At 36.8% G+C, this 55696-nt stretch carries 79 protein-coding genes and 1 pseudogene (2 of these 80 running past the window's edge); 66 read left to right on the top strand and 14 right to left on the bottom strand.

The genetic code is table 11. The features are described 5' to 3' along the window. The 6 genes from AN957_RS19390 to phoU form a co-directional block, all read left to right on the top strand. On the top strand, positions 1–876 hold the 3' end of the coding sequence (locus AN957_RS19390; RefSeq protein ID WP_056685718.1) for a peptidoglycan D,D-transpeptidase FtsI family protein. The gene continues 1278 nt to the left of window position 1, outside the view; 876 of the gene's 2154 nt are visible here — the last part of the coding sequence; its start codon lies beyond the left edge, outside the window; the stop codon is at positions 874–876. A gap of 207 nt (positions 877–1083) precedes the next feature. Further along, positions 1084–2076, top strand: a complete 993-nt coding sequence (locus AN957_RS19385; protein ID WP_056685715.1) for a PstS family phosphate ABC transporter substrate-binding protein — start codon at positions 1084–1086, stop codon at positions 2074–2076. A gap of 94 nt (positions 2077–2170) precedes the next feature. Continuing rightward, on the top strand, positions 2171–3121 hold the full coding sequence (pstC, locus tag AN957_RS19380; RefSeq protein ID WP_053477021.1) for a phosphate ABC transporter permease subunit PstC: 951 nt from the start codon (positions 2171–2173) through the stop codon (positions 3119–3121). Then, the gene (gene pstA, locus AN957_RS19375; protein WP_056685712.1) at positions 3122–4000 is read left to right on the top strand and encodes a phosphate ABC transporter permease PstA; all 879 of its coding nucleotides are present in this window, start codon (positions 3122–3124) and stop codon (positions 3998–4000) included. A gap of 73 nt (positions 4001–4073) precedes the next feature. Next, positions 4074–4862, top strand: a complete 789-nt coding sequence (pstB, locus tag AN957_RS19370) for a phosphate ABC transporter ATP-binding protein PstB (RefSeq protein WP_053477588.1) — start codon at positions 4074–4076, stop codon at positions 4860–4862. Positions 4863–4919: 57 nt separating this feature from the next. Continuing rightward, complete coding sequence (phoU, locus tag AN957_RS19365; protein ID WP_053477019.1) at positions 4920–5582, top strand: phosphate signaling complex protein PhoU; 663 nt, start codon at positions 4920–4922, stop codon at positions 5580–5582. Between the two features lie 29 nt (positions 5583–5611). On the opposite strand, the gene AN957_RS19360 is transcribed toward phoU, so the two are convergent. Both AN957_RS19360 and AN957_RS19355 read right to left on the bottom strand, forming a co-directional pair. Further along, positions 5612–6082 (bottom strand): endolytic transglycosylase MltG, encoded by a 471-nt coding sequence (locus AN957_RS19360; protein WP_053477018.1) that lies wholly within the window; start codon positions 6080–6082, stop codon positions 5612–5614. Beyond that, positions 6075–6473, bottom strand: a complete 399-nt coding sequence (locus AN957_RS19355; RefSeq protein WP_321172063.1) for a hypothetical protein — start codon at positions 6471–6473, stop codon at positions 6075–6077. Before AN957_RS19355 ends, AN957_RS19360 begins: the two co-directional genes overlap by 8 nt. Positions 6474–6859: 386 nt before the next feature. On the opposite strand from AN957_RS19355, the gene AN957_RS19350 reads away from it, so the two are divergent. Continuing rightward, complete coding sequence (locus AN957_RS19350; protein WP_082446654.1) at positions 6860–8233, top strand: glycosyltransferase family 4 protein; 1374 nt, start codon at positions 6860–6862, stop codon at positions 8231–8233. A 22-nt stretch (positions 8234–8255) separates the two neighbouring features. Then, complete coding sequence (locus AN957_RS19345; protein WP_053477016.1) at positions 8256–8882, top strand: hypothetical protein; 627 nt, start codon at positions 8256–8258, stop codon at positions 8880–8882. 62 nt (positions 8883–8944) lie between these two features. Here AN957_RS19345 and AN957_RS19340 read toward each other — a convergent pair whose 3' ends face one another. Together AN957_RS19340 and pbp4 are read right to left on the bottom strand one after the other, a co-directional pair. Continuing rightward, on the bottom strand, positions 8945–9778 hold the full coding sequence (locus AN957_RS19340) for a hypothetical protein (RefSeq protein ID WP_053477015.1): 834 nt from the start codon (positions 9776–9778) through the stop codon (positions 8945–8947). After that, positions 9779–11812: a penicillin-binding protein PBP4(5) gene (pbp4, locus tag AN957_RS19335; protein WP_056685709.1), complete on the bottom strand. Its 2034-nt coding sequence runs from the start codon at positions 11810–11812 to the stop codon at positions 9779–9781. A gap of 167 nt (positions 11813–11979) precedes the next feature. Here pbp4 and AN957_RS19330 point away from each other — a divergent pair, with 167 nt between their 5' ends. From AN957_RS19330 to AN957_RS19275, 13 genes are all read left to right on the top strand, one after another. Beyond that, positions 11980–12651 (top strand): FHA domain-containing protein, encoded by a 672-nt coding sequence (locus tag AN957_RS19330; protein WP_053477013.1) that lies wholly within the window; start codon positions 11980–11982, stop codon positions 12649–12651. Between the two features lie 165 nt (positions 12652–12816). Next, entirely contained in the window at positions 12817–12966 is a 150-nt protein-coding gene (gene rpmG, locus AN957_RS19325) for a 50S ribosomal protein L33 (protein ID WP_009332954.1), read from the top strand. A gap of 274 nt (positions 12967–13240) precedes the next feature. Next, positions 13241–13813 (top strand): 5-formyltetrahydrofolate cyclo-ligase, encoded by a 573-nt coding sequence (locus AN957_RS19320; protein WP_053477012.1) that lies wholly within the window; start codon positions 13241–13243, stop codon positions 13811–13813. Beyond that, complete coding sequence (locus AN957_RS19315) at positions 13806–14591, top strand: DUF92 domain-containing protein (protein ID WP_053477011.1); 786 nt, start codon at positions 13806–13808, stop codon at positions 14589–14591. The genes AN957_RS19320 and AN957_RS19315 overlap by 8 nt, the downstream gene beginning before the upstream one ends. Before the next feature lie 36 nt (positions 14592–14627). Beyond that, positions 14628–14825 (top strand): hypothetical protein, encoded by a 198-nt coding sequence (locus AN957_RS19310; protein WP_053477010.1) that lies wholly within the window; start codon positions 14628–14630, stop codon positions 14823–14825. Next, positions 14822–15139, top strand: coding sequence for a hypothetical protein (locus tag AN957_RS28610; RefSeq protein ID WP_231690101.1), 318 nt, complete (start codon positions 14822–14824; stop codon positions 15137–15139). The genes AN957_RS19310 and AN957_RS28610 overlap by 4 nt, the downstream gene beginning before the upstream one ends. A gap of 52 nt (positions 15140–15191) precedes the next feature. After that, a complete protein-coding gene (locus AN957_RS19305) occupies positions 15192–16556 on the top strand; it encodes a rhomboid family intramembrane serine protease (protein ID WP_231690100.1) in 1365 nt (454 codons plus the stop codon). 265 nt (positions 16557–16821) lie between these two features. Continuing rightward, on the top strand, positions 16822–18282 hold the full coding sequence (locus AN957_RS19300; protein WP_056685707.1) for a spore germination protein: 1461 nt from the start codon (positions 16822–16824) through the stop codon (positions 18280–18282). A gap of 92 nt (positions 18283–18374) precedes the next feature. Beyond that, positions 18375–18578, top strand: coding sequence for a YqgQ family protein (locus AN957_RS19295; RefSeq protein WP_053477008.1), 204 nt, complete (start codon positions 18375–18377; stop codon positions 18576–18578). A 290-nt stretch (positions 18579–18868) separates the two neighbouring features. After that, on the top strand, positions 18869–20770 hold the full coding sequence (locus AN957_RS19290) for an LTA synthase family protein (RefSeq protein WP_053477007.1): 1902 nt from the start codon (positions 18869–18871) through the stop codon (positions 20768–20770). A gap of 238 nt (positions 20771–21008) precedes the next feature. Next, positions 21009–22196: a M14 family metallopeptidase gene (locus AN957_RS19285; RefSeq protein WP_053477006.1), complete on the top strand. Its 1188-nt coding sequence runs from the start codon at positions 21009–21011 to the stop codon at positions 22194–22196. Positions 22197–22306: 110 nt separating this feature from the next. Beyond that, the gene (locus AN957_RS19280) at positions 22307–23449 is read left to right on the top strand and encodes a YqgU-like beta propeller domain-containing protein (RefSeq protein WP_053477005.1); all 1143 of its coding nucleotides are present in this window, start codon (positions 22307–22309) and stop codon (positions 23447–23449) included. 25 nt (positions 23450–23474) lie between these two features. Then, positions 23475–23789: an MTH1187 family thiamine-binding protein gene (locus tag AN957_RS19275; RefSeq protein WP_053477004.1), complete on the top strand. Its 315-nt coding sequence runs from the start codon at positions 23475–23477 to the stop codon at positions 23787–23789. A 400-nt stretch (positions 23790–24189) separates the two neighbouring features. Here the strand turns inward: AN957_RS19275 and AN957_RS27055 are convergent, their stop codons facing one another. Next, positions 24190–24363 (bottom strand): DUF2759 domain-containing protein, encoded by a 174-nt coding sequence (locus tag AN957_RS27055; protein WP_075209188.1) that lies wholly within the window; start codon positions 24361–24363, stop codon positions 24190–24192. Between the two features lie 286 nt (positions 24364–24649). Here AN957_RS27055 and AN957_RS19270 point away from each other — a divergent pair, with 286 nt between their 5' ends. Together AN957_RS19270 and AN957_RS19265 are read left to right on the top strand one after the other, a co-directional pair. Next, positions 24650–25285, top strand: coding sequence for an MBL fold metallo-hydrolase (locus AN957_RS19270; protein WP_053477003.1), 636 nt, complete (start codon positions 24650–24652; stop codon positions 25283–25285). Positions 25286–25793: 508 nt separating this feature from the next. Beyond that, positions 25794–26855 (top strand): class I SAM-dependent methyltransferase, encoded by a 1062-nt coding sequence (locus AN957_RS19265; protein WP_053477002.1) that lies wholly within the window; start codon positions 25794–25796, stop codon positions 26853–26855. A gap of 61 nt (positions 26856–26916) precedes the next feature. Here AN957_RS19265 and AN957_RS19260 read toward each other — a convergent pair whose 3' ends face one another. Together AN957_RS19260 and AN957_RS19255 are read right to left on the bottom strand one after the other, a co-directional pair. Beyond that, positions 26917–27159 carry a DUF2626 domain-containing protein gene (locus AN957_RS19260; RefSeq protein ID WP_053477001.1) on the bottom strand — a complete coding sequence of 81 codons (243 nt, stop codon included), beginning with the start codon at positions 27157–27159 and terminating at the stop codon, positions 26917–26919. 91 nt (positions 27160–27250) lie between these two features. Next, the gene (locus AN957_RS19255; RefSeq protein WP_053477000.1) at positions 27251–27952 is read right to left on the bottom strand and encodes a helix-turn-helix transcriptional regulator; all 702 of its coding nucleotides are present in this window, start codon (positions 27950–27952) and stop codon (positions 27251–27253) included. Between the two features lie 301 nt (positions 27953–28253). Between AN957_RS19255 and comGA the strand changes: the two are divergent. Continuing rightward, a pseudogene (gene comGA / locus AN957_RS19250) lies at positions 28254–29012 on the top strand (competence type IV pilus ATPase ComGA); the annotation flags it as partial. On the opposite strand, the gene AN957_RS19245 reads toward comGA, so the two are convergent. From AN957_RS19245 to AN957_RS19235, 3 genes are read right to left on the bottom strand one after another with little or no spacing between them, the layout of a single operon-like run. Then, positions 28981–30432, bottom strand: a complete 1452-nt coding sequence (locus AN957_RS19245; protein WP_056685704.1) for a recombinase family protein — start codon at positions 30430–30432, stop codon at positions 28981–28983. The pseudogene comGA and the gene AN957_RS19245 sit on opposite strands and share 32 nt — an antisense overlap. Then, positions 30429–31148 carry an ImmA/IrrE family metallo-endopeptidase gene (locus AN957_RS19240; protein ID WP_082446652.1) on the bottom strand — a complete coding sequence of 240 codons (720 nt, stop codon included), beginning with the start codon at positions 31146–31148 and terminating at the stop codon, positions 30429–30431. Before AN957_RS19240 ends, AN957_RS19245 begins: the two co-directional genes overlap by 4 nt. Then, positions 31145–31501, bottom strand: a complete 357-nt coding sequence (locus AN957_RS19235; RefSeq protein ID WP_056685698.1) for a helix-turn-helix domain-containing protein — start codon at positions 31499–31501, stop codon at positions 31145–31147. The genes AN957_RS19240 and AN957_RS19235 overlap by 4 nt, the downstream gene beginning before the upstream one ends. A 151-nt stretch (positions 31502–31652) precedes the next feature. Here AN957_RS19235 and AN957_RS19230 point away from each other — a divergent pair, with 151 nt between their 5' ends. The 11 genes from AN957_RS19230 to AN957_RS19185 all read left to right on the top strand — a co-directional run bounded on the left by AN957_RS19230 (position 31653) and on the right by AN957_RS19185 (position 35931). Further along, positions 31653–31847, top strand: coding sequence for a helix-turn-helix domain-containing protein (locus tag AN957_RS19230; RefSeq protein WP_056685694.1), 195 nt, complete (start codon positions 31653–31655; stop codon positions 31845–31847). 234 nt (positions 31848–32081) lie between these two features. Beyond that, complete coding sequence (locus tag AN957_RS19225) at positions 32082–32375, top strand: hypothetical protein (protein WP_056685691.1); 294 nt, start codon at positions 32082–32084, stop codon at positions 32373–32375. Continuing rightward, positions 32368–32559 (top strand): hypothetical protein, encoded by a 192-nt coding sequence (locus AN957_RS19220; RefSeq protein ID WP_056685688.1) that lies wholly within the window; start codon positions 32368–32370, stop codon positions 32557–32559. Before AN957_RS19225 ends, AN957_RS19220 begins: the two co-directional genes overlap by 8 nt. 6 nt (positions 32560–32565) lie before the next feature. After that, a complete protein-coding gene (locus AN957_RS19215) occupies positions 32566–33144 on the top strand; it encodes a host-nuclease inhibitor Gam family protein (RefSeq protein WP_056685685.1) in 579 nt (192 codons plus the stop codon). A gap of 76 nt (positions 33145–33220) precedes the next feature. Further along, entirely contained in the window at positions 33221–33865 is a 645-nt protein-coding gene (locus AN957_RS19210; protein WP_056685682.1) for an ERF family protein, read from the top strand. Positions 33866–33877: 12 nt separating this feature from the next. Then, the gene (locus AN957_RS19205) at positions 33878–34108 is read left to right on the top strand and encodes a hypothetical protein (RefSeq protein WP_056685679.1); all 231 of its coding nucleotides are present in this window, start codon (positions 33878–33880) and stop codon (positions 34106–34108) included. Positions 34109–34181: 73 nt separating this feature from the next. Next, positions 34182–34409: a hypothetical protein gene (locus AN957_RS19200; protein ID WP_053475498.1), complete on the top strand. Its 228-nt coding sequence runs from the start codon at positions 34182–34184 to the stop codon at positions 34407–34409. A gap of 17 nt (positions 34410–34426) precedes the next feature. Continuing rightward, positions 34427–34969, top strand: coding sequence for a site-specific integrase (locus AN957_RS19195; RefSeq protein WP_156341155.1), 543 nt, complete (start codon positions 34427–34429; stop codon positions 34967–34969). 36 nt (positions 34970–35005) lie between these two features. After that, positions 35006–35176, top strand: a complete 171-nt coding sequence (locus tag AN957_RS27050; protein ID WP_172797659.1) for a flagellar FlbD family protein — start codon at positions 35006–35008, stop codon at positions 35174–35176. Between the two features lie 41 nt (positions 35177–35217). After that, positions 35218–35538, top strand: a complete 321-nt coding sequence (locus AN957_RS19190) for a hypothetical protein (protein ID WP_056685676.1) — start codon at positions 35218–35220, stop codon at positions 35536–35538. Between the two features lie 27 nt (positions 35539–35565). After that, positions 35566–35931 (top strand): YopX family protein, encoded by a 366-nt coding sequence (locus AN957_RS19185; RefSeq protein ID WP_056685673.1) that lies wholly within the window; start codon positions 35566–35568, stop codon positions 35929–35931. Positions 35932–36154: 223 nt separating this feature from the next. Here AN957_RS19185 and AN957_RS28155 read toward each other — a convergent pair whose 3' ends face one another. Next, the gene (locus AN957_RS28155; protein WP_172797606.1) at positions 36155–36325 is read right to left on the bottom strand and encodes a hypothetical protein; all 171 of its coding nucleotides are present in this window, start codon (positions 36323–36325) and stop codon (positions 36155–36157) included. A gap of 106 nt (positions 36326–36431) precedes the next feature. On the opposite strand from AN957_RS28155, the gene AN957_RS19180 reads away from it, so the two are divergent. Beyond that, complete coding sequence (locus AN957_RS19180; protein ID WP_056682115.1) at positions 36432–37235, top strand: DNA adenine methylase; 804 nt, start codon at positions 36432–36434, stop codon at positions 37233–37235. Here the strand turns inward: AN957_RS19180 and AN957_RS27840 are convergent. After that, on the bottom strand, positions 37227–37385 hold the full coding sequence (locus AN957_RS27840) for a hypothetical protein (protein ID WP_156341114.1): 159 nt from the start codon (positions 37383–37385) through the stop codon (positions 37227–37229). The genes AN957_RS19180 and AN957_RS27840 overlap by 9 nt on opposite strands. Before the next feature lie 413 nt (positions 37386–37798). On the opposite strand from AN957_RS27840, the gene AN957_RS19175 reads away from it, so the two are divergent. From AN957_RS19175 to AN957_RS19155, 5 genes are read left to right on the top strand one after another with little or no spacing between them, the layout of a single operon-like run. Then, complete coding sequence (locus AN957_RS19175; RefSeq protein WP_056682117.1) at positions 37799–37996, top strand: hypothetical protein; 198 nt, start codon at positions 37799–37801, stop codon at positions 37994–37996. Between the two features lie 58 nt (positions 37997–38054). Beyond that, the gene (locus tag AN957_RS19170; RefSeq protein ID WP_056682119.1) at positions 38055–38267 is read left to right on the top strand and encodes a hypothetical protein; all 213 of its coding nucleotides are present in this window, start codon (positions 38055–38057) and stop codon (positions 38265–38267) included. A gap of 20 nt (positions 38268–38287) precedes the next feature. Then, entirely contained in the window at positions 38288–38581 is a 294-nt protein-coding gene (locus AN957_RS19165) for a hypothetical protein (protein WP_056682122.1), read from the top strand. Positions 38582–38609: 28 nt separating this feature from the next. Continuing rightward, positions 38610–38966, top strand: a complete 357-nt coding sequence (locus AN957_RS19160; RefSeq protein ID WP_056682124.1) for a hypothetical protein — start codon at positions 38610–38612, stop codon at positions 38964–38966. Between the two features lie 27 nt (positions 38967–38993). Next, entirely contained in the window at positions 38994–39281 is a 288-nt protein-coding gene (locus tag AN957_RS19155) for a hypothetical protein (RefSeq protein WP_056685671.1), read from the top strand. 23 nt (positions 39282–39304) lie between these two features. Here AN957_RS19155 and AN957_RS19150 read toward each other — a convergent pair whose 3' ends face one another. Both AN957_RS19150 and AN957_RS19145 read right to left on the bottom strand, forming a co-directional pair. Continuing rightward, the gene (locus AN957_RS19150) at positions 39305–39514 is read right to left on the bottom strand and encodes a ribbon-helix-helix domain-containing protein (protein WP_053475503.1); all 210 of its coding nucleotides are present in this window, start codon (positions 39512–39514) and stop codon (positions 39305–39307) included. Positions 39515–39560: 46 nt separating this feature from the next. Beyond that, entirely contained in the window at positions 39561–39782 is a 222-nt protein-coding gene (locus AN957_RS19145) for a helix-turn-helix domain-containing protein (protein WP_056685668.1), read from the bottom strand. Between the two features lie 178 nt (positions 39783–39960). On the opposite strand from AN957_RS19145, the gene AN957_RS19140 reads away from it, so the two are divergent. From AN957_RS19140 to AN957_RS19015, 25 genes are all read left to right on the top strand, one after another. Beyond that, entirely contained in the window at positions 39961–40188 is a 228-nt protein-coding gene (locus AN957_RS19140) for a helix-turn-helix domain-containing protein (protein WP_056685665.1), read from the top strand. Positions 40189–40194: 6 nt separating this feature from the next. Next, positions 40195–40878 (top strand): Rha family transcriptional regulator, encoded by a 684-nt coding sequence (locus tag AN957_RS27425; protein WP_082446648.1) that lies wholly within the window; start codon positions 40195–40197, stop codon positions 40876–40878. A 129-nt stretch (positions 40879–41007) separates the two neighbouring features. Then, positions 41008–41694, top strand: a complete 687-nt coding sequence (locus tag AN957_RS19130; RefSeq protein ID WP_056685662.1) for a conserved phage C-terminal domain-containing protein — start codon at positions 41008–41010, stop codon at positions 41692–41694. Between the two features lie 34 nt (positions 41695–41728). Beyond that, complete coding sequence (locus AN957_RS19125; protein ID WP_056685659.1) at positions 41729–42418, top strand: ATP-binding protein; 690 nt, start codon at positions 41729–41731, stop codon at positions 42416–42418. A gap of 144 nt (positions 42419–42562) precedes the next feature. Next, positions 42563–42847: a hypothetical protein gene (locus AN957_RS19120; protein ID WP_056685656.1), complete on the top strand. Its 285-nt coding sequence runs from the start codon at positions 42563–42565 to the stop codon at positions 42845–42847. Between the two features lie 9 nt (positions 42848–42856). Continuing rightward, positions 42857–43234 carry a hypothetical protein gene (locus tag AN957_RS19115; RefSeq protein ID WP_056685653.1) on the top strand — a complete coding sequence of 126 codons (378 nt, stop codon included), beginning with the start codon at positions 42857–42859 and terminating at the stop codon, positions 43232–43234. A 9-nt stretch (positions 43235–43243) separates the two neighbouring features. Then, complete coding sequence (locus tag AN957_RS19110) at positions 43244–43537, top strand: hypothetical protein (RefSeq protein WP_056685650.1); 294 nt, start codon at positions 43244–43246, stop codon at positions 43535–43537. Between the two features lie 5 nt (positions 43538–43542). Then, positions 43543–44409, top strand: coding sequence for a hypothetical protein (locus tag AN957_RS19105; protein WP_056685647.1), 867 nt, complete (start codon positions 43543–43545; stop codon positions 44407–44409). After that, the gene (locus AN957_RS19100; RefSeq protein WP_053475513.1) at positions 44400–44807 is read left to right on the top strand and encodes an HNH endonuclease; all 408 of its coding nucleotides are present in this window, start codon (positions 44400–44402) and stop codon (positions 44805–44807) included. Before AN957_RS19105 ends, AN957_RS19100 begins: the two co-directional genes overlap by 10 nt. A gap of 134 nt (positions 44808–44941) precedes the next feature. Beyond that, positions 44942–45376 (top strand): single-stranded DNA-binding protein, encoded by a 435-nt coding sequence (gene ssb / locus AN957_RS19095; RefSeq protein ID WP_053475514.1) that lies wholly within the window; start codon positions 44942–44944, stop codon positions 45374–45376. 257 nt (positions 45377–45633) lie between these two features. Then, on the top strand, positions 45634–45954 hold the full coding sequence (locus tag AN957_RS19085) for a nucleoside triphosphate pyrophosphohydrolase family protein (protein WP_056685641.1): 321 nt from the start codon (positions 45634–45636) through the stop codon (positions 45952–45954). Between the two features lie 25 nt (positions 45955–45979). Further along, a complete protein-coding gene (locus AN957_RS28910; protein WP_156341154.1) occupies positions 45980–46081 on the top strand; it encodes a hypothetical protein in 102 nt (33 codons plus the stop codon). Continuing rightward, positions 46081–46569 carry a hypothetical protein gene (locus AN957_RS19080; protein WP_056685638.1) on the top strand — a complete coding sequence of 163 codons (489 nt, stop codon included), beginning with the start codon at positions 46081–46083 and terminating at the stop codon, positions 46567–46569. The genes AN957_RS28910 and AN957_RS19080 overlap by 1 nt, the downstream gene beginning before the upstream one ends. Beyond that, complete coding sequence (locus AN957_RS19075) at positions 46566–47057, top strand: hypothetical protein (protein ID WP_056685635.1); 492 nt, start codon at positions 46566–46568, stop codon at positions 47055–47057. The genes AN957_RS19080 and AN957_RS19075 overlap by 4 nt, the downstream gene beginning before the upstream one ends. A gap of 2 nt (positions 47058–47059) precedes the next feature. Continuing rightward, entirely contained in the window at positions 47060–47437 is a 378-nt protein-coding gene (locus tag AN957_RS19070; RefSeq protein WP_056685632.1) for a sigma-70 family RNA polymerase sigma factor, read from the top strand. A gap of 692 nt (positions 47438–48129) precedes the next feature. Next, on the top strand, positions 48130–48327 hold the full coding sequence (locus AN957_RS19060) for a hypothetical protein (protein ID WP_056685629.1): 198 nt from the start codon (positions 48130–48132) through the stop codon (positions 48325–48327). A gap of 66 nt (positions 48328–48393) precedes the next feature. Next, complete coding sequence (locus AN957_RS19055) at positions 48394–48615, top strand: hypothetical protein (RefSeq protein ID WP_056685626.1); 222 nt, start codon at positions 48394–48396, stop codon at positions 48613–48615. Between the two features lie 246 nt (positions 48616–48861). Next, complete coding sequence (locus tag AN957_RS19050) at positions 48862–49455, top strand: transposase (RefSeq protein ID WP_056687236.1); 594 nt, start codon at positions 48862–48864, stop codon at positions 49453–49455. Beyond that, complete coding sequence (terL, locus tag AN957_RS19045; RefSeq protein ID WP_075209185.1) at positions 49452–50963, top strand: phage terminase large subunit; 1512 nt, start codon at positions 49452–49454, stop codon at positions 50961–50963. The genes AN957_RS19050 and terL overlap by 4 nt, the downstream gene beginning before the upstream one ends. Further along, a complete protein-coding gene (locus AN957_RS19040) occupies positions 50964–51239 on the top strand; it encodes a hypothetical protein (protein ID WP_056685623.1) in 276 nt (91 codons plus the stop codon). Positions 51240–51252: 13 nt separating this feature from the next. Then, positions 51253–53001: a portal protein gene (locus AN957_RS19035; RefSeq protein WP_056685620.1), complete on the top strand. Its 1749-nt coding sequence runs from the start codon at positions 51253–51255 to the stop codon at positions 52999–53001. A gap of 488 nt (positions 53002–53489) precedes the next feature. After that, on the top strand, positions 53490–54326 hold the full coding sequence (locus AN957_RS19025; protein ID WP_056685614.1) for a hypothetical protein: 837 nt from the start codon (positions 53490–53492) through the stop codon (positions 54324–54326). A 13-nt stretch (positions 54327–54339) separates the two neighbouring features. Continuing rightward, on the top strand, positions 54340–55245 hold the full coding sequence (locus AN957_RS19020; protein ID WP_056685611.1) for a Mu-like prophage major head subunit gpT family protein: 906 nt from the start codon (positions 54340–54342) through the stop codon (positions 55243–55245). 56 nt (positions 55246–55301) lie between these two features. Beyond that, positions 55302–55430, top strand: a complete 129-nt coding sequence (locus tag AN957_RS28905) for a hypothetical protein (RefSeq protein ID WP_281176510.1) — start codon at positions 55302–55304, stop codon at positions 55428–55430. Positions 55431–55438: 8 nt separating this feature from the next. Beyond that, positions 55439–55696: the 5' portion of a phage adaptor protein gene (locus AN957_RS19015; protein ID WP_056685608.1), read on the top strand. Its footprint extends 291 nt past the window's final position; the window shows 258 of its 549 coding nt (coding positions 1–258); it begins with the start codon at positions 55439–55441; the stop codon falls past the right edge of the window.

The following is a 55696-nucleotide window of genomic DNA, read 5'->3' as shown; positions in this document are numbered from 1 at the left end:
AAATCTTGGAAAGCTGGACTTGGCACGATGTCAGATATCACTGCCCTTAAGTACTCTTCAAACGTTTATATGTTCCAGACTGCGATAAATATTGGAGGGGGCACTTACATCCCTGATCGTCCATTAAAGTTAGATTCAAAGGGCTTTAGTACCATTCGTGACTCCTTTGCACAATATGGTCTAGGTATTAAAACAGGAATTGATCTCCCAAATGAACAGTCTGGCTTTAAAGGGACTGGAACAAAGCCAGGTTTCATGCTTGACTTAGTGATCGGGCAGTATGACACGTATTCGAATATGCAGCTTGCTCAATACGTTTCAACGATTGCAAATGGCGGGAACCGAATGGAGCCGCATATAGTGAAAGAAATCCGCGAGCCATTAATGGAAAACGGAGAAATTGGACCAATTATCCAGGAAATTGAACCGAAAGTACTTAACCGCATCGAAGGAAAAGAAGAATGGCTAGACCGTGTTCAGGAAGGTTTCAAAAAAGTTACTCAGGAACCTGGTGGAACAGCTTATTCTAGCTTTGGCGCGAAAGGGAAGGATTATAATCCAGCAGGAAAGACTGGTACAGCCGAGGCGTTCTATGATGGACCTGAACGGAGCAAATATGGCAAAGAGCCGCCAGAGGTTATTAACTTAAGCTATGTGGGTTACGCTCCTTATGACAATCCTGAAGTCGCAATCGCTGTCTTAGTCCCATGGGCCTACCAAGGAAGCCATGGCCATTATGCGAATAGAAATATTGCTGAACGTGTGTTAGATACGTATTTTGAATTAAAGAAGCAAAGACAATCCGGTACAGCCAATACGGATCATTCAACCGAAGATCAGAAAGAAACGGATGGCGAAAAAACGGAACAAGAATAGAAGAATTATACAATAGGCCTGTTCCCTTAAGGGGGAGCAGGCTTTTTGTATGCAAATAACTAGTTATTCTTTTCGTGAAATCAATTTTTATACATCGCTTTGCTGTAATTTACAAAAGCTTTACATTCAATTAAAACTAGGTTAATGCTGGAGCATTATTCTATACGTGTAGGACAAAATAACCAATCTCTTAGGGGGAATAAAGAAATGAAAAGCTTTAAGTACTTAGCACTTTCAACAATGATTGGAGCAGCGCTTGCGTTCACTGCAGCTTGTGGAAAAACAGATAATGAAGCGACAGCAAACGGATCACAAGCGGAAGGAACTAGTACAGAGCAGAAAGCTAGTGAAGAGAATAAGCAGCTTCAAGGTGAAATAAATCTTGATGGATCCTCAACGGTTTATCCGATTATGGAGGCAGTTGTTGAAGAGTTTGGTATGGAGCAGCCAGGAGTGAAGGTTTCTGTGGCATCCTCAGGTACAGGTGGCGGTTTCAAAGCCTTTATCGCAGGAAGTACAGATATGAGCAATGCTTCTCGTCCAATTAAAGATGAAGAGAAGGCGCAATTAGAAGAAGCGGGAATTAATTATACTGAATTTAAATTAGCAAATGACGGACTATCCGTTGTTGTTCATAAAGATAATACGTGGGTTGACCACTTAACAGTTGATGAATTGAAGAAAATGTGGGTTGAAGATGGAAAAGCAAGAAAATGGTCAGATATTCGTGAAGGATGGCCGGAAGAAGAAATTAAATTCTATTCTCCAGGTACGGATTCTGGAACATACGATTACTTCAATGAAGTCATTTTAGAAGATGCACCAATTGTTGAAAATGCAACACTTTCTGAGGATGACAATGTATTAGTACAAGGTGTTACAGGTGATAAAAATGCAATCGGTTATTTTGGCTATGCGTATTATGCTGAAAACAAAGATAAATTAAAGGTTGTTCCAGTTGATGGAGGAAATGGACCAGTTGAACCGACGAATGAAACGGTTGAAAGCGGAGAATATGCTCCATTATCACGTCCTCTTTTCACATATGTAAAAAATGAATCATTGAAAAATGAAGAAGTGTATGAGTTCGTTAAATATACACTTGATAATGCAGCGGTGCTTTCTGAAGATGTAGGCTACGTAAAATTAAAAGATGAAGAGTATGAAGCGGCACTTAAAGTATTAGAGGGGTTAAAGTAAGAATAAATGCAATAAACTTCACTTGAAGATGGGAAGTGCGTAAATATGGTGCTTCTCATCTTCCTTCGTTACACGGATGAAAGGGGTTTTCATTTTGGCCTTACAAAAAACATCAAATTCTTTTTCTGTTCAAGAACTCATACAGAAAAAGAAGCAAAAGAAGAGTAAGATTCTTCAAGTAGAGAAAATTGTCCCATTTGTATTATTGCTTACAGCCATCGTATCAGTGCTGACAACGCTTGGGATTGTTCTAACATTAATTGCTGAAACCATTACCTTTTTTACGAAAGTTCCCATTCAAGAGTTTTTGACTGCACAAAAGTGGTATCCTTTCTCAGAAACACAAGGATCATATGGGATTCTTCCACTTGTTGCAGGAACATTGAAGGTTTCAATGATTGCAGCAATTGTTGCAGTACCGATTGGCTTAGCATCTGCCATTTTTTTGAGTGAGTACGCATCTGATCGAACACGCAGAATCATTAAACCGATACTGGAAGTACTAGCAGGCATTCCGACAATTGTTTATGGATTCTTTGCTTTAACTTTTGTAACACCTTTATTAAGAGAAATCATACCTTCCCTTGAAATTTTTAATGCGCTAAGCCCAGGGATTGTCATTGGGATTATGATTACTCCCATGATTGCTTCACTATCTGAGGATGCCATGTCAAGCGTCCCAAATTCGATGCGCGAAGGTGCTCTGGCTCTTGGCTCAACAAAATTTGAAGTAGCGATAAAGGTTGTTCTTCCAGCAGCTATTTCAGGAATTATTGCTTCCATCGTCTTAGCGATATCAAGAGCGATAGGAGAAACGATGATTGTAGCCGTTGCAGGGGGTTCTACACCAAATCTTAGCTGGGATGTCACAAGCTCCATTCAGACGATGACGGCTTATATTGTGCAAGTAAGCCAAGGGGATGCGGGATATGGGACGACAATCTATTACAGCATTTATGCTGTCGGGTTTACGTTATTCTTGTTCACATTGGGAATGAATTTGCTCGCTCAATTTATCTCTCGCCGTTTCAGGGAGGAGTATTAAATGAAATTAATCGACCATACAAAAGTGCTAAAGCATATGAAGCCAAGAATCGTTTCAAATATTTTCTTTCGGCTGTTATTTATGGCTGCAACAATATTTGGCTTGTTAATCCTAGGCATATTATTATATCGGGTAATTACTCAAGGAATTGGCTATCTTGATTTTCAGTTTTTGCAAAACCTTCCGTCACGGAAACCAGAGCAAGCGGGAGTTAAAACGGCCCTAATCGGGACAATTTGGTTAATGGGTGTAGTTGCACCTGTCACTTTACTGCTAAGTGTTGGAACTGCGATTTATCTTGAAGAGTATGCACAGAAAAGTCGATTTACAAGGTTTATTCAGGTGAATATTTCGAATCTTGCAGGGGTTCCTTCGATCGTTTTTGGTTTATTAGGTTTGACTGTTTTCGTCCGGGCATTAGCTCTTGGAACAAGCGTTTTAGCGGCTGGATTAACGATGAGCCTGCTTGTCCTTCCAATTATTATTGTTGCATCACAGGAGGCGATAAAGGCAGTTCCAAAGGAATTAAGAGAAGCTTCCTATGGGATGGGGGCAACAAAGTGGCAAACCATTCTTCATGTTGTACTGCCAGCAGCAATCCCTGGGATTTTAACGGGTGGAATTCTTGCTTTATCAAGGGCAATTGGTGAAACAGCTCCATTAGTTGTTCTCGGCTTGCCATTATTTCTTGCCTTTTTGCCAAAGTCTGTTTTCGATATGTTTACGGTATTGCCAATGCAAATTTATAACTGGACAGGACGTCCACAAGAGGAATTCCAAGGTGTAGCAGCGGCAGGGATTATCGTATTGCTGACCATGCTGATTATTATGAATTCTATCGCCGTTTTCATTCGAAATAAATTTCAAAAACGCTACTAAGTCAAGCTGTATAGGATGAAGGGAGACAGAAACGATGAACGCAACGATTGAAAAACCAAGAGTAAGACTTGTGATGACTGATACTAACAGGGATGCACTTCAAAATAAAGAGCTTGTCTATAAAACCAGTGAATTAAACTTATGGTATGGGGATAACCATGCGCTCAAAAATATTGATCTAGATATTTATGAAAATGAAGTAACGGCGATCATTGGACCATCAGGATGTGGAAAATCCACATACATCAAGACGTTAAACCGAATGATTGAATTAGTGCCAGGTGTAAAGACATCAGGAAAAATTGAATATCGCGGACGAAATATTTTTGATAAATCATATGGCGTAGAAGAGCTTCGTACAAGAGTAGGGATGGTCTTCCAAAAGCCGAATCCTTTTCCTAAATCAATCTATGAAAATGTTGTATACGGTCCAAAGATTCACGGAATAAAGGATAAAAAAGTGCTTGACCAAATTGTAGAGGAAAGTTTAAAAGGAGCAGCTATTTGGGATGAGGTCAAGGATCGCTTAAATGAAAATGCATTTGGGCTGTCAGGGGGACAGCAGCAGCGTCTTTGTATTGCCCGCTGTCTTGCCATTGAACCTGATGTCATCTTAATGGATGAACCAACATCTGCTCTTGATCCAATTTCGACATTAAAAGTCGAAGAACTTGTTCAAAAATTAAAGAAGGAATTCAGCATTATTATTGTCACACATAATATGCAGCAGGCTGCACGTATTTCAGATAAAACAGCGTTCTTCTTAAATGGGGAGGTCATTGAGTTTACGAACACAGACAAAATTTTCTCCAATCCTGCTGACAAACGAACAGAAGATTATATCACCGGCAGATTTGGCTAATAAACAAGATGTGAATGATCTGCTAACAGCTTGAAGGATGAAAGGAGAAATAGTGGCATGTCTGTAAGAGGAAAGTTTGATTATGATTTAAAGGAATTACAAGGGAAATTACTGGAGATTGGCAGCTTTGCTCAAGAGGCATTAACAAAATCGATTGAGGCACTTGAAACACAGAATATTGAATTGGCTCTTGAGATTATGGATGATGATGCACAGGCTGATTTGATGTATGAGGAAATCAATGATTTTGCGATTCTTTTGATTGCTAAGCAGGCACCTGTTGCGATTGATTTAAGGCGAATAATTGTTGCAATCAAAATTGCGACAGATATTGAGAGGATTGCCGATTATGCAGTAAATATTGCAAAATCAACGATTCGTATCGGTGCAGAACCACTAGTGAAACCGATTATTCATATCAAACAAATGCATATGCTTACTTTAGAAATGCTGAAATTATCTTTAGAGGCATTTAACGATGAAGATATTGTTAAGGCAAAGAATGTTGCTCATATGGATGATGAAGTTGATGATTTATATGGTCAAACAATCAGGGACCTATTACACATCAATCTGCAAAATCCAGAGTTTTTACCGCAAATTACTCAGCTCTCCTTTATTTGCCGTTTCCTGGAAAGGGCTGCAGACCATGTAACGAATATTTCTGAACATATTTTCTATCTTGTTAAGGGACGGCAATATGATTTGAACAATAGCTAACAAACAAAAAAGCTAAAGGACTGACTCCTTTAGCTTTTTGTAATGATTTTTGCAATATCCTTGTAGCTCATTTTTGCTGTTAAATTAAATGAGCCAAGCTGGATTTTTTTGCTGTATCCATTTTCTTCTAAGTAGACTTCAAATCTGTTTGCATCATCGATAACTTTTTCTTTTGCAAGTATCTCCGCAATATCACGTGAAACCATCCCACTCACAATTTCTAGCTGATATGCAGCAGTTGATTCTTCGGATTTAGGGGGATCAGGCAGTGGGGATTGCTCTTTTTCTGCTTTATTTGTCTGATTAGAAAGGGTCTTTTCCATCTGATCATATTTGTCTTTTGATAAAACAACATATCCCTTTTCCTCTAAAAAGTTTTTTGCATGATCTATATTCATTTCAGGTATTTTCTTATCACCTATATTAAAATAAAAAATTCCAATGATACAAACAGAGATCAGTACTCCAAAGGCAAAAGCTCGTGTATTTCTTCTATTCATACCGTTTCCCTCTTTCAATCATCTCGCTTAAAATAGTTTCCACCTCATTCGATGATAAGGATGATTGTCGAGAAATTTGATCAACAGTTAATCCTTGCTGAGCTAGTGACCAAACTTGATTTTTAATAATTTCATGTACTTCTTTTCTTTCCGAAGGAAATGGTTGTCGTATCGATGGAGAGGGACGAAATGCTTCATCGCCTACAAGCAATTCTTCTTCTAACACTTTTAGTTTCTTTTTTATTACATACATTTCTTGAATTTGCTGCATGGAAAGTTGATCGATTTCCTCCCGTATCATTTTATAGGGGTCTTTTAAAAAAGCGGAAATAATCAACAAAATCAATGCAAAGGCAAGTAGACCAATCATTACATATTCCAAAAAAAACACCTCGATTTTGTACAATACAAAATGAATATTGACACTTACTGCATGTCATGAACATATTTTACCATGATTATCGACAAAATTCGATGAGATTCATTTTACCAGAGAAAATGGCCAATTGTTTTGTCGTTTTAATTAATGAAAATAAGCTGGATTTTGTCGATTTACATAATTATAGCTGAGCGATAAATTTTTTTTTCTCTATTTTACTAGTGAAGTAAGGATGTAGCATGAAACGACAATTTCTGTTCATTGTGAGACATGTGTTTCGATGCTAACATAAAGATAGAGAAATAGGAATATTATGCTTCTTTTTATCATAATTTAGTTATTTGTCTTTCGTGTTTATTGTAGTGGGGTGGATGATGGATAGAGGTAGGAAGAAAAGCATGAATATCGGTTATTCGAAGCAGAGTGAGTTGCCCACTTATTCATTGCCATGGTCAGAACATGTGAGTACATATAGTTATTATGAAAAAGCAGCTGAAAGAAAATTTATAGGTGAAAAAAGCAAGGACCTAGAAAAACTCTTGCAAGAGTACGTATTGGATGAAAGTCATTGTCCTGCATTAGAAAAGGCTGAATATTTATCGATTCTTCTACTGGCATGGGAATATCCCCCACATCTAATTGGTGGCCTTGCAAAGCATGTGTATGGCCTTTCAATTGCTCTTCAAAAATTAGGGTATAAGGTGTATGTGATAACAGCAAATCCAGGCCATTTGAACGATCAGGAAATTGCTGAGGGAGTTTATATTTATCGTGTGCAATCTTACAGTGAAAACAACAGTGATTTCTTCAAATGGGTTGAGGGTTTAAATGTAGCAATTGCTGAGAAGGCATTACACCTAGCAAGAAAACATTATTTTTCGATTATACATGCCCATGATTGGCTTGTTGGTGAAAGTGCAATCTTTATTAAATCTAGTCTTAAACTCCCCCTTATTAGTACCATTCATGCGACAGAGTATGGAAGAAACAATGGAATCTATACTGAACTGCAAAGCTATATTCATGAAAAGGAACAACAGTTAGTAATAACATCCGATTATTTAATTGTTTGCAGTGAATATATGAATGACGAGCTTGTTCAGATCTTTGAAGTAAGTGAAAAAAAGATCGCCATTATCCCAAATGGTGTCGAGAAAAGTTTGCCTATTGGATGGGAAAAGGATGTTTTATCGTCTATACCGCTGCAGGAAAACAAACAACTAATTTTTTCTATTGGGCGAATCGTCAAGGAAAAGGGGTTTGACACGCTGATAGAAGCAGCTTTTTTAATGAAGGATCGATTTCCTGACGTTTATTTTATTATTGCCGGAAAAGGACCGATGCTTGAAGAATATCGAAGAAGAGTCATGCAGCTTAAATTAAACAATGTGTTTTTTGTCGGATTTATTTCTGAGGAGATAAAGAATGCCCTTTTTAAAATTTGTACGTTAGCTGTTTTTCCAAGCAAATATGAGCCGTTTGGTATTGTAGCTTTAGAAGCGATGCAGCATGGGAAGCCAGTCATCGTTTCTCGGACAGGAGGGTTACAATCCATAGTCAAGCATGGAATTTCAGGTCTATTGATGACAGCAGGAGATGCATCAAGCTTTATCGAATTGGCTTCTAATCTTCTGGTAAATAAAATAGAGGCTAAAAAAATGGGTCTTAATGGGAAAAGTATGGTTGAAAAAAACTTTAGTTGGCAAAGAATTGCAGAGGAAACAATCAGAGTTTATAAGGAAACATTAAAGGCTTACTATTTAGATTTTTAGTACTTGCGGAGGTGAAGGAACAATGAAAATAGAAACTTGTATTCAATCACATTTTTCTGAGGATAAACAGCAAGCATTAATAGATGGGCTTCTTGTGATCCCAGGAATTTGGGTGAGCGGGAAAACGTACTGGATGAAACAAGGGAAAGAAAAACTTCTTTTAGAAGAAGGGATATCATTGCATTTAAAACAAGAATACGATCAAAATCATACGCAATTAGTTAGTTTTGAGCTTACCAATCATCACAATCATCCTGAAACTGTTAAAGTTCTTTTCCAACACCGATCCCAATATTGGGATAACGACCATGTCTCATTTATATCGCCATCAGAAGATGCTGTTTTCCATATGACTGCTGATCAGGTACATCTAGTTAATGGATGTATGGGCAGAGGGGAAGTAAGAAAAACATGTACGGTCCAACCACTTTGGAATATTTATAAGAACAGAATATGGGATTGCCTAGAATCTGGAAAGATACAATATCGACCAATGGCCAAAGGAAATGTGGTTAGTTTGTTAATATATGACTATCATTTTAAGGGGAAAGGAACATTTGCTGGTGAAACATGGGTCATTAATGGGAAAAATGATGCTGAATTAATACATTTAAACAGCTCACTTTTAACAGGTAAAATTATTAATTAATTCACATCCTATGCGATAAAATAAAGCCTTGCAGAGATTCCACTCAGCAAGGCTTCTTCTAATTAGTTTAATGTAATAGTATACGTTTTAGCTTTTGTAATCAATTTATGAGAATCTCCATCAAGAATATCAGAGGTTGTAAATGAAAAAGAGGTTAGCTCATCGATGTTTTTATCAGGATCAATTAATAATCCGATTAGCCCTTCTCTTTCCTCATTTGATTTATTATCAATTCTGCTTACACTTTTTGTTCCCATTAATGTATCTCCCGAATAAATGAAGTTTTTTTCAGGCACATTGTAATTTATTTGATTATTGAAAGATACGTTTTCCATACTGAAAAATTGAAGCTCATTTGAAGAAGTATTTTCCACGGTATAAGAGATTTCAAAATATGTAATTTCTTTCCCTATATCACTTTTTGTTAATGCTTCTTTCTCGTATATCTCTGCCATGGTTAGATTATCTTTATAATATAATTCATACGTTTCAGCAAAGCTCAATCCAGTAAATTCCCTTAGTTCCTCTTTTCTTTCTTCATTTATCTGGGATAGCTTTATCATTTTTATCTCTTTTAACTGTATGACCATAGTGGATATTTTAAACGTTTTGTTTATTGGTGATATTTGCTGCAATGTAAAGGTTCCCCAGTCTTTTTGTCGAACCTTTTGTCCAATGGTATGAAGATAACTTCCTCCATACCCATCCACAATAGGAATGGTTTCTTCCTTTATATTTTTTTCCTCTTCCTTTTCAGTTATATGATTCTCTGACGAAGGATAAATAAAGAAATAACAAACGGTCAGTATACCAAGAAGAAAAATCAGCATCGAGGAAATAACAATGACTAACAATTTTTTGGTACCGTCACTTTTTTCTTTCTTGTTAACGTACAATTAGTTGGACTCCTTTCGGGTAAGGTAATGATGTAGAATGGGCTTTATTTTCGCTGTTACATAATGACTCTCACCACGATTTTTCACATCCTCTACAAGGGCTGTAATTAATATAGAGGGAGATTTTGTGTCGAAAACAACAGCAAAACCATTTTCTAATCCATCTTCTCCTTTTTTGCTCTTAAGCTCGGCGGTTCCTGTCTTCGCTCCAAGAATCTCCATATTCGTCTTCAAATTATGAGCGGTACCCCCTTGCAGCTGTACTACTTGAATTAATGCCTCTTTCACACGATTAGCCACATCATTTGTAATGATCGTTTTGCGCACCGGTGCTTTTTCATCATCAAGCAGTACAGGCATGACCATATCTCCACCATTAATGAAAGGGGTAAAGGCAATACCTAAATGAACAGGAGACATTAGTACCTCTCCTTGACCATAGGCGGAATCAGCCAGTAAAATTTCATTCCTAATTCCATTATTCGACAGTTGGCTTTTCTTTAAATAAATTGGCAGACTAAATCCTTCTTTAAAACCAAAGGTAAGAGCATGTTCTTCAAATACGTCAGCCCCCATTTCAAGAGCTTCCTGTGCAAAATAAATATTATCTGAATAGGCTAATGCCTCTCCCATATTAACTGAAGGCACATCTTTCACACGTGTTACATAGTAGCCTCCCCAGCTATTGTCCTTTTTCCAGCGCAAGCCGGAAATTTCCCGTCTTTTCTCAGGGAAGGTTGTTCCAACTGTCAGTCCGATAGCAGCGGTTATCGCTTTAAAAGTTGAACCTGGAGCATACAAGCTTGAGAAACGGCTTAAAAATGGAAGCTTTGGATCTTCACTATATGCTTTCCATTGCTCTACTGTCATTCCGCTTACCATTAAATTCGGGTCGAAGGAAGGATAGCTGACCAATGCGAGCATTTCCCCAGTTACAGGATTCATTGCTGTTACGGCACCTGCATCCTGTTTCATAGCCTGATACATTTCATTTTGCAAAGTTGAATCGATCGTAAGGTTAATGTTTTCCCCATCGACGGCATCAACTTTTTTGATAATACTTTTCTGCTTTCCTGACTCATCTTGGATTTGGATGATGCCACCCTTTTTCCCTCTTAATTGTTTTTCATATACTTCCTCCAGTCCCGATTTTCCGATATAATCACCGATTGTATATTCCGGGGCTTTTTCCAAGTCCTCAAGCGTCACTTCTTTCACATAGCCAATTAGATGTGCGCTGCTTTCCTTATCTGGATAATACCTAACTTTTTTTGATTGGAAGGAGATGCCTGGCAGATCCTCTCCGGCGATACTATCTACTTGAAAACCTTTAGGCATTGTTGCAATAGGCACAAAGACATCATCAGATACCCATTTTTGATTTAGAGCCTGAATAAAGGTTTCTTGAGGGAGATCAAAATAATCACTGAGCTTTTTGATGCTTTCCTCTTTTGCACTTCCTAGCTTGCCTGGGATAATGCCCATTTCATATACTTCCGTATCCATCGCCATTGGATTTCCATGCCTATCAAGGATTTCACCTCTCTTTGGGGAAAATGTACGGACATTTATTTTATCTCCTTTTTCCATTCCCGGAAAGATCATAGAAGGATCCCATTTCACTTTCCATCCCTTGCCATTATTCCCCCTATCACCTTTGGAAAAATTAGCCTTGTATGCTGTCTCTATATCACCAAGGAAGGTTTTAATCTTTACATTAAAGCGTCCTTCATATTCTTTGCTAGCCTCATCGTATTGAAGTTCCTTTGATAATACACTGATTGAAGATGCCTCCATACCAGTAAAGATCGCGTCATATTTATCAGTTAGGTTTTCTTTTGTATAATTATAGTTTTCTAATTCTTCTATTGATGCATGATCCAGCATACCATCAAAATTTTGTTCAGAGAATTGTTTTACATAATCATTAAATACTTGTTCAGGTGACCCTTGGTCAACTTGGAGAAATTGCCACATAAGAACTCCTCCCAACCCCACTAAAATAATCAGCAAAAATAATAATCCTTTCTTCATTAAAAAATCCCTCTTTCACAATTTGGCGTTATATTGCTTTTTCTTTATTTATAAGCGTTTGATCCTTTATAATTATAAAATTGAGTCTATGGATCAACCATGTATAGGAAATGATAAGTGTATAAAAAGACTCGCAATATTTCGATTTTTAAGGAGATTATAAGAGAATGAGCACCAAAACTTTTCAGATTGTGTTGAAATCTACTCATAAAGGGCAAGCTGAGGATTTTGCTTACATCTCTGAGGGGAAAAGCCTTTTGATTGGCCGTGCTAGCCAGCATTCTAAAGTTGATTTCAAGCTTTATAATGATTTCGTATCAAGGGAACATTGTCGAATTCATATGAAGGGAGGCAAGCTCCATATAGAGGATTTGGGGAGCAAACATGGCACAGCAGTAAACGAGATGGAACTTGTGCCCAATGAGCCCTGTTATATAGAACCTGGTGATAAAATAACTTTGATTCATGGGTTGATTGAACTATATATATGTATTGACAATGAAGTCACAAGGGAATTTACCTCAATGAATGTAGCCATACCGCAAAATATTGCAATTAATGATCATCTTCAAACTTTTATCATTGGTGAAACACCGATTAAATTATCTGCAAAGGAATTTACTTGCTTAAAATTATTGTATGAGAATATGGATCATCTAATTTTGAAGGAAGAGATTATCAAAAATGTATGGCCTGAGAGAGTTGGAGACCCTGATCAAGTTGTGACTGCAGAAGAAATTGCTTCACTGCTATACCGGGTACGTAAGCGTGTAAAAGGCTACTTCGCAATAAAATCAGTCGCTCAAAAGGGATATTATATGGAATCCATCAAAAGTTAACAACAAATATGACTTAATGGAAACAATAAAATAGATAGAAATCCAAGTCGAATGATAATTAAAAAACTCACTTTTAAAAAACACACTAGCATTTCATAATAAAAAGTGATATTATAGAAAAGTCGTATGAACGAACTAGTCATCAATAGTTTGGAGGGAAATTACATGCGTGTGAATATTACGTTAGCTTGCACAGAATGTGGAGATCGTAACTATATTTCTAAAAAAAATAAACGAAACAATCCAGATCGTCTTGAGCTTAAAAAATACTGCCCAAGAGATAAGCGTTCTACTACACATCGTGAGACAAAATAAGCAGTGGGGTGATTCCTACTGCTTTTTTTGTTGAATAAAATTAGAAAAGCGAAGGCGACTGAACAGCGACGTATGGACTGGAGGGCTCCGGACTGAGATAAAGGAAACACGAAGAGCGATAGTGATTCGAGAGATAAAGGAAACACGAAGAGCGATAGCGATTCGATGTTGACTTATCGTAAGGAGGAAGCCTGAAGTCTAGTAGTCGCTAGGAGCCGCAGCTAGACAAAGAAAAGCGAAGGCGACTGAACAGTAATAATTGGGGGATGAAGAGATGATCAATGAGAAGCAAATGATTCGTAAGCAAATAATGGATAAACTTGCAAAAATTGAGAAGCCTCAATATGAACATGATTCTTATGAAATTGCCCAGCTACTTTTCCGGGATGCACTTTGGAAGGAAGCAAGAACAGTAGGGGTGACAATTTCTAAATCTCCAGAAGTCGATACATACCAGATCATTAGAAAAGCATGGGAAGAAGGGAAGCGAGTAGTCATTCCTAAATGTCTTCCTAGAAATAAGGAAATGGTCTTTCGGACATTAACGAAATTTAATCAATTAGAATCCGTTTATTATGGATTACTAGAGCCGATTGAAACAGTGACAAAAGAAGTTCCAGCAAATGAAATTGATTTAATCATTGTACCAGGGCTTGCATTTACACAGAATGGTTACAGAGTTGGATTTGGCGGAGGTTATTATGATCGTTACCTTGCGAGTTTTACAGGACAGACGATTTCACTCGCATTTACCCCGCAGCTTGTAACAGAACTTCCGATTGAAGGGCATGATATCCCAGTTAACAAAATAATTACTGTGAAGAAGGCTGAGAAAATGAATGATTAATATTATTTTTCTTATTTTATTTATTGCTGCTATGGCATATTGTGGGTATTCTTATCGATTATTGACGATGTCAGGCACTATTGCTGCCTTCTTTGTCGGTCTTGCTGTTAGTCTTGGTTTTGGGATAAAAGGATTAATCATTCTCGGCTTCTTTTTTGCCAGCTCTAGCTATTGGTCAAAATATAAAAGAAGAAATAAATTGGAAATAGAAGGACGTCATGAAAAAGGATCAAGACGTGATTGGCAGCAAGTTGTCGCAAATGGTGGAACGGCTGCTCTTTTTAGTCTTTTATACCTTATTTTTCCTAAAACGATATGGATCATTGGCTTTGCTATATCACTTGCTGCTGCAAACTCAGATACATGGGCTTCGGAAATTGGTTCTTTAAGTAAGCGGCGTCCTTTCTTCATTCGAACATTTAAACCAATTGATGCAGGAACATCTGGAGCGGTGAGTTTATTAGGGTCCTTTGCGGCAATCAGCGGAGCTTTCACGATTTCTTTATTAGCTTTTTATTTTTTTCATCTGACAATTATTGAAGCAACTGTTATTTTTGTGTTTGGATTTATTGGCAATCTTTTTGATACCGTACTTGGTGCTTTCATTCAGGCAGTCTACCGATGCGAAGTATGCAAGACAGAAGTTGAGGCCTTAAGCCATTGTGGGAAAAAAACAATATTCATTAGAGGACTACCCTTTATGAATAATGACCTTGTTAACTATTCTTCTGGTCTGTTAGCGGCTCTTCTAGGGATTCTATTCGTTTGGATAAAATAATAAAGATTATCCCAAACTAGAAATAGGAGGGATGAAATGGGCCGCATACTATCTATTCTACTAATTGGGTTTGGTGGATATTTTCTTTTCCAGAATCGTTATCGCGCAATGAATGTTTTATTTAAGACCCCATTTTTGCGTCGTCTAGCAGTTAGTTCATTCATGGGGATTCCTGGAGTCCGTGATCGATTGATGAAAATGGTGTTTCCGCCTGAATCTGCAGAATTGAAATGAAAAAAGACCTTAATAAAGGTCTTTTTCTTTTGGGGTTAAACGTATATTTACAAGGGAAAAATGTGAATATGTATCTTGCTTTACAAAAGGAAGGATTATTGCCTATAGTTAAAGGAAGGCAAGTGCAATTATTAATAAAAGAAAGCCTAATGGAAAAAATTGATTTTTGTTTAGAGAGTAGGAGAAAATTTGAATTTTCAAGAGGAATATCTTTTTTGGCGGCTAGCCCATTATTTTATTTCTGTTCAAGAATATCGGATTGTTCAATTATCAAAGGAGCAAAACGAAATATGGCTAGAAAAAATGGAGAATAAAGAAGCGCAGGTCATCCGATTACTCCTTTATAATTTGGACTGGAGCAATTGGATGCAAAAGGATATTGAACTGACCGCGATGAATGGGGAAAGGATCAGAAAACAACTTTCAAAGAGCAGCATGAATGTTATTAATATGTATGTGACTCCATACCCTCCGGTAGATGATTATGAATTTAGAATAAGAGAGCCTTTTCAATTCCCTTCCAATGGAAAAACAAGGGTGCAATCAATCATTTTTGATCGTGCTCATTACGAACATGGTTTTCAGAAAGCCGAAGGGATCTTCCGTGATTCATTCGCCTTCGCACTAGAAGAAAGCTACACTGAAAATGACGTTGACAAATTAAAGCTTTCAGCATTATCTATTGCTTCAAACAAAGCAAAAGAAGAGACGCGTATTTTTAATCAAGGGAAACCTTTTTTTACATATATGTTCATGATTATTCAAGTAGCTGTTTTTCTGTTTATTGAATCAGTTGGGAGCAGCACGGATACATCTACATTGATTAAGTATGGGGCGAAGTTTAATCCGCTTATTCTGGAAGGCGAGTGGTGGCGCTTCTTTACCCCCATTATTCTCCATATAGGGGTATTGCATTTGTTAATGAATACCGTGTCCTTATATTATTTAGGAACAATTATTGAGAGGATCTTTGGCAAGTGGCGATTTCTTCTTATCTATTTAATTGCTGGTTTCGGCGGTTCTATCGCCAGCTTTATTTTCAGCCCTTCCATATCTGCAGGGGCAAGTGGAGCGATATATGGGCTCTTTGGAGCACTCCTCTACTTTGGGGTGATTTTTCCGAAGCTTTTCTTCCGAACGATGGGATTTAATATCTTAATTATATTAGGTATTAATTTAATGTTTGGATTTTCCATGCCAAGTATTGATATGGCTGGGCATATTGGGGGGTTAATCGCTGGATTTCTTGCTGCGGGAATCGTGCATTTTCCAAAGAAAAAGAGATTGGCTTTGCAGCTGCTGTTTTTAGTAATAACGGCTAGTCTTTTTGCAAGTCTGTTGAAATATGGTTTTAATGAACCTGGGAGACGAATGAATGAACAATCCGCTTTACTTATGGCACAGGAATATATGGAGACAGAAGCATATGATCAGGCTCAAAATTTATTGAAGGATTATTCAAAAGATAAGGAAGTTTCAGCCGAGGTATATTTTTTACTTTCTTATGCAGAAATTAATTTGAATGAAATCACTCAAGCAAAAGAGCATTTGCAATTGGCTGTTGATAAGAGAGCAGATTTTCACGAAGCTTATTATAATTTAGCTTTAATCTATATAGATGAGAAGAACTACTCTGAAGCAAAGAAATGTGTGGAAATGGCAGTTGAACTAAAGCCTGAACAAACAGATTATCAAAATTTGCTTAAAGAAATTAACAAGTATATAAAGTGAAACTTCAATCAGTGGGGGTTTTCCTTCATCCCCCACTGATTGTTAATTGAACTAATCGGGCATTTACGGGCTGTTGATCCCCCACTTAGAATTTTTTGTTCCCTCTACTTCTTGAAGGGGGGCTTACAGCCCGTTAATCTGCGATAAAATTGTTGATCCTTATTCTTTAATCATACCAATTATTGGTATGATTTTTTTTTTGAATGTCTAAGCTGTTAAATAGGATTCAAGGAATAGTATGGAAGAATGATGGGGTGGAAATGTTTTGGAGCCACAGGAAAAGAGGAAAGTGCAGTTTAATTTAGTTGAAAACACCAACTATCTAAAGAAAGCGCTGGGAGTAGAAAAAAGCTTCGATGTGATTCAGCTTGATGCTGTATATGCAGAAAGAACAATGGCTTTCTTTTTTGTAGATGGTTTTGTCAAAGACGATATCCTGCATTATTTAATGAAAGAGCTCAGTGATTTAGAGAAAGAGCAGTTAGAAGGAGATACTCTTTCAAAGCTTGTTAAAATATATATTCCGTATGTTGAAGTGGAAACAACTGATGATCTTGATACAGTAGTTGATTCGGTACTAGCTGGTCAAACAGCGCTAGTTGTTGATGGAATTAATAAGGTAATTCTAATTGATGCTCGTACATATCCGGTCAGAGGTCCCGAAGAACCTGATACGGAAAGGGTTGTTCGCGGATCACGAGATGGCTATGTTGAGACCATTGTCTTTAATACAGCATTAACACGCAGAAGAGTAAGGGACCGCACATTGAGAATGGAATATATGCAAGTAGGCAGACGTTCAAAGACGGATATCGTTGTGAGTTATATTGAGGATATTGCTGATCCTGATATGGTCAAGAAGATTAAAGAATCTTTATCAAACATTGATACGGATGGGCTGCCAATGGCTGAAAAAACGATTGAGGAATTTATTTCTGGCCGTCATTGGAATCCTTACCCTATGGTTAGATATACGGAAAGACCAGATACGGCAGCTGCACATTTATATGAAGGGCATGTATGCATCATTGTTGACGGCTCGCCTAGTGTGATCATTACACCAACTACTTTTTGGCATCATTTGCAGCATGCTGAGGAATACCGTAACAAACCTATAGTTGGAGCATATTTAAGATTGGTTCGTTTTCTAGCCGTTTGGGCATCCATTTTTCTGTTGCCTCTTTGGTATTTATTTGCAATCCAGCCCGAGCTGTTGCCTGAAAATTTATCTTATATTGGACCAAATGATACGGGCGAGCTTCCTTTAATTGTTCAGTTCCTATTAATTGAGCTTGGTTTGGATATTCTTAGGATGGCTGCAATCCATACTCCATCTTCACTAGCTACGGCACTGGGACTTGTAGCGGCATTAATGATTGGTCAAGTTGCGGTTGAGGTTGGTCTATTTATTAATGAAGTGGTTTTGTACTTGGCAATTGCCGCAATTGGCACCTTTTCGACACCTAGCTATGAAATGAGTCTTGCCAACCGGCTCATGAGAATTGGTTTGCTGCTAGCGACAAGCATCTTTCATTCATATGGATTTGTGATCGGAATAGTGTTTTTCATTCTCATGCTTGCAAGACTAAAGTCCTTTGGCGTACCGTATCTATGGCCGTTTATTCCCTTTAATTTTCGGGCATTTAGAGATGTCCTCCTCCGGTCTCCCATTCCGCTAAAGAATCGAAGACCGAGATTTTTACATCCAAAGGATCCGGACAGGTAAAGAATAATCATCCTACTTGTGATATGAATGGATTTCACATATACTTTTTATGTGAAAATGCCAATTATATTTCTAAGACAATGGGGTAAAGAATGAAAACAATTTACGACATTCAACAACTGCTTAAAAGGTTTGGAACCATTATTTATATTGGTGACAGGGTAGCTGATTTAGAATTAATGGAGGAGGAAGTAAAGGAACTATACAAAGCCCAATTTATCGATACAAAAGATTATCAAACAGCCATATTGTTATTAAGACATGAGGCTCAGCTACTAAGAGAAAAAGCTAAATAAATTTTAGAAAGAGCAGCCGTTTTTTCGCCTGCTCTTTTTGTTTATAAAAATTAAAAATTCCCTAAAATTGGACAATCATGAAACTTTTTGAGGTTTCAAACGTCTAATACTGTGGGTAATGGTAAATTAGCCATCCTTACATTCTATAAAACTAGTGTAAATGGACAATTGATTTTTTGTAAAAAAAGTATTAAGATATTGTTTGATTTATCCGATTCATCCTGAAATTGGTAAAAAATATGGGAATTCCACATCTGTTCTTTAAAAAAACAGGGAGGGTATCAGCCAGTATGAATAAATTGAAAGGGTCAAAGCTATCGCTTATTGTGATTGCAACTGTATTGCTTTGGCTAAAAACGTATATAGTCTATAAGACTAGCTTTGATATAAAGATAGAAAACTGGAAGCAAGAGTTTATTTTGTTTATCAATCCGTTAAGTTTTCTGCTTTTTATTTTTGGTATTAGCCTATTTATGAAGGAGAAAAATAAAAATCGCTATATTCTTATAACTAGCTTTTTCATTTCCTTTGTTTTGTTTGCAAATGTAGTGTTTTACCGCTTTTTTAATGATTTTCTAACGATTCCTGTCCTTTTTCAAACGAGCAATATGAGTGATTTAGGAAGCAGTGTTAGTGATCTATTAAGTGTGACGGATCTTGTTTATTTTGCCGATTTTCTATTGTTGGTGCTTATTGTCAAATTCAAACCGACCTTTATTTCCAGCAAATCATTCACAAAAGTAGATCGCAGAGCTTATTTCCTTATAGCGATTGCCTTTGCTTTTTTTAATCTTGGATTGGCTGAAACAGAACGTCCACAGCTGCTTACCCGCACATTTGACCGTGAAATGCTCGTGAAGAATATAGGCACATACAATTATCATATTTATGATGTTTTTCTCCAATCAAAATCTTCCGCGCAACGGGCATTAGCTGACGGAAGCGAATTAGTGGATATCGATAACTATATCCATGCGAATTATAAAAAGCCGAATGATGAAATGTTTGGCATGGCTAAAGGAAAAAATGTCATCTTGATTTCAATGGAATCTACGCAAAACTTTGTTATTAATGAGAAGGTAAACGGCCAGGAGATTACTCCATTCCTTAATGATTTTATTAAAGAAAGTTATTACTTTGATAACTTTTACCACCAGACTGAACAAGGAAAAACATCGGATTCAGAGTTTCTTCTAGATAACTCGCTTTACCCGCTTAACCGCGGTGCTGTATTTTTTACCCATTCGGGGAATGAATTTAATGCAACTCCAGAAATATTAAAGGATTACGGTTACTATTCAGCAACGTTGCATGCAAATAGCAAAAGCTTCTGGAATCGGGATATTATGTATGATTCCTTTGGCTATGACCGATATTATTCATTGACTGATTATGATGTATCTGATGCGAATTCGGTTGGATGGGGAATGAAGGACATCGATTTCTTCGAACAGTCTATTCAGCATTTGAAAGAAATGCCGAAGCCATTTTATACAAAATTCATTACCTTAACCAATCATCATCCATTTGAATTAGGGGAAGAAGATCGACTGATTGAACCATATACTTCTGGTAATAAAACAGTTGATAACTACTTCCCAACTGTTCGCTATACGGATGAAGCCATTAAATTATTTATTGAACGGTTGAAACAGGAAGGATTATATGAGGATTCAATTATCGTCCTCTACGGGGACCATTATGGAATTTCTCAAAACCATAATAAAGCAATGAGTGAATTTCTAGGTGAGGAAGTTACCCCATTTGTAAGCACACAACTGCAGAGGGTTCCTTTAATCATTCATATTCCTGGTCAAGAAGGGAAAACAATCTCAACTGTCTCAGGTCAAATTGACTTGAAACCGACTCTTCTGCACTTACTCGGTGTGAATACAAAGAATACGATTGAATTTGGTTCCGATCTTTTTTCAGACGACAAAATGGAATTTACCGTGTTGCGTGATGGAAGTTTTATCACGAGAGATAATATTTATACTCGTGAAACATGTTATGATAAAAAGACCGGTGAGCCGACCGATGGTGCAGCATGTGAACCATTTATTGAAAAAGCATCACAGGAACTTGAGTATTCAGATAAAATCATCTATGGGGATTTACTAAGATTTTACGAAAATGATCAAGTGCATAATTCAACATTGATGAAAAATGAGCCAGTAATTGATGAAAATTAGATCGTAGAAAAAATATGTATTTTAGGGGCTGTTGAGAAATACCCCTTCAAACAAAAAGAAGACGAATCTCTACAAAATGTAGTGTTCGTCTTTTTTTATTAACTATATTCTTTGTCTAATTATAAGGCTATTTAGATTGTTAATCCCCCACTATTTCAGTTTTTTTATGGGAATGACATACAGTCATTTTTCTCTTCTTTTTTTCATATGAATGAATGGATGAAGGAGGGTAAAAATAATGAAGGTGCAAGTACGTTCAGGCGATACATTATGGCATTATAGCCGGCTTTTCATGATCCCATTAAACTTGATCATTGATTCGAATCCAACGATTAATTCATCCACTTTACAAATTGGGCAAGAAGTGCAGATCCCTGGATTTACTATACAGAAATATACGCTGAGAAAAGGCGATACATTTTGGAAACTTAGTGAGGCTAGACATTTATCAGTTGATGCACTTCTTTTGCTAAATCAAAACGTGAACCCAAATCAATTGCAGGTTGGAAAAACAATCATTATTCCCCAAAGAGTAATCTCGCCGGTCGTTAATGGGAAAAGGCAGTATAACTTTAAAGCTTTAACAGCTGACATAGCGCAACTGAAATCCATCTTTCCATTCATTCAAGTAAATAATATTGGCAAAAGTGTATTAGGAAAGCCCATTCAAGAAATCCGTCTTGGCAAGGGAACAAAGAAAGTTCATTTTAATGCCTCGTTTCATGCAAATGAATGGATCACTTCAGGTGTTTTAATGTCACTTCTGAATCATTTTCTGTCATCATTAACAAATGTGAAGCCAATAAGAGGACTGACAACCATGCCCTTATATCACGCTGTAGATCTTTCCATTGTGCCAATGGTAAATCCAGATGGAGTTGACTTGGTTTTAAATGGACCTCCAGATGAGATGAGAGAAGAAGTGATACGGATTAATAATGGAAGTACTGATTTTACTGGCTGGAAGGCAAATATAAGAGGTGTGGACTTAAATAATCAATTCCCGGCAAAGTGGGAGATTGAGAAGGAAAGAAAAGCAGAGAAAGCACCTGCACCGCGTGACTATCCTGGGGATGCGCCTTTAACTGAACCAGAATCGATAGCTATGGCTAATCTTGCAAGTACAAGACAATTTAATCGTATGCTTGCTTTCCATACCCAAGGCGAAGAATTTTATTGGGGATTTGAAGGGCTTGAACCGCCAGAATCAAGAGGCTTAGCTGCTGAATTTGCAAGAGTGAGCGGATATACACCTGTACAATATATTGATAGCTATGCGGGATATAAGGATTGGTTTATTCAAGATTTTCGCAGACCTGGCTTTACAATCGAATTAGGGTCTGGAATTAATCCGTTGCCATTATCTCAGTTTGATGAAATATTTGAAGAGGTGCTAGGCATTTACCTGGCTGCATTATATATGTAAAATGAAAAAGCCGCTATTGGCTTTTCTTTTTGAAATAATTTTGAAATAATTGAAACATTCTTCTCATATTTTCGTATAATTAGTTAAATGGATTGGAGGGAGGGGTGGAGTTGCTTTGGAAAAAAAGAAAGAAATACAGAATGGCTCTTTTTTTATGCATTTTCCTTTCGCTATTTCTTGCAGGTTGTACAGTAAATAAAGAGTCAGAACTGCATTCATTCAAAAATCATCAAAAGGAACCAGGAAAGGAAGCGATTCCACCTTCCTTTTTTGGTCAAGAAATAAAGCTGCCCATCCAAATAGAACAGGGGCAATTTAACAGTATGAGCAGCTGGCTAAATAATGAAGAAATAGTGTACATAACAAATGTCGGGTTAGGATCTCATGTGTATACTTATAATATATTTACTGGTAAGAACCAATTGATTTTTGAAAGTGAGTCACCAGTAGCCTCAGTTACTGCTAGTCCTTCAGGGGAACGTTTATTAGTTCATACTGCACCCACAACCTTTGAAGGCATTATTACAATTATTGATCGCAACGGGAATGAGATAATGTCTGAAAGGATAGAGGCGTTTGACTTTGTTTTTGAGTGGAACCCATATGATGAGGATCAGCTGCTCCTTTCTTCATTTACAGAAAGCTGGGATTTTTCCACATATCAAATGAATCTTAAAGAAAAAAAGCTGACTCCTATTCAACTAAAAGAGCCATTTGTGGGCTGGAAGAGTAAGGAAGAGCTCGTTTATTTAGATTGGGGTCAAGAGGAAGCCTTATTATTCGCACCTTTAAAGAAGAAATCTATTTTTAGCGAGCAGGACGATACAATTTTAGACAAGATATACTATATGAAGGCAATTAAGAATTTAATCATGACCATTACTGTTCCTTCTGATAAAATAAATGAGTCAGCATATACTTTTCTATCCAGTGACCTTAATAAGCTAGCAGATTTAAACATTCCCCATTTAACAAGATTTTCTGATTGGCTTATCCCATATTTTGATTTTGATGAGGGAGATCACTTTTACACCTTTGCCCCACTGTATAGTTCGGAAGCTGATACGTACGCGGAAGGATTTCAGCTTCTTTCACTAAACATCAAAAATGGAGACGAGAAAGTGCTTTTCGAGAATTTGGAAAACGAGCCTTTAAGCTGCTCTCCAAATGGAAGTCATTGTTTATATGGGTTTTATTTTGAAAAGCTAATAAATATGGATTCAAAAGAAATTATGCCTATCATTAAGGAATAATAATTGAAAAAAAGGATGATAAAAAATGGCAATAGTTGATGTAACCGTTATTCCTATAGGAACTGAGTCACCAAGTGTAAGCAGTTATGTAGCTGATATTCAGCGTGTATTAATGGAATACGAAAAGAAGGGCCAAATACGGTTCCAATTAACTCCGATGAATACAATAATTGAAGGAGAACTTCCGGTATTATTCGAAGTCATTCAAGCTATGCATGAGGTGCCTTTTGAAAAAGGACTTATGAGGGTAGCAACGAATATACGTATTGATGATAGAAGAGATGTTAAAAGAAAAATGGAAGAAAAGGTTCAACGTGTTGAAAGCCAGCTTAATCAATAAAAAAAGAAGGATTCCCAAAGATGGGATCCTTTTTTTTTTCGCCCTTGATCACTAAGGAAAGCTCCTTAAAATAATCGTCGCAGGAACAATCGGCAAATTGATTGTTTCGAAGGCGCCTTCGCTTTTCTTTGTCTAGCTACTGCTCCTATCGACTAGTGGACTTCAGGCTTCCTCCTTACGATAAGTCAACATCGAATCTCTTTCGCTCTTCGTGTTTCCTTTATCTCAGTCCGGAGCCCTCCAGTCCATACGTCGTTGAACAATCGCCTTCGCTTTTCTTTGTCCAGCTCCAGCACCTAGGGGCTCGAGGTCATAAGTCAAGCCGACAAAAAGGTTAAAGAACAACCTTTCTGCCGGCTCGTCTTATGCTTGTCGCCCCGAACAAGGTGCTTCCGCTTTTCTAGTGTGCTGCAGGGTATCCGCTGTTGATTAGAGTTAATAATGCAAATCCGCCAAATACAACGAATGAACCGGCTGCAAATACGAAACCTAGAATATTCTTGTTTTTAAGTGCACTCCAAGCACCATAAGCTGCTAAAATGGCAACTAAAAAGAAGATAATAACGATTCCCATTAATAAAAAGCCCCCTTTTGTTATGATAATCAGGCAAATGCCCATTGAAAAATCATATTCAGGTATGGAACCTGTATGTAATGCTATATATACATTCGTATTATATTCTATATTTTTTTCTCTTGTTTGTCGAGGTCAAAAAATGACACTTCTATGTCGTTCATTCTACTATTCCCTTTAAAAGTATAAAAAATCTTCATTTTCCGATAATAAACAAGTTTCCTTTAATTTCTTTGTTAATATAGTGTAAAATTAGTGCATATATCCACAACTGGAGGTGTTGATTATGGAATGGCATCAAATTCCATTAGGCCTATTACAAACAAATTGTTATATTGTATCAAAGGAAGACAATACTTGTTTAATTTTTGATCCAGGTGAAGAAGGGGATAAATTAAGCAGCTTTATTCTTGAAAATAAGCTAAGTCCCCTTGCCATTATCCTTACACACGCACATTTTGATCATATAGGGGCAGTGGAAGAGATTAGAGAGACATTCAATATCCCAGTCTATATTCACGAAAATGAAGCAGATTGGCTAATTGACCCCAGTCAAAATGGGTCACAATTGTTTGAAATAGGTAAGTTAGTCAAGGGGAACCGTGCGGATTATGTATTGACGAACGAAAAAGAGTTGAAAATTGGTGATTTCTCCTTTCAAATCGCAGAAACACCAGGCCATTCACCAGGAAGCCTATCTTTTTATTTTAAAGAAGCGGGATTTGTGATATCCGGTGACGCATTATTTAGCGGCAGTATTGGGCGGACGGATCTTCCTGGGGGGAACCATGCTCAACTGCTTAAAAGCATCCATGAACAATTGCTAATTCTTCCCGAAGAAACGATTGTGCTCTCAGGACATGGACCTGCCACAACAATTGGACAAGAAATGGATTCAAATCCCTTTTTAAATGGGTTTTAATCAGAAAAGCGGAGGCGACTGTTCAGCGACGTATGGACTGGAGGGCTCCGGACTGAGATAAAGGAAACACGAAGAGCGATAGCGATTCGAATGTTGACTTATCGTAAGGAGGAAGCCTGAAGTCCACTAGTCGCTAGGAGCCGCAGCTAGACAATCAGAAAAGCGGAGGCGACTGTTCAGCGACGTATGGACTGGAGGGCTCCGGACTGAGATAAAGGAAACACGAAGAGCGATAGCGATTCGAATGTTGACTTAACGTAAGGAGGAAGCCTGAAGTCCATTAGTCGCTAGGAGCCGCAGCTGGACATAGAAAAGCCCTTCTCAAAAGAGAAGGGCTTTTCTGGGGGATGTTCTATTCATATAATGGGAGGGGATATAGTTAAGCTACTAATAGTAGAATATAATAAAGTTAACACTATGTCAATGGTGAAAATATATTGTGTGAAAAATAAACTAGATTTGTGTGTTACTGTATCTATTATCTTTTTAATATATAGGGGAATTGTAAATGATAAATTATTTAAAGGATTATATTCTAAAGAGCCCATCGCAGAAAATTACATATGCAGATTACATAATGCAAACTCTGTACCATTCGCAATATGGCTATTATATGAATGATAAAAGGAAAATAGGACGTGAAGGAGATTTTATTACGACAAGTAATATTTCTGATATTTATGGCAGATCCATTGCTAAATGGTTTTACAGGAAAGCAATTGAACTGAACCTCCCATTTTCCATTTGCGAAATTGGTGCAGGGACAGGTCGGTTTGCTAAAGCCTTTATTGATGAATGGAAGACTATTTCGGCTGAACCGATCCAATATTATATTTTAGAAGAAAGCCCATATCATCGGAAATTGCAGCAGGAGGAACTAATTCTTGATGAGAATACAAAGCAAATCTCATGCTTGGAGGAAATTACTCCTTTTGAAGGTTTGATTTTTTCAAATGAGTTGTTTGATGCATTTCCGGTTCATGTAATAGAAAACCAGGACGGGCAATTACTAGAGGTTATGGTTGCTGTTAAGGATGATATGCTCATTGAGAGCATTGTACCTTTAAAAAATGAAGAAATTAAATCTTTTCTCGAACGAAGCGGGTTAAAGTTGAACGATCAGCAACGTATTGAAATCCCTTTACAGTTGGAATCGATGATGACAAGCATGGCTAATACCCTGCAAAGAGGGCTAGTGCTCACGGTTGATTATGGATACACAAATGAAGAATGGATGGAGCCATCAAGAAGGAATGGAAGTTTAAGGGGCTATTACAAACATCAGCAAATGAATAATATTCTTGAACATCCAGGGGAAATGGATATAACAAGTCATGTCCATTTTGATGCGTTAATCAAAAAGGGGAATCAGCTTGGGTTAATGTATGTTCATAAATGGAGGCAGGATGAATTTCTGCTTGCTGCAGGAATTCTAGAGGAATTGCAGGAGAATTATGATCCGAATCCTTTTTCAGCTATAAGCAAAAGAAATCGGGCAATACGCAGCCTTATTATACCTGGAGGAATGAGTTCTTTTTTTCATGTAATTTTGCAGCAGAAAGGAGTATAAAGGGATAATAAAAAAGCGATGGAATCCATCGCTTTTTTATTATGTAGCTAAACTTTGGTTTTTAGTGGCCTGCACCTGGAACCATCATAAACGTGCTCCAATACGTGAAGCCTACGAAAAACACAGTTAAATATCCTGCAAAAACATATAAATACATACGTTCTGAAAGCTTTAAGTAGCTTAAAAGCAGGAAGAATCCTGTTTGGGCAAAGAAGATTAAAGACGTTGTATACATATCGCCTAAGAAGAACATGACAGCAAATATTCCCGTCCAGAATCCACAAACCTTGTACATACGATCCATATGTATCCCTCCTTTTCCCCTAGCAATTCACATTATTACATCATTACATATTATAAGTTAAATGATAGACAAAAGTAAATAACCTTTGTTGCTACTTTGTGACGATTGCATGATAAGAACAAGAATCACATCCACCAAGCATATTTTCCTTTTCAACTAACTCAATGGAATGAAACAGTACTTCAAACATTCCTTTTAAAAATTCATAATGCATATTACAGACCGATTCAGAATGTTCAAGAGCTACTTCTTTAAATGGACAGTTATAAATTTGAAAATAAATTTTGCTTTGATCCTCATTTACTTCAAATTCAGGGTGGAAGCCTGATAAGGTAGAAGCATTTTTAAGGATGTTCAGTTTTTGATCGAATGAAAGCTCTTCGTTATTGTTAGGAGTACGGTTTATTTCCTGTTCAACCAATTCCTTGCCAAATGACTTCCCAGTCAAATACAATGCCTTTTTTCCTTCTTCTCCAAGAGAAAGCATGGTTTGCATGGCGATTTTTGAGAGAAGCTGATAGTCGCGATATGGGAAATGAAGCTGAATTACATCATCAGATAAGCGATAAAGCCTGCTTGGTCTTCCGCCTTTCCCTGTCTTCTGGGTATCAGAAACGAGCATGTTAACATCCTCAAGTTTTGACAGATGAAGTCTGGCTACGTTTGGATGAATGTCGAAATTATCTGCGATTTCCTGAACAGTCACATCCTTATGTCTTTTTGTAATGTATTGATAAATATAATAGCGTGTTGGATCTGATAATACATTTGTTATTTTTAGCGTTTGTTCCACTTCTATTCACCTCAGAACGGATTTGATTCTATTATAATACAGCTAGTTAGGGTTAACACTGTATTCACTATTAGTTTATAAAAAGTTCACATTTAAACCAATAACATAAGTCACAAATTTATATAAATTTTGATAAATTTCAACAAATTTACATTGTGATTTGTGTATGTGGCTAATCTTTGAATTCTTATTTTATGAAAATTTCATATTATTAATCGAATTGTTTGTCAAAAAAAGCAGGAGAATATATAATAGGGTCGAATCATATTCCTAACAAAAGAAAAGGTGGTGTACGATTTAATTGAATACAATTGAAAAGCTTGCAGAAAGAATTATTAAAGATGCTGTCAGAAATCATGCATCAGATATCCACATTGTTCCCCGCAGAAGCGATACCCTCATCCAATTACGTCTTGCTAACAAACTAATTCCCAGACTCTATTTGCCGAAAGAAGAATGCGACAGACTGATTTCACACTTTAAATTTACGGCTTCAATGGATATCGGTGAAAAGAGAAGACCGCAAAGCGGTGCAAACTCCTATCAAATTGATGGTCAAATGATCGGCTTTCGCTTTTCAACGCTCCCCTCTAGTCATAATGAAAGCCTAGTTATTCGAATCCTCCCTCAGCAAGAACAAATTCCTTTCTACCAAATTTCTTTATTCCCGAGTATGACCCGAAAACTACTTGCATTATTAAAGCATGCCCACGGATTAATCATATTTACTGGTCCGACTGGATCAGGTAAAACTACCACCCTATACTCGCTTCTCAATGAAACCTCACATATGTTCAATCGCAATGTCATCACCCTTGAAGACCCAATTGAAAAAGAAAATGATATGGTGCTCCAGGTTCAAGTGAATGAAAAAGCTGGTGTGTCCTATGCAACTGGATTAAAAGCCATTCTAAGACATGATCCAGATATCATTATGGTGGGGGAAATCAGAGATGCAGAAACGGCAAAGATAGCAGTAAGAGCTGCACTAACAGGTCATCTAGTTAGTTTAATAGGCACATGCATGTCTACAAAAAGTCAAAATCAACTATTTCAACTGACTCTGGTTTCTGCAATTTTTTAATTTTATTTACACTGATTGTTTTAAAAGTTAGATGAACCAATTGTTTTTTCTCATGAATTTCTAGATTAGACCAGTTTAATTGGATGTCAGAAAGTATATCAACTATGTTATAATTATCCATGATAGGATTCTCAATTTTTGTAAGTGCTTCTAACTCTTCTAGAAGCATTTTTTCTTTTTTATTTTCTTCATTTGTTCTTTTCTTAAAATCCTCATCTGAAATCATTTCGTTTACCCAAGCATATTGCCATTTAGATCGTCTTTTTTTAATTTCTTCAATTTCTTTATTTATATTTGCAATAGAATCTGTGTTATCAACAGATTTTTTATCCTCAATAATAGCTTCATTAACTTCTTTATTTAAGTTCCAGTGGCTAATTCTATTTAAAAATTGGTGTTCCAGATAATTTTGATTAATTAGTGGTTGGTCGCAACTGCCGAATTTTGAATTATGGCAATAATAGTTGTATGAATGATACTTTTTATCTCCTCTTTTTGAGATTGAGTATTTCCCTGCCATGCATCCACCACAACGAGAACATCTGAGAACCCCCGTGAAAATAAACTTACTGGTTGCTGACCTAGGGTGCTTAGTTTTCCGGGAATTTATTATAGCTTGTACTCTTTGAAAACTAACTTCATCTATTATTGCAGGTACAGCATTCTCAATTTCAAAATACTGCTCTTTATTAACTCTGTAGTTATACCTCATCGTTCCGATATAAAGCGGATTTCGCAAAATATAACTAACAGTATTGTATTGCCATGTATTATTCTTTTTAGAAGTAAGATCTTCTTCATTTAATAATCTGGCGATCTTGGCAATTCCATATTTACCAGTCATGTACATTTCATAAATTTTCCTTACGACTGCAGCTTCTGATTCAATAATTTTTAAATAATCTCCATCTTTCTCATATCCATATGGGGGAAGGTTGATTACCCATTTTCCTTCTCTAGCTTTTTCATCCATTCCCATTCTTACACGTTCTCCGAGGTTCTCACGCTCCCACTGAGCCATGGAAGCAACAAGTCGTATAAAAAGTCTACCTGTTGCTGTCGTCGTGTCATAGACCTCTGTAGCACTTTTAAACATGACTTCATGATCAGAGAATATCTTTAGCATTCTATCTAAATCAATTACGGATCGAGTTAATCTATCGAGCTTGTACACTAATACAATATCAAATAACTTTTCTTTAACTCCCTCAAGCATTCTTTTAAGCTCAGGTCTTTCCATATCCTTAGCAGAAATCCCTTCATCCACATAAAACTGTACAATTTCCCAATTCTGAGAAAAAGCAAATGCCTTTAACCTTTCCTTTTGAGCTGACAAGGAGTATCCTTCCTCTACCTGCATCTGTGTTGAAACGCGGATATAAGCAGCAACTCTCAATATAATGATACCTCTTCTCTTTTGTGTAATAGATTTTCGAAAAATGATTCTCTTTCCATGATTTCCTCGAATATCTCACGTTGTAAATATTTATTTTTATCCATTATAAAAATAAAAGCCCTAGAGTGATTCATTTCCATAGATTTTATTCTATAGTCTTCTGTAACCATTAGAGCTAGTCTGTAATCAGTATTATATTTAAACATAACATAACGGTGGATTCGCCATTTTAAAGCTTCAGTAGAAACTCCTATAGTATTAGATATACGGAAGTAGTTAAATTTTTTAACCAGCATTTTTTCTAATACTTCTTCTGGAATTAGTAATTCGCTCGCAAATAAATTTGCTTCGCGCTCAATAAGCACTTCACCAAGGGAATATAGATTTTCACTTAATTTTGTCTCAGTAAAAGTTTTTCTTTTATGACTATGTAAGTAGAAATGACCTAGCTCATGTGCAATAGTGAATGTCTGTCTGTTTTGAGAGTGGTTAGAGTTTACTGCAATTGTTGTCCCCAATTCATCAATTTCTAATCGACCACTTATCTTTTGTAGTTCAAAATTAAAAGGCATTAAGAAAATTTCGTTATGATCTAATAATAATTCTAAGGAGGCTAATGCGTCATAAGTTAAGAAATATTGCTCATGAAAGTATTTGAAACTATCAAATACATTCATGGCTTTTTCTATAATCTCCATCCTCACCATTGTCATCATCGTTTTTTCCTTAACTTTAGTAGAAATTCTTTTCGTGATTCAATATATTTTTCAATATCGTCTTTAAAAAGTTCTTTTTCATCTTTTGAAAGGTTTGATATATCTGCTCGGAAAAAAATTTGTTCTTGTGTTTTTTCTTCATTCTGTTGAACTTCGTCTAAACCTAAAAGATAGTTGGCATTTACACCATAAACCTTCGATAATATCCCTAATATTTCAGGATCCGGCTTAGTTCCATCGTTTTCATACCTACTCAATGTTTTGTTATTTATATTTGCCTTTTGAGCTGCTTCTAACTGAGTAAGTCCTCTCCTTTCTCTGGCTTTTTTTAATCTTTCTCCTAATGTTGACATGTTAAATCCTCCTTAATGAGAAATTTTATCACAAAGTACTCAATATCTGAGATTTTTTCTTAAAAAATGAGATAAATACTGTTGACTTCTTAGAAAATGAGATTTATTATAAAGATATAAAATCTCAGAAAGTGAGAAGTGAGGTGAGAATATGGATGCACACAAAAAAATTCGAGACTATATAGAATCGAATGGATTAAAGTTTAACTTTGTAGCAGATAAGTCAGAAATACCTTTAAAAACATTCTATAGGCTCATAAATGGCCATAAAAAAATGTCGGTTGAGGAACTTGAAAAAATATGCAGGAAGGGATTATCCGTTGATCCGGCATTTTTTTTACAATGAATTCTCGGAAACTGAGAATAACGTGTTGTCATTACAATTAAATTCTCTATTAATGTCAAGAAATCCTTTTTAAAGGAGGAAGAAATTTTGAAGAAAAAAGAACCTTCTGCTGAACAAAAGAAAATGATTGTACAATTCTTTGCTAAAACGTCATTACCTAGAATTATTAAACAAATGGAAGAACAGAAGGAGCAAAAAATATCTTAGTTATTATTTGAGGAGGGCTAATAAGTAATGCAAAAAGAAAAATTAATGCAGTTCTTATCAGATTGCATCGACAAAAACATGGGAATTTCAATTGTTCGCACATCAACAAATACAACTGAGGAAGAAGCAAAAGAGTTCGCGATGCGGTTAAGTGAGATTGTTGAAGCACCTCTTAAAATCACTCAAGGTGATAAACATGAGTGGTTCAGTGTGGATGGTAAAAAAATCTCCGGAAGTTTCTTTCACGAAAACTCTGATAAGGGAAGTTCTCACTTCATGGAAGAAGATGTTGATCTATCAGGAAGTGCTGAAATTGCCTAAGAACAAAATTTGGAACTATATCAATGATCAATATGATGACGAAGGTATTATTCCGAGTTTGGATGATATCTACATGGCTTTCCGTAAACAGTTTGATAACTGGTGGTCAGTGGATTTGATCGAAGAAGTTAGAACAGGTTTTATGTCCGCACATAACTTAAGTGGAATCATTATAAAGGAGTGAAGTTGAGTGACAAGTTTAGAAGCAGTTTTACATCAAATTGAGGAAGAAGAAGTGTTGGAACTTCAAAATATTTTTACTGTAGTGGATCTCGATACAGCAGCAGAAGCACAACGACGCATTGCATGGTTTGAAGAAAAGAAAAGGGAAGTTGATGTAATCATTGAAAAGCAAATTGCGCCTTTCCTTGAAAAGATTGAAAAAATCAAAATGTGGGGTGAGCAAGCTAAAGTTGAGCATGAAGAAAAGCGTGTTCATTACACAAATATGCTTGAGCAGTATATGAGAAATGAAGTTGCTAAACAACTGGAACTTGGAAAAAAGCCAAAGAAAACCTTATCTCTTCCTTACGGAAAAATCAGTTTAAAGAAACAGCAACCTGAATTCCAAAAGAATGAAGAAGAATTACTGGAATATGCGAAGTCTACAGGGCTTGTGAAAGTGAAAGAAAGTACAGATTGGGCATTATTGAAGAAAAATTGTGTGGTTTCTGATGGGAAGCTTTATGACACTACAACAGGCGAAGAGGTACCTGGTGTAGTTGTGATTGAACGTGATGAAAAATTCACAGTTGAATTAAATGATTAAAGGGAGCTGCCGCAAACAGACTCCCTTCAAAAACAATTGATAGTGGAAGTTTAACACAAAAGGAGCTGATTGGGAAATGAGTCAATTAAAAAGCATTTATTCAAAGATAGGCGAAGTAATGTCTAAAGTAAGCCGGGTCCCTAAAAACGGCTACAATCAATTTCATAAATATAATTATGCAACTGAAAGTGACTTAACAGAATCAATCAGGCCAATTCTTCAAGAATCGGGTTTAGCGTTTTTTTCAAATGTCTTGGAACAAGATCGTGAAGGTGAATTCACAAAAGTTAAGATGGAATTCACATTAGCTGATATAGAAACTGGAGAGGTGCTTACTTCAACTTATTGGGGAGAAGGTCAAGACAAAGGGGATAAAGGGCTTTATAAAGCTTATACCGGAGCAACTAAGTACTTCTTAATGAAAACATTCCTTATTCCTACTGGTGATGACCCAGAAGCTGACAGCACAGTCGATGAACGTAATAATCAGAAGCCGAAAAATAACAAAGGACAAAAAACACAGCAACAAGTGGCTAGTGATGCTCAACTGAATTTAATTAACAAATTATTAGTTGATGTTGCAAATGCTACTGGAAGTACCAAAGAAAAAGCATACCTATCACTTAAAAACCAAATGAAAAAAGAAATGGAATGGTATACGCAAGATGAAGCTGGTGAAGCCATTGTGATATTAAACAAAGTTCTTAAAAAAGGTGCGTAGGGAGGAAACATCATGAAATGGACTGTTGATGCTATTGAACTACACTTCCAAAAGCAACAACAATTATTCGGCAATTTAGCAGATGAAGAATCCTTTAATATGATCTTTGGTTTAATTGAACGATACCGAAGACTGGATCAGGAATCTGAAAAGTTAGCTGCTTTAAATCGCCATTACTTCTTCAAGTTTTACAATGGTGATCTTAACAAGATGAAAGCTGATTGTGCTTATCTAATAGATTGAGGTGGAAACACCTCTTCCTTTTTAAAATCATAGCGAAATTTGGCTAATGAAATGTGGAATAGGAGGGGTTAAGTTGCAGGAGCAGACTTATAATCACTCACCTAGTACATACACCTTAGAAGTTTTATCTAGCGAATATCGGTCATCTGATCTTGCTAGAACAGAAAAGAAACAAATAGATGTAACAGACGAGGAAGTTTGCTTGTTCTTAGATCACGCACATAAATGCTGGCCAATCGTATTTTGGGTATTTTCATCTGTAATTGCAGTCCTGTTCATGTTTGGTGTCATTCAAAACTAAATAAGGAGTGAGAACGATTGAAAACCGTTCAGCCAATACGAGACATTGCAATGATTGCGGCTATGAAAGATGTTCTTATGAAGCAACATTATCGCAACTATTTCTTGTTTGTATTAGGCATTAACACTGGACTACGCATAAGTGACCTACTCGCATTAAGAGTGGGGGATGTAAGGGGTAAAAGCCATATCGTCATTACTGAGCAGAAAACAGGAAAGTTAAAACGGTTTAAGATCAATAACGAGCTCCAGCAACATATCAGCAAGTTTACGATTGATAAGAACACAGCAGCATACCTTTTCCAGTCGAGAAGAGGGCAGGATCGCATACACAGGGTTCAAGCATGGAAGATTCTCAATGCTGCAGCTCAAGAGGTTGGATTGAGTGAGATAGGCACTCACACCCTTAGAAAGACGTTTGGATATCACTTTTATCAAAAGTACAAGGATGTTGCAGTCTTGCAACAGATATTTAATCATTCTAGTCCGGCTGTGACTATGAGATACATCGGCATTAACCAGGACATTATGGATGAAAAGGTTGATGGATTTAGTCTTTAGGAAAAGGTATTTCCACGAAGGGAGGATTGATGGATTTTGTTTATAGAAGTTACAGATAGTCAAACTGGATCGAAAGTATCCATTAACCTGCAACAAATATGTATGATGATTGATGCAGGTGACGAAACGATTATCAATACATCAAATGGTAAATATCTGTGGATTAAAGAAAACTATTCTGAAGTACTAAAAAAGATTAATGCTTAACGGATTTTGTATTATGTTTCGTAAAAATTGGAGGGATAGAAATGGAGAGAAAAATATACAATGGTTGGGCTTTTACCGAAAATGAAGCAGAGAAAGGGAAAGTGAATCGAGAGATTTTCCAAGAACTCAAAACCAAATATAAGGTTTACAGGGATGATATAAACTTCAATCCTACCGTTAATTTGGACGAGTATGATGTGGTCATCGGAAGAGAGCCGGGCTATCATCATGCTGTTTACAACATCGTAAAGAATGCCCCGGACTTAAGTACAGATGAATTGCTACTTTTGTGCGATGGTGGAAATCTATGTTTCGGTGGTTCAAGGAAAAGCAATAATCATCTAAGGGTTTCAGAAGATTAATGCAATTTTAATTAAGGAGGAATAAACGTGCGTGAGATTAAGTTTCGAGGGAAACCAATTGAAGATTACGGTGATATTAAATGGTTTGTCGGCAGTTTGATTTTAAGTTGTGAAGATGAATTGGCTTACATTGAAGCAGATGGCCAAGGCACTGTTCCTGTTGAATGGGAATCAGTCGGACAATACACATGCCTAAAAGACAAGAACGGCAAGGAGATTTATGAAGGGGATATAATTGCACTTCCTTATAAAAGAACCTTTCCTGAATTAGGTTTGCAAAATCATACAGTTATTTTTAAAAATGGATATTTTTCATGTTCGGATTATAACACTTATGCAAGTGAAGTCATCGGCAACATTTACGAGAATCCAGAGTTACTGAACATTAAATAAAAAAGAGCCTTTTCAGGCTCATAGCATGGCGAAAAACTGATTTCATTACATTGTATGTCAATTATTTTTAGTGGTATAGGCTGATGTTGGTGCAAGACATGACGATTAGGTGTATCTAAGATGTTTTGTGCCTTGCCCAACAATTTTATTTTATGACCAATTGAAGTAAAACATGCAGAAACACAAGAATTATTGTGTTTACTAGAAAAAAAGAAAGAGCCATTTACTCTTCCTTTTTCCCAATATTAGTTCCATCTAATTTAGATGAGATTTCTCTTAAGATCTGGTTCCTCTCTTTTTGTGCAGTAATAAGACTTGTACAAAACCAAATAGTGAAACCAATAAGAGCTAAATAAAATAATAATGGAATAATAGCAAAAAACGCTCCATTCATAGCAACAAGACCACCTTCATGTGTAATTTCCTAATTATAACACATTTATGGATTTTTATGGTTTTAGATTCAAATCTTTAAGTTTACTAGAACGGAGGGATTCGGAATGGCGATACCTAGGATATTGCATTACCCGGGCAGTAAATGGAGTATGGCAAGTTGGATAATCAGCCATATGCCTGAGCATAAGACATATCTGGAACCTTTCTTTGGATCAGGAGCAGTCTTTTTCAAAAAGCAACCTTCCCAGATTGAGACTATAAACGACTTAGATAGTAACATAGTTAATCTTTTTAAAGTCATTCGAGATCATTCTGAGGAACTATCAGAAAAAATTTACTGGACCCCACTTTCTAGAGAGGAATATTACTCAAGTTATGAGTATTCCGGATCCTGTGAAATTGAAGCAGCAAGAACATTTTTAGTTAGGTGTTGGCAGGCTATCGGGGCTAAGACATCGGATAGAACTGGTTGGAGAAGTTTAATATCTTCTAATGGACCAGACACAGCGAAGGAATGGGGGAAGTTACCTGATAAGATTCTCCTAGTAGCAAAAAGATTAAAGGAAGCACAAATAGAGAATCAACCAGCTGTGAAATTACTTGAACGATATAAGAGACGAGAAGTACTAATATATGCAGATCCGCCTTACATTATTGAGACTCGAACAAAAAGGCACTACAAGCATGAAATGTCGATAGATGATCATATTGAGTTATTGGAAACATTAGATGCACATCCCGGTCCAGTTATTCTCTCTGGATACGCTCATCATATTTATGATGAAAGATTGAAACATTGGCACAGGGAAACATTAGATGTGGCAGCAGAAGCAGGGGCCAAAAGGCAGGAAGTTCTTTGGGTAAATGAAGTAGCAGCTGGTGGTTATTTTCAGCAGTCACTATTTTAAATCATTCTCTTTCACAGGCACCTCAGTGATGGAGTTACTAAAGATTGCAATATTCACAGCGAGCAAAATTATTTGCACCAAGATTTGTAGACCGTTTAAGCTAGTAAACATTTCTTTCATAACGACCACTCCCTTTTCAATGATTTTCACTGAGGTGTTATCCTGTACAGATTCCAGTCCCGGGAGATGAGCCTGTGAAAAAGAACGAGTAATAATAATTATAAGTATACTAGCAGATTAAGTAAACAAAAGAGTAATTATGTATAAAAAAAGGAGCCATAATGGCTCCGAAGCAAACTGTATGGCAAAAGAATTTATTATACAAGTTTATTGTATGAAACATTTTCGAATAATGACTGGGACAAGTAAAATAATTGCATTTAAATAAATAATGCAGGCACAACATTTCTAGTGCCTGCAAAGAGGGAGTTCATGAGCTTACAACCTGAGGATATGATTGTGCTATATAGTATTCAATTTTAATGGATTTGTCCAAGTTCTATAAAAAAATGTGCTTTTTCACTAAATATATTAAGCAAAATGTTAATTAGGGGGAAGGAAGAATGAGTGTTAAAGCCTTAAAGAAAGGCGACAAAGTAGTAATGCACACTTGTATTGAAGCTGAAGCTCACAACGGTAAGATTTGGACTTGCCGAACTGACGAATTTAAACATCATCCAAAACACGACTATACAGTTGTTATGCTCGAAGGTTTTAGTGGTTCTTTTCAGACGGAATATCTACAAAAGGTAAATATTTAATTAACATAATGATAGCTTTGTTCAATAGCAAAAAAGTGAATTAAGAAAGGGTGGGTAAATGAGTAAGTGTGCTTCTTGCGAAGATGAATTTGTATGGAATGATGATGTGATAATTGTTGAAGATAATCTTTATCACAAAGATTGCGTTACATTGTATCCAACAGGATATGTCGCTTTTATTGATGATGAATTTTTAGGGGAAACCGAAAACGATGATGGTCAAATGGCTTATGAAATTATAGATGATCTTCTAAATGATGATGAAGATTAGTTGATTAGGAGGGAAAGAGGATGTACGACAAAGAGAAAGTATATGACGAAGAAATTTCGCCGTTAATGGCTGAAATTATTAAAATCTGTAAAAGAGAAAATCTTCCTATGGCAGCTCAGTTTTATTTAAAAAAAGAACGTGCAGAGCACGATGAATTCCCTGGTGAACCAATGTATTGCACAACGACTATTATTCCAGCAAAAAATGAAATGGATGCAGATGCTCATGATTGGTTGAAGAATGTAGCTACAGCAATGAGATACGGACCGAGTGGACCACCATATGTTATGGCGGCCACAATTAAAACATCATAAATAAACACAAGGTAGGAGGAGTTTAATAGTGGGATATATTCGACATAATTCATTTGTGGTTACTGGGGACAGTTATCCAGAGGCACAAAGAAAATTGGATTTAGCACATGAAAAGGCAGTAGAGCTTTTCTCAAATTTAGTTTCCCCGGTAATTCAAGGTAAAACAAATGGTTATCAATCTTTCTTTGTTGCACCAGATGGAAGTAAAGAAGGCTGGGATTTATCAGACGAATATGATGAAAAAAGAAAACAGCTCGCAGATTTTATTGATTCTTTGGCATATGGTGATGGCTCTAATTGTGTTCAATTTGTAGATGTAGGCTTTGATGAATGTTATGAAGCAGAAGTTGATCGTACTAATAAAAAACGTCCAGAAGAAGATTAAGTAAACAAAAGATAGAAGGTGTTTCATGTGAGTGGTAAAGCTTCTTTAAAAGATAGAGTAGCCTGGGTATTTGATGGATTAATTAAAGACGGAGTTTGGTTCGCGGATGAGATGAAGCAAGAATTATTAGATGTTATTAATAGGTATGAGGAACAGGAGAAGAAGATTGAAGAATTGAGTAGGTTGGGATTGCAAACTGCGATAAGTAGCTTGAAGAGTAGGGAAGGTCACTTAGAATCGTTGAACGAACAAAAAGAGTTAGTTGTTCTTCTAATGAAGGCTAAAGAAGAAATAGAACGGCTGAAAAAAATTTGAATAAAAAAGGATGCTCGGCTGTTTTATCCAAGCATCCTCTCAGCTTCACGTTGCTTCTTCTTTTCAACAAGTTCTAAGTATTTCAATCCGTACTGGATCAGTTCGTTGACACCTTTGCTTCGATTTCCTTTACGGTTTTCGTACCAGTAATCATCAACTTTCTTAAGAACGTTAGGATCAAATGCAATAGTAGTTGTTGGTTTGTAATTATCTCCACGTACATGACCAGCCATTTTGTGTTCGCTCCTTTTTAAATAAGTTAGTGTAATACAGTAATAATTATTCCTGATCATCCTCAACGATCGTAAATAATTCGCCTATTGAACATTCGAAGAAGTTGCAAAGTTTATAAATAGTTTCAAATTCTATTCTGTCACTTTGGTCATTGTAAATTCTAGTAAGTGTAGGGCGGCTAATCCCGGTGTCTTTAGACAATTGATTAATGCTACGGATTTTCTTTTCACCCATTAGAATATGAAGATTTGATTTAATTTTACCCATTGGTTTCACCGTCCTTATTTTATAGTATGCACACATAGTACACAATTATGATATCAAAGCATAACAATTTGTGCAACTAATAATTATTATTGGAAATTTAGGATTGTAAAATTGTAAAGCTACTGTTACAATTAAGTTGTAAAGCTAGTGTTACAATTCCCTTGAAAGGAGGGATGAAATGGTACAAGATCCTCAGGCTCTTTTTCTCTTTAAACTCGAAGATTTAATGTGGCAAAACCGCATCAAGTCAATTAATGAGTTGAGTGAAAAAACTAACATCTCCAGAAGTGCGCTTACAGCCTTAAAGAAAGGTGAGTCAAAAATGCTACACCTCTCCACGGTGTACACGCTCTGCAAAGAATTTAACTGTGGGATTGACGATCTTATCGAATTAAAGAAAGGATGATGGTGTTTGAATCGATTAGTTTTTATTGAGAAGGGACAAGCAGTTACTGATAGTTTGACTGTCGCAGAAGTATTTGGAAAGGAGCACAATAAGGTATTAAGAGATATACGTACACAAATGGAATATGCAGGAGAAGAATTCTCACTGTCCAATTTTGGACAGCGAACGTATCAAAACTCGCGAAATCAAGAAATGCCCAAAATTGATATGACAGAGGATGCATTTGCGCTTGTTGTAATGAGTTACAACACAAAAGAAGCTGTACAAATGAAAATCAAATTCATTCAAGAGTTTAAGAGAATAAAAGAGCAGTTGCACAGACAATTTGCAGTGCCTACTTCATTTGCCGAAGCATTAAGACTTGCTGCTGATCTCCAAGAAGAAAATGAGCGTAATAAGCCGAAGGTGGAAGCACACGATAAATTTATCAGTGGAGAGAATTATCAGAAGGTTGGACAGGTTGCGAAGGTTTTGGGGATTGGTCGGAACAAACTGTTTGCTTTCTTAAGAGAAAACAAGATTTTCATGGGTGATAACACTCCTTATCAGCAGTTCATTGACCGTGGATACTTTGTAGTAAAAGAGAAGCCAATAGAAATGGGCTCTCAGGTCATAAATAAGCCACAAACATATGTAACGGCAAAAGGTGTAGATTACATCCATAAATTATTGGGCAAAAAAACAGCCTAGTTGCGCCAACAACTAGACCAGAAAATTCAAGTTCATTATAAAGTTTATTCCTTGTAGTCAATTATATACCAAGTATTGACTATTGGCTACAGGGAACTGTTGTTCTAAAAATACCGAGAAGGTGAATGTATGCAAAGACATTACTATGCGATAATTCCAGCTAACGTTCGGTATGACAAAGAATTAACCCCCAATGCAAAGCTATTATACGGAGAAATTACAGCTTTATGTAATGAAAAAGGCTATTGCTGGGCAAGTAATTCTTACTTTTCGGATTTATATAACGTTAGTAAAGTTTCGATTTCGAAATGGATCAATCAACTTGTGGAAAAAGGATATATCCATTCGGAAATTCAATTCAAAGAGGGTACTAAAGAAATCTTAAATAGGTATTTAAGAATTGTTAATGACCCTATTAAAGAAAAGTTAAATACCCCTATTAAAGAAAAGTTTAAAGATAATAATACATCTTTTAATACTACATTTAATAATACAAAAGAAAATATACCTTATGTCGAGATAATAAATTATCTCAACGATGCAGCTCGATCAAACTATCGTTCATCAACGAAAGCAACACAACGAGTTATTAAAGCTCGATGGAATGAAGGGTTTACTTTGGAGGACTTTAAAAAGGTCATAGATAATAAGTCAGCAGAATGGCTTAATGACTCCAAAATGAATAAATTCTTACGTCCAGAGACCTTATTTGGAACTAAGTTTGAATCATATTTAAACCAAAAGGGCGGTGGGCCACCAAATGGAACGCATCCAAATGCCGGAGCGATTGCAGAGGAATACGAATTCGGTTTCTGATAATCGATGCTCGTCATGCAGCAGGAAGTTACTTTTGAAAGAAGGTAAAGAGTATTGCTTCTACTGCGACCTGATCGCGCCTGAAGATAAAAAAATTGCTGATGAAGTAAATGAGTGGATAGAAAACCGTGAAGTGAATGAACTGCAAGAATATTTTAAAGGCAAAAGTTTAATGAATCGAGATTTGGAGGAAGCAACGCTTAGTGGTTATGATCCACAAAATGACTCACAGAGACTTGCTTTGGAGCAAGCTTATCAATACATTGGAACATTCAACAAAAGGCAAGGAATGCTCCTGCAAGGTCGTCCAGGTCTAGGTAAAAGCCATTTAGCTGCGGCAATCGTCAAAGAGATCATTAATCAAAAGCACACAGGGATATTCATATCATTACCTCGCTTAATGACTGAGTTAAAAGCTACGTATGGGAAAAATAGTAGCTTGAAAGAAACAGACTTACTGGTAGCACTACAAAAAGTTGATCTGTTAGTAATGGATGATCTTGGTGTTGAAAGAGATGGGAAAGATGAAGCATCCTCCTGGGCTAAACAAAAGATATATGAAATCGTAGACAGTCGAATAGGACAAGCCACAATTTATACCACAAACTATACTGCCAAGGAATTGCTTTCGATGTATGGAGAAAGAGATTTCAGCAGGATGGTTCAAGACTGTTCAATATTAAAACTCGAAGGTAAGAATTATAGATTACGAAACTTTATGTGAGGTGCCGTATGTGTAGAAAATGTAACGGATTAGGTCGGAAATACACAGAGGTCTTTCCTGGAGCATGGCAGTTAAACCCATGCTCCTGTATTGAACCAGTAGAACGTGACTGGAAAGCCTACTTTGAAAGGTGGGAACAGAAGATTGAAGAGCGTAGAGCAGAAAGAGAACTTAGTGATAGCCCGAATGGAGAACTTTTACTTTCAAAATGAAAGAAAATTGATTCATATTTCACTAGAAGATTTAGAAGACGTAGATTGGTTTTGGGCTCACTCTGAAATTGAAAGATTCGATAAACTTTGGAAAGTTAACATGAGTTTGACAGGGATTGCAGAGGAATTAGGTCGGTCAAGGGTTGCAGTCTTGTTATTAGCTTTAGATCGCATGTATACAGGTCAAGTTACGTTGAGAAATTGGGATATATGGTGAGGTGGACCGATGGAAATCCTAGAAGCTTTACAAGCAGTGAGAGATGTATTCGTAAACTATCCAAAACGATATGAAGAGATAAGAGAAGGTATCAAACGTTGTGAGCTTGAAATCGAGGATTTAGAACATCTAATGGAATTTGCCAACTTGAACGCAAGCCAGGGTTATCAAATGTATAAAGCCATGAAAGAAGTACGGAACAGAAGAAGGGAGCTCAAGAATGAATTAGAGCTCTTGGAAATATCAAAGCGAATTAATAATGTTGGTAAGCCTAATGAAAAAATATTGAATCAAGCAATTGGGGATATGCGGAAGGTTATGAAGCAACAGAATGACCGATGCTACTCTATGAGAATTAGACATGATTTACAAGAATTAATTAAATGAGGTGATTAAGTGAATATGAATTACGAGAATGTGCCACGATCAACTAAGTACGAAGAAATAGCTATTAAAATTGGGCAACTTGTAGACGAAAAGAACCAATCCTATGGAGATGCATTTAATAAGTCAGATGAATTTCTTAAACTACTATATCCTAACGGAGTTAAGCCAGATCAATACAGTGATATGTTAGCTATTGTTCGGATATTTGATAAATTAATGCGGATCGCCACAAACAAAGGTGCCTTTGAAGAAAATCCTTGGAGAGACATAGCTGGTTACGGTGTATTAAAAAGTGAAGGATGAAGCTAATGAATGCCATTATCCGAGTAACAAACTTAATAGATCAGCATGGAGAAACGTTTGTAGACTGTGAAGGCTGCCATATATGCGAAGAAATCAAATCCTTGCGTAAAGATATTAGCAACAATAATGTTCCAAAGGGATTTAAACATATTCTTGCAAAAGGTGAGGATATGACCAGAAGTGACATTGCAACCTTGATAGAGGGTGGAGTGCCAAAGAATGAAATTAGAAAGGCTTTAAAACTTCATAAAGATAAATTTGCGCAATTACTTTGGAACTTCGGTTTAGAAAGAGGGTACGAGAAAAAATCGGTTATGGGGGTTGTAGATGTGGAGATAACTGCTGAAGAATATTATGCACTTAAAGAAAAAGGTTTGAAGGATGCTGAAATAGCATTGAAAAAAGGTGTAAATGAATACACTTTGAGGAACTGGAAGTATCAGAACCGAATTAAGGCTAATAAGAAGGCAAAACGGCCCAAATTAATGGCAAAGCAAGACTCCGAGACTAAACCCACCAAAGAAGATCAAAACGCTGAATATCGCCAATTAATCGATGAACTAAGCACAGCCCTGAATGATGAGAAGAAAAGTGGAAAAGAGAAAGATGCGCTCATTGAAAAATTAGAAGCAAAAGTAAGTGAATTAGAGAGTATCCATGCTGCATGTGATGATGTAGAGTCAGAGCTTACTAGTTTGAGAGAAGAACGTAACAACTATCGTGATCAGTTACTTGATACCAGGCATGAGCTAACTCAGTTAGATTATTCTCACGAAAACATTAAGAAAGAAAATGAAAAGATGATAAAATCCATGGCACTCTATGAAACAGAGAATATGGCAATGAGGGAGTTGCTAAGGTTATGGATTTAGGATTCCATCCAGTCGCTAAGCCGTCATATAGTCGCAGGGTAAAGAAGCGTGGAGATAGGAATAAGTTTTCAAAGTATGTCAGGGATCAAATAAAAGACCATTTCGAAGATACTTGCCAAATGTGCATGGGTAGAGGTTGTCATATCCACCATGTGCAGCCTAAGGGGAGTGGCAAAGGTCGCGGGGTATTTACAAATGGATTGTTACTCTGTAACGAGTGCCATAAGAAAGTGCATGCTGATGATGCGCTATTAAGATACTGGAAAAAAGTGTTCAGAAAAAAGTATGGTCCGTTATATTTCATGGACGAAGAAGATATTAAAGCTAAACAACTCACCAAAGAATTACAGCAGGAAGAAAAAGCTGTAAGGGAGTGGAAAAATCATAATGGCAACTAATTACGCTGAATGGTTAGAGTGGCAGAAGAAGGTCATTCGTGAGGAATATATTTTAGCTGATAAGAAAAAAGGCAAATAAAAACCCATATTAATTATATGTCAATCCATATGGGAACGGAAAGGGGAACAAGCAAATGAATAGAGTAGTACTTGTTGGAAGATTAACAAAGGATCCAGAGCTTAGATATACGCCCAACGGGGTGCCGGTAGCAACTTTTACTCTTGCGGTAAATCGAACATTTGCCAACCAGCAAGGTGAGAAGGAAGCTGACTTTATAAATTGTGTGATATGGAGAAAGCCAGCTGAGAACGTGGCGAACTTCTTGAAAAAGGGTGCTCAAGCAGGAGTGGACGGAAGGATTCAAACACGTAGCTATGAAGGGCAGGATGGAAAGCGTGTTTATGTAACAGAGGTACAGGCTGAAAGTGTTCAATTCCTTGATAAGAAGAATGATAATCATCAACCTAATAACAATCAATCTAGTAATCAGCAAAACAAGCAACAAAGAGACCCATTCGCTAATGATGGTCAACAAATAGATATTGACGATTCTGACTTACCTTTTTGATCAATGCATTTTGAAGATGCAACAAAAGAACAGTTAATACAAATTTGCCTTTGGGAAGAATGCTCCATCGATTATAAATTTGAAGCAGCAAGAGAGCTCCAATTAAGAGAATGGAATGATGATTATTTAAAAGACCTGGTGCGGTTATGGGGGGAGGGTAAGTCCTCTTTCCAAATCGCAATTGAATTAGGAATAGATAGAAACGTAGTTTACTGGCAACTTGAAAAACACGGATTGTACGGAAGGAGAATAACAAGATGAAATTAAATGACTATCAACAAGTGTCACAAAGAACAATGCCGGCAAGTGATGATAAGGGAGTGTCAAACTACGCTTTAGGGTTAGTTTGTGAAGCAGGAGAAGTAGGAGACATAATCAAAAAAGAAGTGTTTCATGGACATGAAGTAGATCGTAAAAAAATAAAAGATGAATTAGGAGATGTGCTTCATTATTTAGCTGGGTTAGCAACAATGTACGGATTTACTCTTGAACAAGTAGCAATGACTAACATCGAAAAACTGATGAAACGGTACCCTGATGGTTTTAGTTCTGAAAGGTCGGTGAATCGCATTGATTAAACTCGATGCTTGGGAAAGAGACAACATGATCAGTGTATTGGAATGGAGAACAGGATTTAACCGTGAATATTTGCTGAAACTTGATGATGAACAACTCAACAAGCTTTACAAGGAGCGTGTGGGCTGATGCGCTTTGTAGGAATAGACCCATCAACTAAGACTGGATTAGTTATTATCGATAAATCGGAAATCTGGTCAAAAGAAATTACAACAACAATAGAAAATGATCCTGAAAGATTTATGGATATTACTAAACAAGTTATAAGTCCGATATGCGAAAGTGATGTTATTTGTATAGAAGGCTTCTCATACGGCTCTAAAGGTGCAGGAGTATCCACTCAATACGGCATAGGTTGGTTGATTCGTGCAGAGTTGATACGGAATGGATACTCCTATTATGAAGTTTCCCCATCGTCATTAAAGAAATTCGCAACAGGAAAAGGGAATGCTGCTAAAGATGCGATGGTTTTGCCTATCTATAAGCATTGGGGATTTGATCATCCTTCAGATAACGTCAGGGATGCTTTTGTTTTAGCAAAGATGGCTCAAGGACTAAAAGGTCTTAGTACGCTAACAAAATATCAAATAGAAGCACTGGAGAAGGTGAGTGTGTGACTGCACTACCAATTCAAGAAACTATATTATCTCCCGAACAGTTGAAAGAAGCGATTAAGGAAGAATTGCCGGCAGGAGCAGCTAGGGCGATTAAACAGCACAATGAATTATTAAAAAGCATCGATGCTTTTGAAGAAAACTTAGACTCACTTACACCTTTTCAAATAGCAACGCTAGAACACTATTATAATCGAGCTGAACGAGAAGCGTGGAAGATTGCCGGCTTTTATAAATCGCAGTATCAGTTTTATTTCGGTAGGGCATCAACGGAACGCGGGCAAATGTATGTATACGAGCGTGAAACAAATAAGATGGCAATAAACGATTCCAATTATAAGAGTAAAATAGCCGAGGGTTTAAACCTTGAGAAGTCAGGCATATACGAAGGGTATTATGTCACTTGGAAAGGCGTGGCATTATCTTATCAAGGCATGCAGAACACATTAAAAGACATGATGAAAGCTATTGTAGTTGAAGGGGGCAAATAATCTTGCTTGATACATTCATCCTATACAATGACCTTTGTTTAGAAATCGAAATATTAAAAGAGCAATTAAACTTAGCTGAATCAGAACGTGAACAATGGTGGATGGGTGGTAGGCTTTTTCATACGGTACCAATGGATAATGCAGCTGAGCGTTTTGATAGACTATCTAATAAAATTGAACGAGTAGAAGCACTTCTCAAGAAGAAAGAAGAAACAAAAAGGCGAGTAGAGTCCTTGATGAACAATTATGAGGAACTGCCAAGGAAAATAGCTTATTTGAGGTTTGTGCAAGGGAGAAGTTTAAAAGAGATAGCTAGTGAATTGAATTACAGTCACCAGTATGTAAGGAAAGTAATGAGTCAGATGAAAAGGGCAATGTAACAAGCAACAAACAGGCAACACTTATGTTGTTTCAAGCATGGTAAAATGGTAATAAGTAATAATATCGGTTGCGGAAACAATCGAATAATGCTTAATTGTTAATTGATAGTAACCTTCAAGCTTTATACGATCGAATTGATTTAATGAATAGTGTACATGCCTTCAACATGTATACGAGCGCAGTGTGGAGCGTGGCGATAGCTTAATCTGCATAAACTGTATAATCCCTTTTATTAAGACGGTGCTTCTTAGAGGTGAGAGCATCGTCTTTTTTCTATAGGAGTGCATGTTCTAAGGTAGCGAGTTGGTCTCCAAAACCGACTGTTGCAGGTTCGATTCCTGTCCCTCCTGTCAATTAATTATGATTTGTGGGAAACTGCACTAACGGACAGTAAGGGTGTGCAGATAGTTGTCTATGGTGGGATGATGACAATAAATAGGTCTTAGTGGGAAAATCAAGCGACACAATTACGTCAAGGGGTGGGTGGCGGTCGCTTATTATTTTTTGTAAACAAGGTATCCAGTAAGCCATGTATACAACACCCTTTCACTGGTGATAGCTGACGAGCTTGTTTGTCGTGCGTGGGTATCTTGTTTAGAAAGAATAAAAAGGGGAAATCACTTCATTTGTCGAATATTCCTATATTACGAAGAAAACCTTTAATGATTCTTCAAAAAAGGAGTTGAGTAAAATGAGAGTTGGAGTTACTTTTCAACTTTTCAAAAAAGTAGGAGACAACATGGTTGCTGAGAAATTTGAAAGTTATAAAGAGATTGATGTGGATACGAGTTATAAAGGTGATTTACACCAGTTAATTAAAGTTGAACTAGCAGAGGTTTTAGGGGTACCAAAGCAACAATTTAAAGTAAAAACTTATAAACAAATATAGTAATTAAGAGTCACTCAAATCGAGTGGCTTTTTTATTTGATTATTAATAAATGAGAGGTGTTAAGAATGACATGCATTATAGCAATAGTATTAATCCTTATAACATTCATCACATATGTAGTGTTGAGTATGAAACAAACACAAAAGCTAGTTGATAAGGTACTGGCAAAAGATTACACAGAGTATAAGAGAGAGCAACGAGCCGATAACATGCAGCAGGCGCAAATTGAAATGGATAAAGTGTTTCCTCCTATGAAAGAAGATAAGAGGGATGATGATTATCTATGAGGTCTTATTTTAGATACCTCAAGCTTGTTTGGGATGATTGGAAAGAAGGAATATGGATAGATAACTTTTCAGATGTTATCCGTTTTTTATTATGTAAAAGAATAGGTTGCAAGTACTATTATTACCAAGATGTTTATGGGACGAAAAAAAGAATATGTAAAAGGTGCGGTTGTTTTCAAGTGGTTAATCCTAAAAATGATTTGTAGGTGTTCAGGTAACCTACAAAGGGAGGTAGGTGAGTATGTAATGGCTAAAGGTAAATATCAAGAGTGGTTGGAGCCTGAGGGGTTGCTACTCATCGAGGGATGGTCGAGAGATGGTCTTACAGATGAACAGATATCTCATAACATGGGTATTAACCCAGCTACTTTTTATAGGTGGAAGGATAAGTATTGCGAGATTTGCGAGGCCCTAAAAAAGGGCAAGGAAATTGTTGACCGTCAAGTAGAAAACGCCTTGCTCAAACGTGCTTTAGGCTATGAGTATAAAGAAAAGAAGTATGGTCAGGTAGAAATGTCTGCAGAAGAATATTATGCTTTGAAAAAGGTCACTGTGAATCGTTTTAAAATGGAGAACCCAGAAGCCACAATGGAAGAAATTCAATTAGTCGAGCTTCAAGTTTCAAAATATAAAAGTGTTTTGGTTGAAGAGAAAACAAAAGAAGTTATTCCTGATACTACAGCACAAATATTCTGGTTGAAAAATCGCAAGCCGAATGAATGGCGCGATAAACAAGAGATTAATCATTCAGGCGGCATGAATAACACATATATAGAACTATCACCAGAAGAACGACAGCAACGTATTGAAGAATTGAAAAAGAAGTTGATTAAGTCATGATAACCGATCAAGAGCTACAAGAATTAGAATATCTCCAAAGATTAGAACTAAGGGATAAGGCTATTGATAGCTACGTTGATTATGTTGAGTATATCCATAATGGTGCATGGGTTAGAGGAAAGCATGTTGAGTTAGTTTGTGATTCAGTTGAAAAGCTGATAGCAAATGAATTGATTAATGATAAAGGTCAAACGGTTAATCTGTTAATTGTCAGTATGCCGCCACAACATGGAAAGTCCCAAGCGATTACCGAAACGTTACCTAGTTGGTATTTAGGTAAGTACCCAACCAAGAGGGTTATAGAAGTATCTTATGGGGATGATCTAGCTAGAAAGTTTGGTAGGCGCAATAAGCAGAAAATTAATGAGTTTGGTCAAGGGTTATTTGGTATCGAACTATCCAATGAAAGTAAATCAGATACCGAATTTGAAATAAAAGACCATAAAGGCAGTATGATAAGCCGTGGTATTATGGCAGGGATTACTGGACAGCCTGGGGATTTAGTTATTATTGATGACCCGATAAAGAACCGTCAAGAAGCTGATTCCGAAACGTATCGTGAAAGAATATGGGAAGAATGGTTAAACTCCATCAAAACGCGCCTTTCCGCAAATGGGAAGGTTATTTTAATTCAAACAAGATGGCATGAGGATGATTTAGCAGGTCGATTCATTAAACATGGAACAGAAAAGCTTATGGTTCTTAATCTTCCTTGTGAAGCAGAAGAGAACGATCCACTAGGTCGAGAAGTAGGAGAATCGTTGTTCCCTGAGATCGGCAAGGATAAAGAGTGGATGGAAGATTTCAAACGTGCTTATGAAACGAAAGAAGGTTCAAGAGCATGGTTAGCTTTATTCCAAGGCAGACCGACAGCACAAGAAGGAACGATGCTTAAACGTCAATGGTGGAAGTATTACATGCAATTGCCATTGTTGGATGAACTTATTCAATCGTGGGATTGTACCTTTAAAGATTCAGATGGCAGCGACTTTGTTGCTGGGCATGTTTGGGGCAGGAAGGGTGCTCAATACTTTTTAGTTGATCGTGTGAAGTCTAGGATGGATTTACCTACCACTGTTCAATCAGTAAGGAATATGACAGCTAAATACCCTAAAGCCTTAATGAAGTTGATTGAGGATAAGGCCAATGGACCTGCGGTCATTCAATTATTAAAAAATAAGATACCAGGTATGATTGCGGTCAATCCAGAGGGAGGAAAGATTGCTCGTGCTAGTGCTGTATCTCCTGCAATTGAAGCAGGGAATGTGTTTTTACCTGATCCAGTGAATGCGCCATGGATACATGATTTCGTAGAAGAGTGCGCTGCGTTCCCTAAAGGATCACATGACGATGATGTGGATGCCATGACACAAGCTTTAAATAGATTGATATATCATATGACACCTGTTGATGAGAAAACGCCACAGCCAAGCGATTACGACCACTATAGCCATTGGGAAGATGCTACAGGGCTAGAGTATCACGAGGATGGAGAGGGGTATTTGTAGATGCCTATATACCGTAAGAAACCAGTAGAAATTGAAGCGTGGCAGTTCACGAAGAAGAATTTTACAAAAGGGGTGCCGGAATTTATTAGGCATGCTCCTAATAAGCCGGTAACCTTGTATAGTCAATACGCTGGAGAGGTTATATTTGGAGAGATTCAAACACTTGAAGGCTTAATGAAAGTATCGGAAGGTGACTATATTATCAAAGGTGTTCAAGGTGAGTTCTACCCTTGTAAGCCTGAAATATTTAAAAAAACATATGTACTAGTCGAATAGGGGTGAATACCCAATGGAATTAACAAAGGAAAAGGTTGAAAAGAATGATTCATCCGAAAAACAAAAACAGAACGAACAAAAACTTGTTCAACTCATTCAAAATAGATTCATAGAATCCCGAACCATCAAAGCAGCAGAAGAGAAGTCTTGGCAAAGGCAAGAAGACTTCTACCGAGGGAAACAATGGAAGAGTAAACCAGCATATGAAGGTCAGGTTCAACCCGTGACTAACATATGCTTTTCTATTGTTGAAAGCATTATTCCACAGTTGACAGATAACAGACCGCAGATTGTTACCTTGCCGACAGAACCAGGTGATGAACAAAAGGCTGATATTCTTTCCAAGATCATTGAGTATGTTTGGGATGTTCGAGACATGGATTATAAACTAATCCTCAATGAACGTACTCGAATAAAGCATGGTATGGGCATTTACAAGGTGTTCTGGAATCCTGAACTAATAAAAGGTTTAGGAGATATAGACATCATTAATGTGCCATTAGATCAGTTCTTTATCTCACCAAGGGCTAAGAGTGTACAAGACAGTGATTATGTTATCTATGCTTCTCAAAAGAGTGTTGAGTACATTAAAAAGCGTTACGGCAAAGATGTACAGGCAGATAAGAAGTATGAGGAAATTGCTGTCTTTGACGATACTGACGATTCACCACGGAGAGATAACAAAGTCCTATTGATTGAGTATTGGGCGAAGGAAAACGGCAAGATACGGCTTGTAACGATTGCTGGAGATACTTTACTAAGGGATGAGAAAGAATTCTATAAACATGGCCGTTATCCATTCGTAGCTATTCCAGCATTCCCTGTAGAGAAGAAGTTCTGGGCGATGGGTGTGCTTGCTCAAATCATTTCTCCACAGATGATTGTTAATCTATTGGATCAGCAGATATTGGATAATGCTAGATTAGGTGGGAATGGAACGATATTCTATGAACCGACTGCAGGAATTAACCAAAATCAATTTACAAATATGCCTATGAAGATGGTTCCGGTTCAGAATGTTAATGGTGTTAAACAAGAAAGTGGATTAGGGATACCAAACTTTATCCCTAATCATCTAACAACTAAGAAAAGGGATGCTGAATCAGTTTCAGGTATTCATGATGTAACGCAAGGAAAGGCTCCTAGTGGGGTTACAGCTGCAAGTGCTATTCTTGCCCTTCAAGAGAGTGCTAACCAACGTGTAAGGCTATTAGGGCGAACATTGGAAGCTGGATTAAAAGAGATTGGTGAGTTGATCATTGAGCTAGTCAGAGAGTTTTATCAAGAACCACGGTATATTCGTATTCTTGGAGATAATTATCAAGCTCAGTTCATTAGATTTAAGGCAGATGAGTTGAAAACAAAAAGAGAATATGATGAATTCAATGGGGAAAAAGGACAATTAGAGAAACAAGTAATTGAAATAGATCCTGACTTTGATGTTCGTGTTGAAGTTGGTTCCTCGATGCAATATTCAAAGGCATTCTTGTATGAACAAGCAAAAGAATTGTTCCAGATGAAGGTTATTGATGAACAAGCGTTATTAGAAACAGTTAAGTTCCCTAAAGCCGAGGAAGTGCTTCAGAGGAAACAAGAAATGATGATGCAACAACAAGCAATGCAAAAACAACCACAAGGACCACCTGACTTTAATACATTTATGCAAGGAGCTCCACCAGAAGTGCAACAGGAAGCACAAGAAATGATGCAGCAGGGAATGAATGAAGATCAAATAATGCAAACATTATTAGCACCTAGATAATTTTGTGGAGGATACCTTGTTCAAAGAAGGTGAGAAAATGAAAACATTCATATATTGGTTAAAAGATATTAAAAATGATACATGGCTAGACGCTATCGGTGACGTGATTCATACCTGTATATGCTCGTGGGCCAAATGTAAAAAGGAAACCTATTACTGCTACGTCTTAAAGGCGAAAAAGACTGCCTGTAAACGTTGCGGCTACTGGTCTAGGAGTGAATAGTAATGATTTTCACTCTTGTATTTTGGGGCTTTATAATCCTTATTTCTATTGCTTTAGGTACAGCATTATGGATTCTATTAGAGAAGGTTAGCTAATGTACTGGGTATTTCATGCTTTGTTCTGGGGAACTTTATTGTTTGGCTCTATTTTCATAGGTTTAACTGCATTGTTAGAACTAACTGAATAAGTATCGGGCTAGGGATGAGACTTCCTTAGCCTTTTTATATTATTTTGTCGGCTACCATACCGAGGGAGGATAAGAAATATGACAATCGCCAACCATAGCGAATTTTTATTGAAGTTAGATTTACAGTACCACAGTGATGAACCACCAGTAGAAGAAGCACCAATTGAAGAAACAATTGATCCGGGTATCGAAACAGAGCCTACACAGGTTCAAGATGAAGAACCTCCTGCCACCACACAGGATGAAGATTTCTTTGAAGTAAAGTACAACAAAGAAAATATGAGGATTAGTCGTGATGAAGCTCCCGCTTACATTCAGAAGGGTCTAAATTATGACAAGGTAAATCAGAAGGCTACCGATTATGAGCAACACTTACAAAGGGTAGCACAAATTACAGGGTATTCATCAATTGATGAATTAATCCAAGCTGCACAAGAAGCTGAACAAGAAAGACATATACAACAAGAAGCACATCGTTTGGGTATGGATGAAGAAGCATACAAACAATATGTTGCACCTGTAAATGAAAAACTATCAACAGTAGAAAAACAACTTGAAGAGATGCGGTTCCAAGCTTTTCAACAGCAAGTTAATACAGAATTAAATGAACTTAAAAAGGATGAAAATTTCCCTAAGTTTGAACAAGAGATGTTTGAACTAGCAACTAAACATAAAAATATGACTCTTACAGAAGCCTATGAGTTTGCTAGTTTGCGTGGGTTAAAGGAACAAATTCCTTCTCTCCAGCAACAGGCAGAACAGAAAGTGGTGGATCAGATTAAAGCGAGACAAGGTAAGCATGTGGAAACACACGATGAAAATGCGATGGTTAGTCTGAATTTAAGCCAAGAAGAAATTACAATGGCTCAAAAATTAGGGTTAAGCCCTGAAGAATACGCAAAATGGAAATCCTAAGGAGGAATAGTAAATGACTTTACAAACAACTACAGCTGGTTTTGGTAAATTATTAGAACCGGGGTTAAGAAAAATTTTCTTCGAAACTTATCCGGAGAAGTCTGAACAATTTAATAAGATTTATAATGTGAAAGCATCTAAAAAGCATATGGAACATGATTTATCACTAGGTGGATTCACACCGTGGGAGGAAAAAACCGAAACTGGTTCTGTTAGCTATGAAGATCCAGCACCAGGTTGGGAGATGCACTACAAACATAAATCTTTCGCAAAAGGATTTAAAGTATCACGAGAAATGCATGATGATGAGTTGTATGGAATTATCAATAAAAAACCTAAAAACCTTGCCCGTGCAGGACGAACAAAGGTTGAAAATGATGCAGCAGGCATCCTGAACAATGGTTTTGATGGTGTGGCAAATGCAATTTATGATGGCAAAGCATTATTTGCTAATGATCATGTTTTAAAAGGTGGGGGCGCAGGGGGAAACCTTGTAACAGGTGCTCTAAATGATGCAAATTTAAAAATCGCCATTCAGTGCATGCATGAACAGGTGGATGAAGTTGGAAATAAAATTCAATTCCAACCTCGTAAACTAATCGTTCCGCGTAAACTTGAATTTGTGGCACGAGAAATTGTTGGATCAGAAAAGAAATCCGGAACTGATTTTAACGATATTAATACAATTAAAGGCGCTCTTGAAGTTGTAGTTTATGATTATCTAACTTCTGATACTGCTTGGTTTATTCAAGATCCTGATGTATCAGAATTGAACTTCTTCTGGCGTGTGAAGCCTGAATTCAAGCAAGAAGAAGATTTTGATACACTAGAAGCAAAATATCGCGGTTATATGCGCTATTCTTACGGTGTAAGTGATTGGAGAGGTATCGTCGGCTCAACTGGTGTAGTTGGACCCTAATAAAAGCTAGGGAGGGCATAAGCCTTCCCTTTTTCTAATTTAAAGGAGGAATCAATGTGAGTGAAATTAAACTTCCAAACAGTGAAGATGGCAAACTATTAGCTGCATTTATCAAAAATGAAATCAAAGAAGCTAAAGAGGAAATTCTCAAGGAATTAAAGCCAAAGACCACCACTAAAAAGTAGGTGATTGCATGAATCTATCAAGTTTAATAAAAGAAGTAAACAAGGATATAGATGATTCCTTATCCAATGCCGAGATAATTCAATGGATTAATAGGGGATTGGATGATCTTACTCCTGTAGCAAAGTATAAACAGACTGCTGTCATTCCTTTAGTTATTGGTCAGGATAAATATGATTTACCTTCTGACTTTCATAAGATTGAACTAATCATGGATGATAACGAACTCTTTGAAATCCCTTTAAAAGACCGTACAAGCCGAGGTTAT

The sequence above is a fragment of the Cytobacillus solani genome, from assembly GCF_001420595.1.
Lineage (GTDB): Bacteria > Bacillota > Bacilli > Bacillales > Cytobacillaceae > Cytobacillus > Cytobacillus solani.
This window is presented reverse-complemented; position numbering and strand designations above follow the sequence as displayed.

Bases quoted from the DNA above. Each gene is read 5' to 3' on its own strand.
- AN957_RS19385 (WP_056685715.1), top strand. From the start codon at position 1,084: ATGAAAAGCTTTAAGTACTTAGCACTTTCAACAATGATTGGAGCAGCG.
- pstA (WP_056685712.1), top strand. From the start codon at position 3,122: ATGAAATTAATCGACCATACAAAAGTGCTAAAGCATATGAAGCCAAGA.
- pstB (WP_053477588.1), top strand. From the start codon at position 4,074: ATGACTGATACTAACAGGGATGCACTTCAAAATAAAGAGCTTGTCTAT.
- phoU (WP_053477019.1), top strand. From the start codon at position 4,920: ATGTCTGTAAGAGGAAAGTTTGATTATGATTTAAAGGAATTACAAGGG.
- AN957_RS19360 (WP_053477018.1), bottom strand. From the start codon at position 6,082: ATGAATAGAAGAAATACACGAGCTTTTGCCTTTGGAGTACTGATCTCT.
- AN957_RS19350 (WP_082446654.1), top strand. From the start codon at position 6,860: ATGAATATCGGTTATTCGAAGCAGAGTGAGTTGCCCACTTATTCATTG.
- AN957_RS19345 (WP_053477016.1), top strand. From the start codon at position 8,256: ATGAAAATAGAAACTTGTATTCAATCACATTTTTCTGAGGATAAACAG.
- pbp4 (WP_056685709.1), bottom strand. From the start codon at position 11,812: ATGAAGAAAGGATTATTATTTTTGCTGATTATTTTAGTGGGGTTGGGA.
- AN957_RS19330 (WP_053477013.1), top strand. From the start codon at position 11,980: ATGAGCACCAAAACTTTTCAGATTGTGTTGAAATCTACTCATAAAGGG.
- rpmG (WP_009332954.1), top strand. From the start codon at position 12,817: ATGCGTGTGAATATTACGTTAGCTTGCACAGAATGTGGAGATCGTAAC.
- AN957_RS19320 (WP_053477012.1), top strand. From the start codon at position 13,241: ATGATCAATGAGAAGCAAATGATTCGTAAGCAAATAATGGATAAACTT.
- AN957_RS19315 (WP_053477011.1), top strand. From the start codon at position 13,806: ATGATTAATATTATTTTTCTTATTTTATTTATTGCTGCTATGGCATAT.
- AN957_RS19310 (WP_053477010.1), top strand. From the start codon at position 14,628: ATGGGCCGCATACTATCTATTCTACTAATTGGGTTTGGTGGATATTTT.
- AN957_RS28610 (WP_231690101.1), top strand. From the start codon at position 14,822: ATGAAAAAAGACCTTAATAAAGGTCTTTTTCTTTTGGGGTTAAACGTA.
- AN957_RS19305 (WP_231690100.1), top strand. From the start codon at position 15,192: ATGCAAAAGGATATTGAACTGACCGCGATGAATGGGGAAAGGATCAGA.
- AN957_RS19295 (WP_053477008.1), top strand. From the start codon at position 18,375: ATGAAAACAATTTACGACATTCAACAACTGCTTAAAAGGTTTGGAACC.
- AN957_RS19290 (WP_053477007.1), top strand. From the start codon at position 18,869: ATGAATAAATTGAAAGGGTCAAAGCTATCGCTTATTGTGATTGCAACT.
- AN957_RS19285 (WP_053477006.1), top strand. From the start codon at position 21,009: ATGAAGGTGCAAGTACGTTCAGGCGATACATTATGGCATTATAGCCGG.
- AN957_RS19275 (WP_053477004.1), top strand. From the start codon at position 23,475: ATGGCAATAGTTGATGTAACCGTTATTCCTATAGGAACTGAGTCACCA.
- AN957_RS27055 (WP_075209188.1), bottom strand. From the start codon at position 24,363: ATGGGAATCGTTATTATCTTCTTTTTAGTTGCCATTTTAGCAGCTTAT.
- AN957_RS19270 (WP_053477003.1), top strand. From the start codon at position 24,650: ATGGAATGGCATCAAATTCCATTAGGCCTATTACAAACAAATTGTTAT.
- AN957_RS19265 (WP_053477002.1), top strand. From the start codon at position 25,794: ATGATAAATTATTTAAAGGATTATATTCTAAAGAGCCCATCGCAGAAA.
- AN957_RS19260 (WP_053477001.1), bottom strand. From the start codon at position 27,159: ATGGATCGTATGTACAAGGTTTGTGGATTCTGGACGGGAATATTTGCT.
- AN957_RS19240 (WP_082446652.1), bottom strand. From the start codon at position 31,148: ATGATGACAATGGTGAGGATGGAGATTATAGAAAAAGCCATGAATGTA.
- AN957_RS19235 (WP_056685698.1), bottom strand. From the start codon at position 31,501: ATGTCAACATTAGGAGAAAGATTAAAAAAAGCCAGAGAAAGGAGAGGA.
- AN957_RS19230 (WP_056685694.1), top strand. From the start codon at position 31,653: ATGGATGCACACAAAAAAATTCGAGACTATATAGAATCGAATGGATTA.
- AN957_RS19225 (WP_056685691.1), top strand. From the start codon at position 32,082: ATGCAAAAAGAAAAATTAATGCAGTTCTTATCAGATTGCATCGACAAA.
- AN957_RS19210 (WP_056685682.1), top strand. From the start codon at position 33,221: ATGAGTCAATTAAAAAGCATTTATTCAAAGATAGGCGAAGTAATGTCT.
- AN957_RS19205 (WP_056685679.1), top strand. From the start codon at position 33,878: ATGAAATGGACTGTTGATGCTATTGAACTACACTTCCAAAAGCAACAA.
- AN957_RS19190 (WP_056685676.1), top strand. From the start codon at position 35,218: ATGGAGAGAAAAATATACAATGGTTGGGCTTTTACCGAAAATGAAGCA.
- AN957_RS28155 (WP_172797606.1), bottom strand. From the start codon at position 36,325: ATGAATGGAGCGTTTTTTGCTATTATTCCATTATTATTTTATTTAGCT.
- AN957_RS19180 (WP_056682115.1), top strand. From the start codon at position 36,432: ATGGCGATACCTAGGATATTGCATTACCCGGGCAGTAAATGGAGTATG.
- AN957_RS19175 (WP_056682117.1), top strand. From the start codon at position 37,799: ATGAGTGTTAAAGCCTTAAAGAAAGGCGACAAAGTAGTAATGCACACT.
- AN957_RS19170 (WP_056682119.1), top strand. From the start codon at position 38,055: ATGAGTAAGTGTGCTTCTTGCGAAGATGAATTTGTATGGAATGATGAT.
- AN957_RS19165 (WP_056682122.1), top strand. From the start codon at position 38,288: ATGTACGACAAAGAGAAAGTATATGACGAAGAAATTTCGCCGTTAATG.
- AN957_RS19150 (WP_053475503.1), bottom strand. From the start codon at position 39,514: ATGGCTGGTCATGTACGTGGAGATAATTACAAACCAACAACTACTATT.
- AN957_RS19145 (WP_056685668.1), bottom strand. From the start codon at position 39,782: ATGGGTAAAATTAAATCAAATCTTCATATTCTAATGGGTGAAAAGAAA.
- AN957_RS19140 (WP_056685665.1), top strand. From the start codon at position 39,961: ATGGTACAAGATCCTCAGGCTCTTTTTCTCTTTAAACTCGAAGATTTA.
- AN957_RS19130 (WP_056685662.1), top strand. From the start codon at position 41,008: ATGCAAAGACATTACTATGCGATAATTCCAGCTAACGTTCGGTATGAC.
- AN957_RS19115 (WP_056685653.1), top strand. From the start codon at position 42,857: ATGGAAATCCTAGAAGCTTTACAAGCAGTGAGAGATGTATTCGTAAAC.
- AN957_RS19105 (WP_056685647.1), top strand. From the start codon at position 43,543: ATGAATGCCATTATCCGAGTAACAAACTTAATAGATCAGCATGGAGAA.
- AN957_RS19100 (WP_053475513.1), top strand. From the start codon at position 44,400: ATGGATTTAGGATTCCATCCAGTCGCTAAGCCGTCATATAGTCGCAGG.
- ssb (WP_053475514.1), top strand. From the start codon at position 44,942: ATGAATAGAGTAGTACTTGTTGGAAGATTAACAAAGGATCCAGAGCTT.
- AN957_RS19085 (WP_056685641.1), top strand. From the start codon at position 45,634: ATGAAATTAAATGACTATCAACAAGTGTCACAAAGAACAATGCCGGCA.
- AN957_RS28910 (WP_156341154.1), top strand. From the start codon at position 45,980: ATGATCAGTGTATTGGAATGGAGAACAGGATTTAACCGTGAATATTTG.
- AN957_RS19080 (WP_056685638.1), top strand. From the start codon at position 46,081: ATGCGCTTTGTAGGAATAGACCCATCAACTAAGACTGGATTAGTTATT.
- AN957_RS19060 (WP_056685629.1), top strand. From the start codon at position 48,130: ATGAGAGTTGGAGTTACTTTTCAACTTTTCAAAAAAGTAGGAGACAAC.
- AN957_RS19055 (WP_056685626.1), top strand. From the start codon at position 48,394: ATGACATGCATTATAGCAATAGTATTAATCCTTATAACATTCATCACA.
- AN957_RS19050 (WP_056687236.1), top strand. From the start codon at position 48,862: ATGGCTAAAGGTAAATATCAAGAGTGGTTGGAGCCTGAGGGGTTGCTA.
- terL (WP_075209185.1), top strand. From the start codon at position 49,452: ATGATAACCGATCAAGAGCTACAAGAATTAGAATATCTCCAAAGATTA.
- AN957_RS19040 (WP_056685623.1), top strand. From the start codon at position 50,964: ATGCCTATATACCGTAAGAAACCAGTAGAAATTGAAGCGTGGCAGTTC.
- AN957_RS19035 (WP_056685620.1), top strand. From the start codon at position 51,253: ATGGAATTAACAAAGGAAAAGGTTGAAAAGAATGATTCATCCGAAAAA.
- AN957_RS19025 (WP_056685614.1), top strand. From the start codon at position 53,490: ATGACAATCGCCAACCATAGCGAATTTTTATTGAAGTTAGATTTACAG.
- AN957_RS19020 (WP_056685611.1), top strand. From the start codon at position 54,340: ATGACTTTACAAACAACTACAGCTGGTTTTGGTAAATTATTAGAACCG.